Origin of the sequence: Jiangella rhizosphaerae, from assembly GCF_003579925.1 — a bacterium.
Classification (GTDB): Bacteria; Actinomycetota; Actinomycetes; order Jiangellales; family Jiangellaceae; genus Jiangella; species Jiangella rhizosphaerae.
The window spans coordinates 1-57,671 of record NZ_QUAL01000188.1; the positions used below are offsets into that span (position 1 = coordinate 1).

A 57,671-nucleotide genomic window follows, 5' to 3' on the forward strand; every position below is an offset into this window, starting at 1 on the left:
CCGGTGCGGCCTCGGGCTCGGGCTGTGCGGCCTCGGGCTCGGCCGGCTCCGCCGCGGCGGCTTCGGGCGTCGGCGCCGGCTCGGTGGCGCCGGGGGACTCGGGGGCCGTGGGCTCGACCTCGGCGGCGGGTGTCGCCGCGTCGTCGTGCTCGGGGCTACCAGTCGTGTTCGTCACGGTGTCCTCATCCGGGTCAGGCGGTGGTGACGGAGTCGAGGGTGACCGGGGTGATGGGCGCGCCATCCTCCGATCCATTGTCGGTTCCAGCCTCGGCGATACCAGTGATCACGTCCAGACCAGTGGTGATCTGGCCGAAGACGGTGTAGTCGGGCGGCAGCTGGGAGTCGCCGTACACGAGGAAGAACTGGCTGCCGTTGGTGTTGGGGCCGCTGTTGGCCATCGCCACCGTACCGGCCGGGTAGGTGGCGCCGTCGGTGTTCTCGTTGTCGTACTCGTAGCCGGGGCCGCCCGAGCCGGTGCCGGTCGGGTCGCCGCACTGCAGGACCTTCAGGCTGTCGGAGGTCGTCAGGCGGTGGCAGGCGGTGCCGTCGTAGTACCCGGCGGAGGCCAGGAAGGCCAGCGAGTTGACGGTGCACGGCGCGCCGGCGTCGAGCGTCACGGTGACCGGGGCGCCGTTGATGGTCAGCGTCGCCGTGGTGGGCAGCGGCGTCTGGAGCGCGGCGGGGTCGATGGCCGGCGGCGTGCCGAGGTCGGGGACGGCCGACTCGCCGGCGGCGCGGTAGTCGCAGGTGCCGGCGGCGGCGTCGGCGGACGGGGAGGAGTCGGTGCCGGACGCGACGGGATCGTCGTCGTCGCCGAGTGCGCCGGACACCAGGAGCGTGCCCATGACGAGAGCCACCGCCACGATCACGGCTCCGACGACGATGCCGATCTTCCGCCGCTTCTGGGCCTGCTCGGCCCGCCGCGCCTGCTGACGCTCGTAGTGCTGGCGCGCGAGCTGACGCCGGCGTTGCTTGGCACTCTGGGCCACCAGCCATCCTCCCGGTCGTTTCGAGAACGATGAGGGGACCCGAGGACCCCCCTTCCGCGTGTGGTACGCGGGGACAGTCTAGGCAGTACACGGCGGGAATCAGATAACGAGTTCGCGGCGATGAGTGGCCCGCCGGTAACCTTCCTGGGTGCTCCTGCTCACCGTCGTCGCTCCCGTACTGGGTACCAACTGCTACGTCGTGGCGGCCGACGGCGCCCGCGAGTGCCTCGTGATCGATCCCGGCATCGGCGTCGCCGAGCAGCTGGAGAAGGTGTTCGCCGAGCACTCCCTCGAGCCGGCCGCGGTCCTCGTCACCCACGGCCACCTCGACCACACCTACGCGGTGAGCGAGCTCTGCCGCGGCCGCGACCTCCCCGTCCACCTGCACGAAGGCGACGCCTACCGGCTGTCCGACCCGCTCGGCTCGCTCGGTCCGCAACTGGCGGTGCAGTTCGCCCAGTTCGGCGCCGGCTGGACGCCACCGGCCGACGTCCGGCCGTTCGGCGGCGCCGACACCGAGCTGGAACTCGCCGGCGTCGGGCTGCGCGCGATCCATGCGCCCGGCCATACCGAGGGGTCGACGCTCTACTACGCGCCCGGCGACGCCGTCGTCTTCACCGGCGACGTGCTGTTCGCAGCCACGGTGGGCCGCACCGACCTGCCGGGTGGCGACGACGCGCGCATGCGCGCGACGCTGACCCGCCTCGCGTCGGACGACGAGCTGCCCGGACTCACCACCGTCCGGCCCGGCCACGGCGCGGCGTCGACCCTCGACCGGGAACGCGCATCCAACCCGTACCTGCGAGGACTGTAGACACGTGACTGTTCCAGCCTTCCGTGCCCCGAAGGGCACCTTCGATCTCGTGCCGCCGCGCGGCGAGGCCATGCTCGCCGTCCGCGACACGCTGGCCGCGCCGCTGCGCTCGGCCGGCTACGGCTACGTCGAGACGCCCAGCTTCGAGGAGACGACGCTGTTCGCCCGTGGCGTCGGCGAGTCGACCGACATCGTCACGAAGGAGATGTACTCCTTCACCACCCGCGGCGGCGACGACGTCACGCTGCGGCCGGAGGGGACGGCGCCGGTGCTGCGCGCCGTCCTCGAGAACGGGCTGCACCGCGGCGCGCTGCCGGTGAAGCTGTGGTACTCCGGCTCCTACTACCGCTACGAGCGGCCGCAGAAGGGCCGCTACCGGCACTTCTCCCAGGTCGGCGCCGAGATCCTGGGCACCGAGGACCCCGCCAGCGACGCCGAGCTGATCGTGCTCGCCGTCGACGCCTACCGCGCGCTCGGGCTGACCGGGGTGCGGGTGCTGCTGAACTCGCTCGGCTCGCACGAGTCGCGGCCGGCCTACCGGGCGGCGCTGCAGGAGTACCTGCGCGGTCTCGACCTCGACGAGGAGACCGCCCGGCGGGTCGAGATCAACCCGCTGCGGGTGCTCGACGACAAGCGGCCGGAGATCCAGAAGGCGCTGGCGTCGGCGCCGATCATCACCGACTTCCTGTCACCGTCCGACCGCGCGCACCACGACACCGTCCGCTCGCTGCTGACGTCGGCGGGTGTCGACTTCGAGGACGACCCGCGGCTCGTGCGCGGGCTCGACTACTACACCCGCACACTGTTCGAGTTCGTCCACGACGGTCTCGGCTCGCAGTCCGCGGTGGGCGGCGGCGGTCGCTACGACGGCCTGTCCGAGCTGATCGGCGGGCCGGCGCTGCCCGGGGTGGGCTGGGCGCTCGGCGCCGACCGCACGCTGCTGGCCATGGAGGCCGAGGGGCTGCCGCTGCCGGGGGTCACGGGCGTCCAGGTGTTCGCCGTCCCGCTCGGCGACGAGGCTGCGGCGTGGGCGTTCGGACTGGTCACCCAGCTCCGGCGGGCCGGCGTCGCGGCCGACTTCGCCACCGGCGGCCGCGGCCTCAAGGGCGCCATGAAGGCCGCCGATCGCAGCGGCGCCAAGTACGCCGTCGTCGTCGGCGCGCGCGACCTCGCCGAGGGCGTCGCCCAGGTGAAGGACCTCGCGACGGGGGAGCAGCAGGCGATCTCGCTGAACGGGCTGGTGACGCACCTGCAGCGGCTCGTCTAGCGTGCGGTGGAACCACAACCTCCACTACCACCGGCTGGTACTGGACGCGGTCCCGCCGGTCCCGTCCGGACGTCGAGTGGGTCGCCGGTGACGTACTGACCCACCCGCTGCCCGGCGTCCAGTGGCGGCGGGTGCCGCTGTTCCGCTACGCGCTGACCTGGACGAAACCGGCCTGTTCCACGGACTTGCGTCGGTACCGAACGTGTGTTCGAATGGATGAGTGCGTTGGGAAGCTCAGGAGCTCGCGGTCACCGACGGTGCGGCGCTGCCGGGGCTGCAGCGGCTGTCCGGGCTGGTCCGCAGCGTGCGCACACCTGAGTTCGAGGGCATCACCTTCCACGAGGTCACGTCCAAGTCCGCGCTCAACAAGGTGCCCGAGGCGTCGCACGTGCCGTTCCGCTGGACGGTGAACCCGTACCGCGGCTGCAGCCATGCGTGCACCTACTGCCTGTCCGGCTACGCGCCCATCACCATGGCCGACGGCTCCACCGTCCCGCTGGCGCGGGTGCGGCCGGGCGACCAGGTGCTCGGCACCCGGGCCGAGGGGTTGAGCCGGCGCCTGGTGCGTACCCAGGTGCTCGACCACTGGCGCACGTCCAAGCCGGCGTTCCGGCTCGAGCTCGACGGCGGCACGTCGATCGTCGCCAGCGGCGACCACCGGTTCCTCACGGCCGACGGCTGGAAGCATGTGGCCCCGGCCGCCGAGGGCGAGCCGCCCCGTCCGTCGCTGACCACCCGCGACCGCCTCGTGGGACTGCGCCGCGGCGTCGTCGGTGCCGCGGTACGGGCCGACGACGCGCTGACGGTCAGCTACGTGCGGCCGATGGACGTCGAGCTGCCGATGTTCGACCTCACCACCGGCACCGGCGACTTCATCGCGCACGGCGTCGTCAGCCACAACTGCTTCGCCCGCAACACCCACACCTACCTCGACCTCGACGCCGGCGACGACTTCAACCGCCAGGTGATCGTCAAGGTGAACGTCGCCGACGTGCTGCGCCGCGAGGTCAGCCGCCGGTCGTGGTCGCGCGAGCACGTCGCCATGGGCACCAACACCGACCCCTACCAGCGGGCCGAGGGCCGGTACCGGCTGATGCCGGGCGTCATCGAGGCGCTGGCCGGGTCCGGCACGCCGTTCAGCATCCTGACGAAGGGCACGCTGCTGCGTCGCGACCTGCCGCTGCTGCGCCGCGCCGCCGAGGATGTCCAGGTCGGCGTCGGCGTCTCGCTGGCCCTGCTCGACGAGACGCTGCACCGTTCGGTGGAGCCCGGCACGCCCACGCCGAAGGCCCGGCTGGAGCTGGTGCGGTCGGTGCGCGAGGCCGGCCTGCCGTGCACCGTCCTGCTGGCGCCGATCCTGCCCGGCCTCACCGACTCCGAGGAGCATCTGTCCGCGTTGGTCGCGGCGGTGGCCGACGCTGGCGCCACGGGCATCAGCTACATCCCGCTGCACCTGCGGCCCGGCGCCCGCGAGTGGTACCTCGACTGGCTGGAGTCCACCCGGCCCGACCTGCTGCCGCTGTACCGGCGGCTCTACCACCGGGGCTCCTACTCCGACCAGCGCTATCGCGACTGGCTGCGGGCCCGCGTCGAACCCCACCTGCGCCGGTACCGCCTCCGCGACGACGACGCCGAGCCGATGGTCGACGACCGCCGGCGCCCCCTGCACGGCCGCCGCTGGGGCCCACGCGTCACGCCCGAGCCGACGCCTGCCGAACCCGCCCAGGACGCCCTCTTCTGACGTCCGCCGCCCCGCCCGCACCCATCGCCCGCCCGCACCACCGATCCATGCCGAAGTCGATCTTGGAGTTGTTCGGCAATCGCCGACCGAAATGTCCGATAGATGGCCGAACAACTCCAAGATCAACCGGGACCGGGGTCGTGGCGGGGCGGAGAACACGCGGCACGGACGTGGACCATGCGGGCGTCCGGCGGGGAATCGCCTCGCCGCCGCATGATGCGGTTACGTAGGATCGCTGGGTCAGCACCACCGCTCCGCCAACCCTGAGAGGAACACCTGTGCTCCGCACCCACGAGGCCGGCACGCTGCGTGCCGACCACGCCGGCCAGACCGTCACCCTCACCGGCTGGGTGGCCCGCCGTCGCGATCATGGGGGAGTGGCGTTCCTGGATCTGCGGGATGCGTCCGGGGTGGCGCAGGTGGTGGTGCGCGACGAGTCGGTCGCGCACGGGCTGCGCAACGAGTTCTGCATCAAGGTCACGGGGCAGGTCGGCCGGCGTCCGGAGGGGAACGAGAACCCGAACCTGCCGACCGGCGAGATCGAGGTCGTCGCCGAGGCGGTCGAGGTGCTGAGTGAGGCCGAGCCGCTGCCGTTCCAGATCGACGACCACGTCGACGTCGGTGAGGAGGTGCGGCTGAAGTACCGCTACCTCGACCTGCGTCGCACCGGCCCGGCCGCCGCGATCCGGCTGCGCAGCGCCGTGAACAAGGCCGCCCGCGACGTCCTGCTGGCCGAGAACTTCGTCGAGGTCGAGACGCCGACGCTCACCCGGTCCACGCCCGAGGGGGCGCGCGACTTCCTGGTGCCGGCCCGGCTGCGACCGGGGTCCTGGTACGCGCTGCCGCAGTCGCCGCAGTTGTTCAAGCAGTTGCTCATGGTCGCCGGGCTGGAGCGGTACTTCCAGATCGCCCGCTGCTACCGCGACGAGGACTTCCGCGCCGACCGGCAGCCCGAGTTCACCCAGCTCGACATCGAGATGAGCTTCGTCGAGCAGGACGACGTCATCGCGCTGGCCGAGCGCGTCCTCACGGCGCTGTGGGCGCTGGCCGGCCACGAGCTGACGACCCCGATCCCGCGCATGACCTACCGCGACGCCATGGACCGGTTCGGCTCTGACAAGCCCGACCTGCGGTTCGGTCAGGAGCTCACCGAGGTCACCGAGCACTTCGCGAACACGCAGTTCCGGGTGTTCCAAGCGCCGTACGTGGGCGCCGTCGTGTACCCGGGCGGCGCGTCGCAGACCCGCAAGGAGCTCGACGGCTGGCAGGACTGGGCCAAGGCGCGCGGCGCGCGGGGGCTGGCGTACGTGCTGGTCGGGGCCGACGGCGAGCTGTCCGGCCCGGTCGCGAAGAACCTGTCCGAGGACGAGAAGGCCGGCCTGCCCAAGCTGGTCGGCGCGGTTCCCGGCGACGCCGTGTTCTTCGCCGCCGGCACGCGACGGTCGTCGCAGGCGCTGCTCGGCGCGGCGCGGCTGGAGATCGGCCGCCGCGCGGGGCTGATCGACGAGGACGCCTGGGCGTTCACCTGGGTGGTCGACTCGCCGCTGTTCGAACCGGTCGACGAGACCGACGACGTCGCCGTCGGCTCGGGCGCCTGGACCGCCGTGCACCACGCGTTCACGTCGCCGAAGCCTGAGTCGCTCGACACCTTCGACACCGACCCGGGCAACGCGCTCGCCTACGCCTACGACATCGTCTGCAACGGCAACGAGATCGGCGGCGGGTCGATCCGTATCCACCGCCGCGACGTGCAGGAGCGGGTGTTCCGGGTGATGGGCCTGGGTTCGGAGGAGGCGCAGGAGAAGTTCGGCTTCCTGCTCGACGCGTTCAGGTACGGCGCCCCACCGCACGGTGGCATCGCGTTCGGCTGGGACCGCATCACGGCGCTGCTGGCCGGGTCCGACTCCATCCGCGACGTCATCGCGTTCCCGAAGACCGGCGGCGGGTACGACCCGCTGACGGCGGCGCCGGCGCCGATCACCGCGCAGCAGCGCAAGGAGGCCGGCATCGACGCCGTCTCTGAGCAGGCTCAGGCCTGAGTCGCTTGCGCTGACCCGCGGCCGCCCCGACCGGCGGCCGCGGGTCGGCCGGTGGGCCGCGACCGGGCGCTCGTCCGCGATCGGCGCCGACTCGATGCCGGGCGATACTGTGGACGTGGAGTACGTCTCCAGAGTGCCGCGACCGCCGCTGGACGGGCTGATCGACGACCTCTACTACCTGGAGGGTGCGCCGCCGTACGCCCGGCTGAGGCTGCCGCCGCCGGCGGCGCTGCTCATCGTCAACCTCGGTGCGCCGTTCCGCGTCCGCGGCGGCGCCGACCCCGACACGGCCGAGTACGCCGACGGCTGCGTGGTCACGATGCCCACCCGCGCGTGGGAGTTCGGTTACCCGATCTGGACCCGGTCCGTCGGCGTGCACTTCAAGCCGTGGGGGATGGGGCCGTTCCTGCCGATGCCCGCGGCCGAGCTGTGCGACCGGCCGGTGACGGTCGAGCAGGTGTGGGGCCGCCCCGCGGTCGCCGAGCTGCGCGACCGGCTGGCCACGGCGGACGGGCCGCACGCGATGCTGACGCTGCTCGAGGAGGAGCTGATGCGACGGCTGTGCGAGACCGCCGGGCTGGGGCTGGTCCGCCATACGAGCAGCGTCATCGCGGCCAGCAGCGGGGCGGTGCCGATCGGCGACCTGAGGGTGGCGGCCGGTGTCAGCAGCACTCATCTGGCGCTGCGGTTCAAGGAGCTCGTCGGCGTCACGCCGAAGCGGCTGGCGCGCACCTACCGCTTCGCCGCCACCGTGTTCGCGATCGACTTCGCCGGACCGATCGACTGGGCCGACGTCGCCAGCGGTGCGGGCTACTTCGACCAGGCCCACTTCGGCCACGAGTTCCGGGCGTTCACCGGGCTCACGCCGACCCGGTACGCCGAGGTCCGGCGGCGGTTCCTGCGCGAGCATCCCGGCCACGCGCTGGACAGCTGGCCGCTGCCGGCCGATTGATTTCTTACAAGAGCGGCAGGTCACGAAACCCTAACCTGAGGGGCATCCGAGAGCAGAGGAGCGCCCTCATGGGCAAGGTGGTCATGTACAGCACGGTGTCCGTCGACGGCTTCATCGCCGACGAGAACGACCAGCCCGGACCGCTGTTCGACTGGCTGGTCAGTGGTGACGTCCCGCTGGACGAGAGCGGCGCCGTGAAGGTGTCCCAGAGGTCCTACGACTACACCCGGGCCTACTGGGACCCGATCGGGGCGACGATCGCCGGCCGCCACGTCTTCGACCTGACGGACGGCTGGGACGGCAAGCCTCCGGCCGGGGTCGACCACGTGGTCGTCGTGACGCACCGGCCGCCGCCCGAGGGCTGGGACCCCGAGGCGCCGTTCCACTTCGTCGACGGCGTCGAGGCGGCCGTGGCCAAGGCACAGGAACTCGCGGGTGACCGCCTCGTCGAGGTCGCGGCCGGCGACGTCGGCGGCCAGGCGCTGGCCGCGGGCCTGGTCGACGAGGTGCGCATGGACGTCGCACCCGTGGTGTTCGGGTCCGGCAAGCGCTTCTTCGGGTCGGTCGACGCGCAGCACCTGCTGGACGATCCGGACGTGGTGATCCAGGGCGACCGGGTGCTTCACCTGAGCTATCGGGTGCGCCGCTGACCGATCTGAGGCGAGGTGGGCGTCGATCCTGTGCACGAGCGGTCTCCTTCGATGCCGGCGCGAAAACGCTTTGCCCGGACCGCACCCGCATGGCATCATCGTCAGCGATGTGATCTGACGCGTGACTCCAGCCCGCGCCCGAGGTGTGCCACCCGGCGGGCTCCCAGCAACCTCGTCGAGGTCGTCACGTGTCTCTGCTCTCTGTTCGCGCTGTTTCCATCGCCTACGCCGGCCGCCGGGTCCTCGACGGCGTCAGCTACGACGCCGCCGCGGGGGAGCGGCTGGGCATCGTCGGCGAGAACGGCGTCGGCAAGTCGACGCTGCTCCGGCTGTCCGCCGGGGTCGAGCGGCCCGACTCCGGCACCGTCGAGCGGCACGGCAGCCTCGGCTACCTCACCCAGGAGCCCGACCTGCCCGACGGCGACACCGTCGACGGCGCCATCGATGCCGCGCTGGCGGAGTTCCGGGAGCTCGAGCGGCGCATGCGTGCCGCCGAGGCCAAGCTCGCCGACGGCGACCAGTCGGTGCTGGACGAGTACGGCGACCTGCTGGCGGAGTTCGAGCACCGCGACGGCTGGTCCGCCGACGCCCGCGCGGCGCGCGCCCTGGCCGGCCTGGGGCTGGCCGAGGTCGCGGGGGACCGGCCGCTCGGCACGCTGTCCGGCGGACAGCGGTCGCGGCTGGCTCTGGCGCTCGCGCTGGTCCGCGCGCCGGACGTGCTGCTGCTGGACGAGCCGACCAACCACCTCGACGACGACGCCATCGCGTTCCTCGAGGAGGCGCTGCGAGCCCACCGCGGCGCCGTCGTCACCGTCTCGCACGACCGCGCGTTCCTCGACGGCGTGGCGACGTCGATCCTCGACCTCGACCCGGTCCTGACCGTCGACCGCGACGGCACCCCGCACGTCGGCCCGGCCCGCTACACCGGCACGTACACCGACTACCTGGCCGGCAAGGCCGCCGCCCGGGCCCGGTGGGAGCAGGCCTACGCCACGTGGTCCGACGAGGTCGACGCGGCGCGGGCCGTCGTCAAGCAGGACGCCCGCCGGGTCGGGCACGACGGCCGCGGCCGCCGCGACAACGACAAGTTCGTCGTGCACTTCCTCAGCCAGAAGGTCGACGCCGCGGTGTCACGGCGGGTCCGCGACGCCGAGAACCGGCTGCGCCGGCTGGAGGAGCAGCGCATCCCCAAACCGCCGCGGCTGTTGACGTTCGACGCCGCGCTGGCTTCCTCTCCCTCGAAGGGCTCGCGCAGGGCCGGAGACCTCGCGGTCGGTATGGGGCCGGTCCCCGACGTGCCCGACGGCGTGCTGATCGCGGTCCGCGACGTCAAGGTGCCCGGCCGCATCACCGCCCGCGCCCTTGACGTCACGCGCGACACCCGGCTGATGATCACCGGCCGCAACGGTTCCGGCAAGTCGTCGCTGCTGTCGGTGCTGGCCGGGGCCCTGGAGCCGGCGACCGGCGAGGTGCTGCGGTCGCGCCGGCTGCGGATCGGCTGGCTGCCGCAGACCGGCAGCTTCCCTGACCCGTCGCTCACGGCGGTGCAGGCGTTCGCCGCCGGCCGCCCCGGCCCGGCCGACGAGTACCAGGCCGAGCTGGCGGGCCTCGGCCTGCTTCCCGGACCGGCCCTGGCGACGCCGGTCGGCGCGCTGTCCGTCGGTCAGCAGCGGCGGCTCGCGCTGGCCCGGATGCTGGTGACGCGGCCGCAGGTGCTGCTGCTCGACGAGCCGACGAACCACCTGTCGCTCGGCCTGGTGGAGGAGCTGGAGGCCGCGGTCGACGCGGCCGGTCTCGCGGTGGTCGTGGTGACCCACGACCGGTGGGCGCGGCGTCGCTGGCAGGGCGAACGCGCCGAGGTCGTCCACAACGAATTGATGCTCGGCTAGTTGTCCACAATCTGGTGATCGCTGGTTGCGGGGCGCGATTGCGCAGGAAAAGCTCAGTGGCGACCGAGCCCGGAAGGGGGCACCATGACAACCATGATGCAGCGGCCACGTGGAACCGACGCCTGGACCGTCGACGACCTCGCCGGCCTGCCTGACGACGGGCTCCGCTACGAACTGCTCGATGGGTTCCTGCTGGTGACGCCGGCACCGTTGGGACCGCACCAGACCGTCGTCCTCGAGCTTGCCGTGTTGCTGCGTTCGGCGATGCCCAGCCACCTGAAGGTGTACGTCGCGCCGCGCGACTGGCAGCCCGACCGCGGCACGTCGTTTCAGCCCGACGTTCTCATCGTCCGACGCGACCAGGACAGCGACGGACCGATCACCGCGCCGCTGACCCTCGCCGTGGAGGTGCAGTCGAGGAGCACCCGGCGGAAGGACCAGTTGCTCAAGTACTCGAAGTACGCCGACAGTGGGGTGGCGTCGTACTGGATCGTGGACCCGGACGAGCCGTCCATCGTGGCCTACGACCTGGTCGACGGCGCGTACGTCGAGGTGGGCAGGGCCACGGGCGACGAGAGCGTCACGCTCACGCAGCCGTTCGAGGTGACCGTCACACCGAAAGCGTTGGTGTCCGGCTGAGGCCGACCGGTACGCTGAAGAGCATGGGAATGACAGACAACCGCGCTGTGGCGTTCTGGCGTCCCCGCCGGTCCGTCACGGCGTAGCTCTGCGTACCACCGGCTGACCCCGGCTGAACGGGGTCCGGGCCGGGCACACGGGAGCACGCCGCAGCCGCGTCCGTCCCTCGGTGACCACACCCGAGGCGCACGGCGCGGCTTTTCGACGTCCGCCGTCTCCCGTGATCCCGAGAGGTCGTGATGGCCCATGCCACGGCATGCCCGCACCCACTCCCGTCAGAACCGCGCCGGCCGCGCGAATCACCCAGCGAACAGCGGCGCGCCCAACCACGCCGGCATCCACCTGCTCCGCGACCCGTCCGTCAGCGCCCGGATGGTCAGCTCGTCCGGCGCCGGACCGGGCGACCTGGTCATCGAACTGGGCGCCGGGCTCGGAGCGCTGACCGCGCCGCTGGCCGCCACCGGCGCCCGCGTCATCGCCGTCGAGCGCGACCCGCGGTTCGTCGCGAAGCTCCGGCGGCGCTTCGCCGGCGACGACGGCGTCCGGGTCGTCGAGGCCGACGCGCGCACCGTCATGCTGCCGCACCGCCCGTACCGCGTGGTCGCGAACATCCCGTACGCGATCTCGACGGCGCTGCTGCGCCGCCTCCTGGACCCGGAGACGACCTCGGTCGCAGGCGCGGACCTGCTGGTCGAGTGGGGTTTCGCCAAGCGGATGACCGACACCCACCCGCGCGATCTGGAGGTCGCCTGGTGGCAGGCCAGGTTCGAGCTCGGCATCGCCGGACGGGTCCGGCCGGGCAGCTTCCGCCCAGCGCCGTCGGTCGATTCCGCGCACCTGGTGGTCCGGCGGCGCGCCGACGTGTCGCGGGCACAGGCCCGGCTGGCCCGGCGGTTGCTGCAGGACGCCTACCGGCAGCCGCGCCGGCCCGCCCGGGACGTGCTCGGCGCCCACGTGCCGAAGAAGCGCGCGCACCGGCTGCTGACGTCGACGGGCATCGATCCGCCGGCCGCGGCGTCGTCGGTGCCCGTGACGACCTGGCTCGCCCTGGCGGGCGAGCTCACGGCCACGTGACGAACCGCATGGAGACGTCGCCGCCGGTTACCGCTGCATCACAGCCGGTCCGGCGGCCTTGACCGCGTCCGACGGTCAGCTATAGTTTCGGCCCAGGCCGGTATTTGCCGGCTCTTGGGCGAGGAGGTTTCCGGTGCGAGTTCGAGGTATGGCGGTCGGGGTGGCGGCGCTGTTGACCGTCGCCGCTTGCGGGGGTTCGGACGACGACACGGCCGGCGGTGGAGGCTCGGCCGAGGTCACGGTGTGGATGTACCCGGTCATTCCGGACCAGGACGCCAGCATCGAGTTCTGGGAGCAGGTCGAGGCGGACTTCGAGGCCGAGCACGAGGACATCGACCTCACTCTCGAGCTGCAGCCCTGGGAGGGCCGCGACGAGAAGATCGCGACCGCCATCGCCTCCGGCCAGGGCCCGGACCTCGTGCTGCTCACCCCCGACCAGACGCTTCAGTACCAGGTCAGCGGCGGGCTGAAGCCGCTCGACGGGGCGGTCGAGGACGACCGCGACGCGTACCTGCCCAGCGCGCTGGACATCGTCACCTTCGAGGACGAGCTGTACGGGGTGCCGATCTACCACACGAGCACCACCACGGCCTACAACATGGCCGCGTTCCAGGCGGCCGGCATCACCGAGCCGCCGGCCACGTGGGACGACGTCCTGGCGGCGGCGCCGGCGCTGGCGGCGAACGGTGTCTCGGTCCTGGACTACTCCGGCTCCCCGGAGACGACCCTGAACCTGACCTTCTACCCGCTGCTGTGGCAGGCCGGCGGCAGCGTCTTCACCGAGGACGGTTCCGACGTCGCCTTCGACGGGCCGGAGGGCCTGGCGGCGCTGCAGTTCCTGCTCGATCTCCAGGAGGCCGGCGGGCTGCCGGCCGATGCGGCGACGAAGACGAACCTCGTGGACGGCGGACCCCTGACCACGGGCACGACGGCCATGACGTACGCCATCACGCTGCCGGACATCGAGATCATGCGCACCAGCCTCGGTGCCGAGAACGTGGTGGTCGGCGCGCCGCTGAAGGGTGAGGAGCAGGTGAGCTTCGGCATTCCCGGCGTCCTGGCGCTGACCAGTATCAACGACGACGAGGAAGCGGCGTACGAGGTGGCGTCGTTCATCGCGAGCCCGGACGTCTCCGCGCGCCTGAACGACGCGGCCGGCACCTTCCCGGCCCGCACGGACGTCGACGCCCCCACCGGCGACGACGCGCTGACGGCGCTCAGCGACGCGCTCCAGTACGCTCGCCCGGGTGAGGTGACGCCGACCGCCCGTCAGGTCATGGCGGTGCTGTCGGCGCAGCTGCAGGCAGCGCTGCAGGGGTCGAAGTCGCCGGAGGACGCGCTCGCCGACGCCGCGACCGAGGCGCGCGACCTGATCGCTCGTGGCGGCTGACGCCACACCTGCTGACGCCCCACGCCGGGCGAGGAGAACCGTATGACGCTGCAACGCACGGCCCCGCCGCGCCCGTCGTGGCGGGACCGCGTGCGCGACCCGGGCTGGGGACTGATCTTCGTCCTGCCCATGCTCGTGCTGTTCGTGATCTTCCGGTTCGTGCCGAGCCTCGGCGCGCTCGGGATGAGCTTCACCGACTACCGGCTCAGCGGCGACTTCTCGTTCGTCGGCGCGGAGAACTACCGCCGCCTGATCGAGGACGACCTGTTCTTCGACAGCCTGCGCGTCACGCTGCTCTACGCGCTGATGTACGTGCCGCTGACGCTGGTGGTGTCGCTCGGAACCGCGACGATGCTGCATCACGTGGTGCGCGGCCGCGGGCTGTTCCGGGGACTGCTGTTCCTGCCGTACGTCACCTCGTTCGTCATGGCCGGCATCATCTGGATCTGGATCTACGACTCGAACGGGCTCGTCAACGGCGTGCTCGATCGCTTCGGCCTCGGGCCGGCGCCGTTCCTCACCGGCAACCAGGCGATGGTGCTGGGGTCGCTGGCCGTCGTCTCGGTGTGGAAGAGCTTCGGGTACTCGATGCTGATCCTGCTGGCCGGGCTGAAGAACATCCCCGAGGACGTCATGGAGGCGGCGACGCTCGACGGCGCCGGGGCGTGGGCCAAGTTCCGGCGCATCACGCTGCCGCTGCTGCGCCCCGTGATCTTCTTCGTGCTGGTCATCGAGACGATCGTGGCGTTCCAGGTGTTCGACACGATCTACGTCATGACCGGCGGCGGCCCGGCCCGGGCGTCGTACGGGCTCGTCTACATGCTGTACGACCAGGGCTTCAAGTTCTTCGACTTCGGCTACGCCGCCACCATCGGCGTCATGCTGTTCCTCGTGGTCCTCGTGATCTCCCTGGTGCAGCGGTACGTCCTGGACCGGGAGAACACGTGACCACCCTCACCGCACCACCCGCTCCGGCGGCGACGAGCTCGGCCGCCACCGGGCGCCGGCGCCGCCGGCGGAGCGGGGCGAACGTCTGGCTGACCGTCCTGCTGATCCTGGCGTCGGTCTTCACCGTGGTGCCGTTCGTCGCGGTGTTCGTGCTGGCGATCACGCCCGAAGGCGCGCAGACGATCCCGCAGCGGCTGCCCGACGAGGTGACGCTGGACAACCTGAGCGCGGTCCTGTCGGCGTCGTCGTTCCTGCGCTGGACGCTGAACTCGTTCGTCTACTCGATCGTCTCGGTGGTCGTCATCCTGCTGACGGCGGCGATGGCCGGCTACGCGTTCGCCCGCAAGCGGTTCCCGGGCAGCAACGCGCTGATGTGGTCGTTCCTGGCGACGCTCATGGTGCCCGCGCAGGCCACGCTGATTCCGATGTTCGTGCTGGTCTCGCGCATGGAGGGCGTCAACACCTTCTGGGGGCTGATCGTCCCGACGCTGGCCAACTCGCAGGCGGTGTTCCTGATGCGCCAGTTCATCAAGGGACTGCCGGACGACCTGTTCGACGCGGCGAAGATCGACGGCGCGGGGGAGTGGACGGTGTTCTGGCGGCTGGTGCTGCCGCTCACCAAGCCGGTGCTGGCGACGCTGGGCATCTTCGTGTTCCTCTGGCACTGGAACGACTTCCTGTGGCCGCTGGTCATCGCGCAGACCGACGAGATGCGCACGCTGACGGTCGGGTTGTCGACGCTCAACGCCGAGACGGTGGCGCGGGCGCGGATCATGGCGTCGGCCGCGATCAGCGTCATCCCGTGCCTGGTCATCTTCGGCGTCCTGCAGCGCTACCTGGTGAACAGCATCGCGACCACCGGCCTGAAGGGCTGACCGGCCGGTGCGGATCTTCGACGCCCACCGGGTGCTCGGGCCGGTGCCGGGCGACCACGTGCCGTCCGCCGACGTCGCGGGGCTGCTCGCCGAGCTGGACCACCTGGGCACCGACGGCGCCGCCGTCACGCCGAGTCACGGACTGTACGGCGACCCCGCGCACGAGCACGGCGCCGGCCCCGGCTCCGTCCCCGGCCACGAGCGGCTGGTGCCCGTCCCGGTGATCCTGCCCGCGGTGCCCGGCGCCGGCTGGCCGGACGGCCCCGGAGCGGTCGTCGACGCCGCTCCGGCGATGGTGCGCGCCTGCCCGGTGCGGCACCGGTTCGCGCTCACCGGTCCGGTGGCGTTGCGCTGGTGGCACGAGCTCGCCGTGGCCGCCATCCCACTCGCGCTGGACGCGAGCGAGACCGGCCTGGACCGCGTCGGCGCCCTGGCCGCCGCCGTGCCGGAGCTCCGGATACTGGTGCTCTCGCCGGGCTACCGGTGCCTGCGCGAGCTGGCCGAGCTGCTCGACGCCCACCCGGGCATCCACGTCGAGACCGGCACGCTCGCCGCCGCCGGCGCCGTCGAGTGGCTGGCCCGGCGGTCCGGCGCGCACCGGCTGGTGTTCGGCACCGGCGCACCGGTGTGGGACGACGCCGGCCCGCGCTTCCAGCTGGACCACCTGCGGCTGCCCGCCGCCGACGTCGAGCTGATCGCGGCCGGCTCGTTCGAAGCGTTGCGGGCAGGGGGTCGACGATGAGCCCGGTGATCGACGCGCATGGACACGTGGGCGGCTGGGCCGACTTCTTCGTGCCGGAGCCCGGCGCGGCCTGGCTGGTGGACGTCAACACCGAGATCGGCATCGACGTCGTCGGCGTCTCGCACCTGGTCGCCGTCGGCCGCGATCCCGCGGCGGGCAACGAGCTGGCGCTGGCCGAGGCCGAACGGCATCCGGGCCGCATCGGGGTCTGGCTGGTCGCCGACCCGTACCGGCCCGACGCCGCCGCGCTCCTGCGCGAACAGCTGGACCGGCCCGGCGTCTGGGGCCTGAAGCTGCACCCGGACACGCACGAGTGCGCCGTCATCGACCCGCGGTACGAGCCGCTGCTCGAGCTGGCCGCCGCGGCCGGCGTCCCGGTGCTGTCGCACGGGCAGACGCGATCGCCGTACTCCGACCCCGGCGACCTCGCCGAGCTGGCCCGCCGCCATCCCGCGGTGCCGGTCCTCGTCGGGCACGCCGGCCTCTGGCAGGACGGCTTCGACCGCGCGGCCCGGCTGTCCGCCGCCCAGCCGAACCTGTACCTGGAGATCTGCGGCTCCCGGCTCACCACCCGCTGGCTGGAGCGTCTGGTCGCCGTCGCCGGCGCCGACCGCGTGCTGTTCGGGACCGATGCCTGCTTCCTGGACCCTCGGCTGGGCCTCGGGAAAGTACGGTTCGCCCGGCTGTCCGACGAAGACCGTGCGCTGGTGCTGGGCGGCAACGCCGCCCGGCTGCTCGGCCGGCGCCTCATCCTCGCTTCCCAGGAGACGCCATGACGACACTCGCCATCGACGGCGGCGAGCCCACGCGCCGCGCCCCCTGGCCGGCCTGGCCGCCGCCCGCGTCGGACACGCAGCGCAAGCTGCTGGCCGAGGTCGTCGACAGCGGCCACTGGGGCGCGACGTCCGGTCCGCTGTGCGAGCGGCTGGCCGCCGAGTTCGCCCGGCGGCACGGTGCGAAGCACGGCATCGTGCTGACGAACGGGACGCTGGCGCTGTTCGTCGCGCTGCGGGCGGCGGGCGTCCGGCCTGGCGACGAGGTGGTGGTGCCGGCGTACACGTTCGTCGCGTGCGCCACGGCGGTGCTGCTGCTCGGCGCGGTGCCGGTGATCGCCGACGTCGACCCCGGCCACCTGCATCTGACGGCCGGCACTGTCCGGCCGGCGCTCACGCCGCGCACGCGCGCCGTCATGCCGGTCCACCTGGCCGGCAGCCCGGCCCCGTTGGACGACCTGCTCGCGCTCGCCGCCGAGCACGGCCTTGCCGTCGTCGAGGACAGCGCCCAGGCGCATAGCGCCGCCTACCGCGGCCGGCCGGTCGGCGCGCACGGGACGGCCGGCACGTTCAGCTTCCAGTCCAGCAAGGCGATGACCGCCGGAGAGGGCGGCCTCATCGTCACGAACGACGACGACCTCGCCGCCCGTGCCTGGTCGGCCTGCAACGTCGGCCGGGTCCGCGACGGCGCCTGGTACCACCACGCCGACGTCGGCTGGAACCTGCGGATGACCGAGCTGCAGGCGGCCCTGCTGCTGCCCTGGCTGGACCGGCTCGACGACGAGGTCGCCGCCCGCGACGCGTTCGCGCGGCGGGTGACGGACGGGCTGGCGGCGGCCGGCGGGCCCGTCGAGGTGGTGCCGCAGCCGCCGGGCACCACCACCGACTCCCGGCACCTGCTGATGCTGCGGGCGGCGCCGGGCGTGGACCGCGACTGGGCGGGCCGGGCGCTGGCCGCCGAGGGCGTCCCCGTCGAGGACGGCTACCCGCCGCTGGGCTCCCTGCCGGCACTGGGAGGGCAGGTGCGGGCGCTGCCCGCCCCGGGCGCGGAGGCGGCCGCCGCGACGGTGTTCTGGCTGCGCCAGCCGCAGCTCATGGCCGGCCCCGGCGGCGCTGACGACGTCGTGAGCGCTGCCCTGCGCGTGTTCGGCGACGGGCGGGCGTTTCCGCGGCGGTGACGTACGCGGCTCTCCGGGGCCCGGGACCTCCCGAGTACTGTCCGGGCGTGTTGACGCTCAGGCCAACTGTTGGCGTCAGTGTCAACACGCCGGAACCCCCACCCGTCCGGGCGTGTTGACGCTCAGGCCAACAGTTGGCGTCAGCGTCAACACGCCGGAACCAACCATGGGGCGGGTGTGTCGGCCGCCATCGGGACTGCCGGTCGACGACTGGACACCGTCGTGCGCGGTGACGTTCCCGGCACACCCGGACGAACCTCCGGGCGCCGTCCCTCAATGTGAGACTTTCGCTTGCGCGGCCCCGGGCGGTCGGGTTGATCATGGAACCAGCGTTGTCCCCACCACTGGCAGGGAGTGGCGATGGGTCAGAAGCTGGCAAAGAGGTTCATGGTCGCGTTCGGACTGGGCCTGGTGCTGGCCCTGATCTTCGACCATTCCGCCGCGGGTTTCGCGGTGGGGTTCGCCATCGTCTTCGGAGGCGGCCTGGCGGCCGAGTAGCGCCTCCCGGTCCCGCTCGGCTGCGTGATCGCGCACCTTGACAGCATCATGTCCCGCAAATTACGGTCTGGACCGTAAGTTCGGGAGATGGAGGATGCGGGTGCGGAGCATCGACGAGCTCGACGAGCGACTATCGCGGCCACGGCCGGAGCTGGTGGAGGACCTGCGCCGGCTCGACGGCGACGTGGTCGTGCTCGGTGCGAGCGGCAAGCTGGGCGTGAGCCTGGTCAGGCTGGCCGTGCGCGGCATCGAGGCGGCCGGCACCGGTGCCCGCGTCGTCGCGGTGTCCCGGTACGGAGCGCCAGGCGCCCGCGAGGCCATGGAGGCGACCGGCGCGGAGGTCGTGGCGGCCGACATCGCCGACGACGACGCCCTGGCCTCGCTGCCCGACGCCGCGAACGTCGTGTACCTCGTGGGCGCGAAGTTCGGCACCGAGGGCAACCAGGCCGGCACCTGGGAGACCAACGTCTACCTGCCCGGCCGCGTCGCCCGGCGCTACGCCGGTAGCCGCATCAGCGCGCTCTCGACCGGCAACGTGTACCCGCTGGTCGACGTCGGCAGCGGCGGCGCCACCGAGGAGACCCTGCCCGGCCCGATCGGCGAGTACGCGATGTCGTGCCTGGGCCGCGAGCGGATCCTGCAGGCCGCGTCGCAGCGCGCCGGCACGCCGATGGCGATCATCCGGCTCAACTACGCGGTCGAGATGCGCTACGGCGTGCTGGTCGACCTCGCGCAGGCCATCGAGGCCGGCGAGCCGGTCGACGTGACGATGGGCAGCCTCAACCTGGTCTGGCAGGGCTACGCGAACGAGGTCACGCTGCGGGCGCTGCTGCACGCGTCCACCCCGCCGCTGCTGCTCAACGTCACCGGCCCCGAGACGCTCGGCGTGCGCCGGCTGGCCACCGACCTCTCCGCGGCGCTGGACAAGCCGGTGACGTTCACCGGCGAGGAGGCCCCGACGGCGCTGCTGGCCAACGCCCAACGCTGCCACGGGCTGTTCGGCTACCCGGACGTGGCCGTGCCCGAGCTGGTGGAGGCGACGGCGCACTGGGTGCGGGCCGGCCTGCCGACCCTGGGCAAGCCGACCAAGTTCCAGCGACGCGACGGGAAGTTCTGATGCCGGCGGCCGACGACGCCCTGGCCCGGTTCCGCGCCGGTGGCGTGATCCCGGCGCACCCGCTCGCGCTCGACGAGGACCGCAAGCTCGACGAGCGGCGGCAGCGGGCGCTGTCGCGGTACTACCTCGAGGCCGGCGCCAGCGGCCTGGCGGTCGCCGTCCACACCACCCAGTTCGCCGTGCACGAGCCCGGCCGGGGCCTGCTGGCCCCGGTGCTCGAGCTGGCCGCCGCGACCGCCGCCGAGTACACCGACCGCGCGCCCGTGCTGGTCGCCGGCATCGTGGGGCCGGCCCAGCAGGCGGTCGCCGAGGCCGAGCTCGCCCGCGACCTCGGCTACGACCTCGCGCTGCTGACGCCGTACGGCACCGGCGGCGCTACCGAGGACGAGCTGCTCGACCGCGCCCGCGCCGTCGGCGAGGTGATCCCGGTCATCGGCTTCTACCTGCAGCCCGCGGTGGGCGGGCGGGTGCTCGGCCGCGACTTCTGGCGGCGGCTGGGCGAGCAGCCCGCGGTCGCCGGCGTCAAGGTGGCGCCGTTCGATCGGTACGCGACGCTGGAGGTCGTGCACGGCCTGGCCGAGTCGGGACGGGCCGGCGACATCGCCCTCTACACCGGCAACGACGACCACATCGTCATGGACCTGCTCACCACCTACGACGTCGGCGGCCGGCGCATCGAGGTCGTCGGCGGCCTGCTCGGGCAGTGGGCGGTGTGGGTGCGCGGTGCGGTCGAGATCCTCGCCGCGGCCGGACGCGCCCGGGCCGGCGACGACGCCGCGCTGCGCGAGCTGCTCGCGCTCAACCCCGTCCTCACCGACGCCAACGCCGCCATCTTCGACGCCGCGCACGCGTTCCACGGCTGCGTGCCCGGCATCCACGAGGTGCTGCGTCGTCAGGGCCTGCTGGCCGGGCTGTGGTGCCTGGACGAGGACGAGGTGCTCTCGCCCGGCCAGCTGGCCGAGATCGACCGCATCTGGGCCGCGTACCCGCAGCTGCGCGACGACGACTTCATCGCCGAGCGGCTGGACCGCTGGCTCAGAGGCTGATGCGGTACAGCGTCAGCGGCCGCCCGATGGTCCCGGACTCCAGGCTGCCCGACCGCTCCGCGCAGCCCGCCAGCTCCAGCCGCTGCAGGATGCGGCGTGCCGTCCGCAGCTGCACGCCGAGCCCGTCGGCGATGTCGCGCGTGGTGAGCGGGCGGTCGGCCGTGGCGGCGGTGATCTCGCGGAGGCGGTCGAGCGTGCCGACCGACAGCCCGACCCGGCTGGCGACCACGGCGCGGCTCTGCTCGGGCTTCGGCGCCTCGGCCGGCGCGACCGTCTCGAGCAGGATGTCGACGTCGTTGCGCGACGAGACGACGGCGGCGACGTCGCCGTGGCTGCGGGCCCGGGCCAGCGCCCGGCGGGCCAGCCGTTCGGCCTCGGCGCCGCTGTGCCCGATGCCGAAGCCGATGCGCACGACGTCGTGGCGCTGGCCGAGCCGGTGCAGCAGCGGCAGCGCGGTGAACCCGCGCGAGGCGTCGTGCAGCGGCCCGCGGGTGGTCACGATCAGCGATAGCGTCTCGGAGTACTGCGACAGCGAGCCGCCGAGCAGGCCGACCTCGCGCGCCAGGTCGTCGAGCTCGGACGCGGGGAAGACCTCGACCAGCCCGAGCGCGACCTGCGCGTCCTCCTGGATCTGGCTGGTCGCCGACAGCAGCAGCTGGCGCAGCGCCGCGCGCACCGACTGCCGCGACGGCGCCAGCCGGAACACCGGCAGCTCACCGCTGAGCTCGTCGTGCACCGACGCCAGGCACGTGACGGCGACGGTGCCCTCGTGACGGGCCGCGTGCCGGCGATGGAACGCGGCGAAGTCGGCGGCCGTCGCGCCCGGACGATAGGGCAGCGTGCGCACGTCGTCGACCGGCACCCCGGCGTCACGCAGGGTGCCCTGCACCTGCGCGGCGTCGAGGGTGTCGACCGAGAGGCGGGTGACGTCGTGGCCGTCGCGCAGCAGCCGCACCAGTGCCTCCAGCAGCGTCGACCCGCTGTAGTCGACGAACGCGGCCGGGCGGGTCAGCGCGTCGTGTGCGATGGTGTACGGCACGATGCCGGTGAACAGCCAGGCGTCGACGCCGGACGCGTGCGTGGTCACCATGGCGGTGGCCTGGGTCTCGTGGTCGTAGTCGAACCGGTGCACCCGCACCCCGGCCTGCTCTTCGCAGACGGTCGCGACGCTGTCGACCAGGTCGTGCGGGCCGACCACGCCGATCGAGGTGTCCATGCGACAACTGTAGCCACCTGGTCCAGATTTCGGGCCAGGCCGATACGATGATGGTCGATCGACGGAGGGCGGGAGAGGCAGTGGGGACGCTGGCCATCGACGGGGGGACGCCGGTACGGGACGCGGCGCGGCCGCTGCCGTCGCCACTGAACGCGGCCGGCCGCACCATCGGCGCGGAGGAGGAGGCCGCCGTCCTGCGGGTGCTGCGCAGCGGCATGCTCTCCGGGGTGTGGGGGACCGAGGTGGCGGCGCTGACGGAGGAGTTCGCGGCGCTCATCGGCACGCGGTACGCGGTGGCGTGCAGCAGCGGCACGGCCGCGATCCACCTGGCGGTCGCGGCGGTCGACCCGGAGCCGGGCGACGAGATCATCGTCCCGCCGATCTCGGACATGGGCTCGGTGACGCCGATCATCGCGCAGAACGCGGTTCCGGTCTTCGCCGACGTCGATCCCGTCACCGGCAACCTCGACCCCGGCGCCGTCGCCGCCCTGATCGGGCCGCGCACCCGCGGCGTCGTCGCCGTCCACCTGTTCGGCAAACCGGCCCCCGTGGAGCGGCTGCGCGAGCTGACCGACCGCGCCGGCATCGCGCTGATCGAGGACTGCGCCCAGGCCTACCTCGCGCCCGTGCGCCCCGGCGGGCCGCTGGCCGGCGCCGTCGGGCAGCTGGGCTGCTTCAGCCTGCAGCAGTACAAGCACATCACGACCGGCGACGGCGGCCTGGTCACCACCGACGACCCCGAGCTGGCGCTGCGGCTGCGCCGATTCGCCGACAAGGGCTGGCCGCGCGAGACCGGCGAGCGCGCCTACCTGTCGTTCGCGCTGAACTACCGGATGACCGAGCTGGTCGGCGCGGTGGCCCGCGAGCAGCTGCGCAAGCTGCCCGCCGTCGTCGCCCGCCGGCGGACGAGTGCGGCCGCGTTCGCGGCGCGCGTGTCCAAGCTGGACGGGCTGGGTCTCCCGCCGGACGACGGCGACCACGTCTACTGGTACTTCCCGCTGCTGGTCGACGGGCTGGACGAGGCCGGGCTGCAGCGGTACGCGGCGGCGCTGACGGCCGAGGGCGTGCCGGCGCTCGGGGGCTACCTGGCGCGGCCGCTGTACGCCGAGCCGGTGCTGCGGCGGCCGCTGACCTATGGCTCGTCCGGCTATCCGCTGGCCGGCCGGGCGGAGTACCCCGACGGGCTCTGCCCGGTCGCCGAGGACCTCGTGTACCGGCGGCTGGTCGTGGTGCCGTGGAACGAGAACTTCACCGACGCCGACGTCGACGACATCGTCGCCGCCGTCACGAAGGTGCACACCGCGCTGGTGGCGTCGTGATCCTCGACTGCGACCTGCTGATCGGCCGCGACATCGCGACGGGGGCGCGGCTGGACGGGGACGCGCTGGCCGGTGCGCTGACGGGGCTGGGCATCGGCGGCGGGCTGGTGACGTCGCTGCGATCGCTGCTGTTCGACGCGCCCAGCGGCAACGACGAGGCGCGGTCGGTGGCGGCGGCGTTCGGCTGGCAGGCGGCGGCCGGGGTGGACCTGCGCGACCCGCTGACGGCCCTGGACGAGGTCGCGCGGGCCGCGTCGCTGGGGGTGCGGGCGGTGCGGCTGGCGCCGGACCGGCAGGGTGTGCCGGCGACGGCGCCCGGCCTGCGGGCGGTGGCCCGGACGGCGGCCTCGGCCGGGCTGGTGCTGCTGGTGGAGGGCGACGTCCGGGTGATCGGGCCGGCACTGGCCGGACTGGGCGTGACCGCCGTCTTCGTCGACGCGCACTTCTACCACCTCGGCGACTTCGTCCTGCTGGCCCGCGACGAGCCCGGCTTCCACGCGTCGACCCGGCTGCTGGGCGACGTCGACGGCTGGGAGGTCGTGGTGGCGTCGGTCGGCGCCGAGCGGCTGGTCTTCGGCAGCCGTCCCGGCTGGTTCGAGGCGGCCGCCGTGGTCGACCGGCTCGCGGCGGCCGGGCTAGGGGCGTCGGAGCGCGCCCTCGTCGTGGGCGGGAACCTGCGCCGGCTGCTGGGGGTGGCGGCGTGATCGTCGACGTGCACGGCCACTGGGGCCCGTGGTTCTTCAGTACGTCCGTCGCCGACGCCGCGGTGAACCTGCGGGTGATGGACGAGTGCGGCATCGACGTGCAGCTGGTGTCCGCCGTCGAGGCCGTCGTCTACGACCCGCTGCCGGGGAACCCCGCGCTGGTCCCGGTGCTGGAGGCCGCCGGGCCGCGGCTGCGAGGGCTGCTGGTCGTCGACCCGCGAGACCTGTCGCTCGCGGAGTCGCAGCTGTCGTCGCTGCTGCCGACCGGGCTGTTCGTGGGTGCGAAGATCCACACCCACTACGCCGGCTCGCCCGGCGGTTCGGCGGCGATGGCCGACGCGCTGGCGCTGCTGGCGTCGTACGACCTGCCCGTGCTGGTGCACACCTGGGGCGAGGAGATCGTCGGCCTGGCCGACGTCGTCGCCGGCGTCCCCGGCGTTCGGGTGGTCGCCGCCCACTTCGGCGGTCCGGCCTGGCCGCTCGTGCCCGACGCGGCGCAGCGGACCGACCGGCTCTGGTTCGAGCCGTGCTGGTCGACGCCCGCGCCCGGCCGGATCCGCTGGGTACTGGACCGCGTCGGGCCGGAGCGGCTGATGTTCGGCAGCGACGCCACGCTCATCCATCCGGCGGTGACGCTGGGCGCCATCCGGGCTGCCGAACTGAGCGCGGCGGAGGAGGAGCTCGTCATGTGGCGCAACGCCGCCGACGTCTTCCGCCTGCCCGCTCCGGAATGATCACGTTCACCACGAAATCCCGTGTCGCACTACGCCTGCGATCGTGGTGACGCTCGGGAAATCCTCGTGACGGCCCCACCCGACGACGGCGACGACACCGTCGCGCCCGCACCACGGGACGGAGCGCGGCGGTCGGTCAGAGCACCCGGGCCGGCGCCCAGCCGAGGACGGCGCGGGTGTCGTCGGGTACGACGGAGACCCCGGCGACGTCGGCGGTGACGGTGAACGGCCGGTAGGGCCCGGGCCAGTCCAGCGCCCGATCGATCGCGGCCGCGAGGTCGGCGGCGGCCAGGGCGGGGATCTGGGCGCCGCTGCCGTCGCGCATGCGCATGGGCCGCGGCGGGTGGCCCTCCGGCGAGCGCCACTGCGGCCAGTCGGCGTCGGGCGTCGGGTAGATCAGCCGCAGCGAGCAGGCCGGGAGCCCCAGCGACGGTGACAACGCCGCCACGACCTGCTCGCCGAGCCGCTTGGTCAGGCCGTAGGGCGCGACGGCGTCCGGGACGGCGGTGGCGGGATCGACCGGCCGCGTCGAGTAGGCCTCGAACACCGACATGGTGCTGATGTGCACGAACGAGCGCACCCCCGCGGCCGCCGCCAGCGACATGGCCAGGTGCGGCGAGCCGACGTTCACCTCGAACGCCAGCCCGTTCGCGACCGGGTCGTAGCCGTCGGCGCGGGGGACGGCGGCAGCCATGTGCACGACACCGTCGACGCCGTCCAGCGCCGCCCGGACGTCGTCGGGGGAGCGGGCATCACCCCGCACGGACTCCACGCCGCCGGCGGTGACCGGCCGTCGGTCCAGCACCCGGACGGTGTGCCGCTCCGCCAGGTGCGGGACCACGTTGCTGCCGACCATGCCGGCACCGCCGATGACCAGGACGTGCATGCCGCCGCTCCTCCCGTCGCGATCAGTGCCCTCATGCCCTCAGGGGTCACAGCGTCGCACACTGGCCGGACCGCTCGCCGCGGACCCGGTTGGGCACACCGTCGTCGGTGGGCGGCTCGGCGTTGCCCGAGCAGTCGAGCGAGCCGAAGATCGTCGACCCGGACACGACGGCGGCCGGCGCCGGCCCGTTCACCAGCGTCACCGCGCCGCGCACCGTCACATCGGAGAGGACGACGGGCGAGGCGCCGTCGGCCGTCACCGACCCGAACACCGAGCCGCCGTCGACGCGCAGGCCGGCGCCGCCGGTGACGGTCACCGAGCCGAGCACCGTCGCGCCGTCCAGGCACAACGTCCCCGCCGACGCCGTCAGGTCGCCGCGGTGCGTGCCGGTGACCGTCGTCGTGCAGCGCGGGGTGAACCGCAACAGCTCGTCGCCGGACGCGACGTACACGTCGCCGTCGCTGTGCGCGGCGAGGTGCGACGCCGACCCGGTCCACAGCTGCTCGACCCCCAGGGTCGACGGGTTCACGCGGACCAGCCGGGAGCCCGCCGGCGAGGCGTAGAGCAGCCCGTCGACGGCGCTGAACACGAGGTCGCCGGAGCTGCTGCCGCTCGAGCCCAGGCTCACCCGCTCCACCACGGACGCCGCCGCCACGTCGACGGCGAACAGGTCGGTCCCCGAGAGGCCCCACAGCCGGCCGGCGTCGTCGAAGGCCAGCGCCGGGATGGACGGCTTGCCCGGCGACGGGTGCAGCTCCCACAGCAGCCGCCGCTCGGCCACGGACCACGCGAAGACGGTCGCCTCCGGCTGGGTCGGCGGCGTGGCGGTCTGGCCGCCGTAGATGCTGGTCGACCCGTAGACGACGCCGTCGCGGTAGGCGAGCGCGACGATGCTCTCGTCGTCGATCAGGTCACGCTCGGCGTGCACCAGGGCGCCGCTGTCGGCGTCGTACAGGGCGAACACGCCGCCCAGCTCGCCGAGGTCGGGCATGGTGCCGACGGCGAGGTGGTCGCCGGCCGACGCCAGCGCCCGCGGCCGGATCTGCCGGTCGGCCTTGAAGTCGAACAGCCGCCGCGGGTTGTCGACGGCGCCGGGCTCCGGCGACGGGGAGTACTCCGGGCTGTGCCAGGGCAGCGCCGGGTCGTAGGAGTACACCCGCGCGTCAGGGTAGGCGCCGACGTAGAGCCGCCCGTCGTGCGTCGTCATCGCCTCGCTCTGCGAGAACGTGTGGAACTCCTCGCGCACGCCGGTGGCGGGGTCGACGGCCGCGAAGCCGCCGTTGAGGAACCCGCCGGCGTACACCCGCCCGTCGGGACCCTCGGTGAGCGCGGTGATGTCGATCGGCTCGCCCTCGATGGTGGTCTGGACGAACGACCACGCGCCGGTCGTCGGGTTGTAGCGGAACATCATCCCCCGCCAGAGCAGGCCGACGATGCTGCGCCCGGGGTAGTCGGGCAGTCCGAGCTCGGCCCAGCCGATGCCGCGGGTGTTGGCCACCCGGCCGGTGAACGGCATGTCGGTGCCGACGATGCTGCCGTCGCGCGGGTCGTAGCGGACCAGCTCGCCGGCCACGATCAGGTAGACGCGGCCCTCCTCGTCCGGCGGCGACGGCTCCAGCCCGTGCGCCGTCGCGATGCTGTCGACCCACCGGCCGGCGGCGATGTCCCAGACGTACAGCGGGCTCGGCGAGGCGGACCCGAAGCGGACGTACAGATAGTCGCCGACGACGTCGACGTCGTAGGCCCAGGCGGTCGAGACGTCCAGGCCGTCCGGCAGCGGCAGGGCGGTGCTGACGCCGGACACCCGGTCGACGGCGAACACCGCGGCGGGGTTCTCGGTGCCGGCGAAGACGGTGTCGCCGTGCACCGCGACGCTGCGCACGTAGGCGTGGGTCGAGGACAGCCGGCCGAAGTCGCGGAACGCGCCGGTCGCGGGGTCGTAGCCGAACAGCTTGCCGCCGGGCGACGTGCCGCCGTACACCTGGCCGTCGTCGGCGACCGACACGTCCCAGACGAACGTCTCGCCGGCGATCGGGTTGCCGAGCGCCTCGACGCCGTCCGCCGCGGTCCAGCGGTAGAGGCCGGGCGCGCCGTAGGTGCCGACGTACACCGAGCCGTCCGGGCCGGCGTCGACCGCCCAGGACCCGCCCGCGCCGGGCAGGTCGAACCGGGCCACCGCCTCGCCGGTCGCCGGGTCGACGGCGTTGAGGTGCGCCGGCGCCCCGGACGACGCACTCCACAGCACCGGCGTGCCGTCCGGGCCGGGTGCGAGCGTGCCGCCGATCAGCAGCACGTCCTGCAGGGGCGTGCCGAGCGAGGTGACCTCACCCGGTGGTGGCGCGTCGGCCGGGGCCTCGCCGGACGCGCCGGCGGGCGGTGCCGCCGCCGCGGTGGCGAGGGCGAGCACGAGGACGGCCGATCCGGACAGCAGCGCTCTCATCGCGGGGACCTCCGAGACGGCGAATGGGGGATCTGCACCGGGAGGCTACCGATCGCACGGATATCGGGCAAGGCCGAAATTCCCGGAGGTCTTGCCCAGGCTCGCCGCCGGCTGCCAGGATGACCGCCTAACGGGCCAGGCCGAAATGACCGATCGCGAGGAGGATGCCTTGACGAGGCTGCACCGATCGTCGCTGGCGGCAGTGGCCGCCGCACTCGTGCTGTCGCTGACGGTGCCGGTGGCCGGCGCGGGAACGGACGCCGCGACGGAGCCCGCTTCGGCACCGCGCGCCGCGTCCGCGCCGGTCGTCGGGGCCGAGGAATCCCTCGGCTACCCGATCGAGGGCCGCGTGCTGTCGCAGGAGCAGTCCCAGGGCGTCGACGCGCAGGGACGGCCGCAGGCGTACTGGGTGACCGCGGGCAACGAGGAGACCCCCGGGATGTTCCAGGTCACCGACCTGCGCAGCGCCGAGGTGGTGTTCGCCGAGCGGCTGCCGGCCGGGATCAACAGCTGGGCCAGCACGTTCAGCGTCGCCGACGGCACCGTCTACTTCGGCATGACCGAGGGCCAGCTGTACTCCTGGACGCCGGGCGACGACGCGGTGACGGCGCTGGGCGTGCCCTTCGCCGGCGAGGGGATCTGGCGGCTGGACGCCGCGCCGGACGGCATCGTCTACGGCGGGACGTACCCCGGCGGCCGGCTGTTCGCCTACGACCCCGCCACGGGTGCGTTCACCGACCACGGCCAGGCGGTGCCGGGCGAGACGTACGCCCGCACGCTGGAGGCCGACGAGGACAGCGTCTGGGTCGGCACCCAGCCGCGGGCCCGGCTGACCCGCTTCGACCGCGCGACCGGGCAGTTCCACCAGGTCGCGCTGCCGGCGCAGTACGAGACCCACGAGGTGGTCTACGACATGACGCTGGCCCGCGACTACCTGCTGCTGCGCGTGCAGCCGTCCAACGACCTGCTGGTCTACGACACCGGCAGCGGCGAGTTCGTGAACATCGTCCCGGGCATCTCCGGGCGGGCCATCTCGCCGCCGGACCCCGCGGGGAAGTACGTCTACTTCCGCATCGCCGCCGTCGGCATCGTCGCCTACGACCTCGACACCCACACCTACGCGCCGGTCGGCTGGGCGCCGAACGCGTTCCCCGGCAGCTGGGCCTGGGTCGACCTCGACCACCCCGACTTCCCGGGCCGGTCGCTGGCGATGACCTACTACTACGGCCGCATCTACATCTGGAACCCGGAGACGAGGAAGGGCCGCTACATCGGCGAGGCCGACCTGCAGGGTGCACCGAACACCATCACCGCACTCGGCTCCGGCCCCGACGGCGCCGTGTACGCCGGCGCGTTCCTGTCCCCGCCGGGCATGGCCCGGTTCGACCCCGCCGCCGGCGCGACGACGCTGCTGGCCGGCGCCGGGCAGGTCGAGGGGTTCGGCACCTACGGCGACCACCTGGTGTTCGGCCGCTACCCGAACGCCGGGCTGCTCGACTTCGACACGACCAAGCCGTGGAGTATGGGCACCAACCCGGGCCCGGCCGCCGTCATCACCGCCGAGCAAGACCGGCCGCAGGCCTTCGCCCAGGTCGGCGACGTCATGGCGGTGGGCAGCGTGCCGAAGTCGGGCCGGCTCGGCGGCGCGCTGAGCCTGTGGGACCCGGCCACCGGGCAGGTGGTGACGCACCGCCACGTCGTGCCGGACCAGAGCGTGGTGTCGCTGGCCGAGCGGGACGGGCTGCTCTACGGCGGCACGTCGGTCAACGGCGGCTACGGCATCGACCCGGTGGCCACCGAGGCCGAGCTGTTCGTCGCCGACCCCGCCACCGGCGCCGTCCTGCACCGGCTGGTGCCGGTCCCGGGCGGCCGGGCGGTCAACGGGCTGACGTTCGACGCCGACGGCACGCTGTGGGGCGTCGCGGACGGGACGCTGTTCACGTACGACACCGCCGCGCGCGCCGTCACCCGCGCGGAGCGGCTGTTCCCGCGCACCACGACCATGTACGGCCAGGACCGGCAGCTGCTGTTCCGCGAGGACGGCTACCTCTACGTCACCAGCTCCGGCAGCCTGTGGCGGGTCGACCCGCGGACCTGGGCCGTCACTGAGCTGGCGTCGGCCGGCGTGGGGTCGCTGGCCCGCGACGACGCCGGCTACCTCTACTACACCCGTGGCGCGGCGCTGTACCGGTGGAACTTCTCGCTGCGGCCCCAGCCGGTCTGCGACGTGACGGTCACCGGTCCGCACGCGGGCCCGCTGACGGTCACGGCCGGGACCACGTGCCTCGACGGCGCGGACGTCGACGGCCCGGTCCAGGTCAGCCCGGGCGCGGTCCTGGTGGCGGAGGACTCCGCGGTGCGCGGACCGGTGCGCGCGGTCGGCGCCGGCGGCGTCACGCTCGACGGCGTGACGGTGACCGGCCCGCTCTCGGTGACCGGCGCCGTCGGCGAGGTGTGGATCGACGGCACGACGGTGGACGGCCCGGTGGAGCTGCTGTCCAACTCCGGCGGCACGACGGTGTCCGGCCTCACCGTGACCGGCCCGCTCAGCTGCACCGGCAACGAGCCGCCGCCGGTGCTCGAGGACCTCGACGTCGACGGCCCGGTGTCCGGGCAGTGCAGGGAGGCATGATGCGACGCCTGATCACCTGGTTCGCCGCCGTACTGGTCGCGGCGGCCACGCTGACGGCCGGCGCGCAGGCCGTCGAGTATCCGGTGTTCAAGGACATCGGCGGGATGCCGCTGAACGCCGTCACCGCGCCCGGATCGGCGGTCGGCCACGGACCGGACGGCGAACCGTGGCTGTACCTGGTGTCGTCGGGCAGCCCGGCGGTGCTCAGCGTCGTCGACGCCCGCGACGGCAGCCGGGTGCACGAGTTCCCGCTGCCCGGATCGTCAGGCTCGTGGGCGGTCGACGTCACGCCGAACGGCGACGTCTACGTCGGCACCTACGGCGAGGGGCGCGTGTACCGGTACCGGCCGGGCGCCGCGGCCGTCGAGGACCTCGGCGTGGCGGTGGCCGGTGAGACCTTCGTCTGGTCCGTCACGCACGACGAGAACGGCGTCGTCTACGGCGGCACCGGCCAGTCCCGGGCCACCGTGTTCCGGTACGACCCGGCCACCGGCGCGACGACGAACCTCGGCTCGCTCGCGCCGGACGCCGACCCGCTGATCGTGCGCGGCATCGCCGCCGCCGGCGGCAAGGTCTACGCCGGCACCCACGCCACCACGAGCGTCGTCGAGATCGATGCGGCGACGGGGGAGCGGCGCGACCTGGGGCTGCCGCCGGGCGCCGACCCGGCGGCCGGGGTGTACGACCTCGACGTCCGCGGCCGGCTGCTGTTCGCCCGGTTCAGCCTGTCCGGCTCGCCGTCGCCGCTGCACGTCTACGACCTGGACGCCGGCGCCTGGGTCCAGGAGATCCCGGACGCCCACGGGCTGAGCGTGTCGCCGGTCGCCGCCGACGGGCGCACCGTCTACTTCGTCCGCGACCAGACACTGCACACTTACGACCTGGTGGAGCGGGCCTACGCGGCGACGTCGCTGACCGGCGTCAGCGACGTGCGCGGCTTCGACTTCCTGGACCTCGGCGACCCTGAGTGGCCCGGCGCCACCCTCGTCGGCCTCGACCACGTCGGCCGCTACTTCGTCTACTCGCCGGAGACGGGCCGGTCCGAGCTGCGTACCGCGGACGCCGTCGCGGCGCCGGGACCGGTCCGCTCGATCGCCGAGGGCCCGGACGGCCTGCTCTACGTGGGCACCTTCCTGGCCGGGGGCATGGCTAGCTACGACCCGCGGACCGGCGCGAAGACGCAGTTCGCCTCGGAGATCAGCCAGGCCGAGGGCATGGTCACCCATGACGGCGCCCTCTACGTCGGCACCTACCCGTGGGGCGAGATCCTCCGCTACGACCCGGACCAGCCGGCCGAGCCGGGCGTGAACCCGAAGCCGGTGCTGCGGCTGTACGAGGACCACGGCCAGTCCCGCCCGTTCGCGCTGGCCTCGGCCGGCGACCATCTCGCGATCGGCACGGTGGCGAAGAACGGCTCGCCCGGCGGCGGCCTGACGCTGCTGAACACGCGCACCGGCGAGTCGTGGTTCGACGACGTCGTGCCCGGGCAGAGCGTGGTCGCGCTGACCTACCGCGACGGCGTGCTCTACGGCGCCACCTCGGTGTACGGCGGCGTCGGCGGGCCGCGGCCCACCCAGACCGATGCCGTCGTCTTCGCCTACGACATCGAGGAACGGCGCAAGCTCTGGGAGATCGCGCCGATGCCCGGCGAGGGCGCCATCGGCGAGCTCGCCTTCGACGAGAACGGCAAGCTGTGGAGCCACACGACGGTGTCGGTGTTCCGCATCGACGTCGCGACGCGGACGGTCGAGGCGCGCCGCAACTACGAGCCGTACCCGTGGGACACCATCGACTACGCGCACGTCGGCTCGCGGCTCTGGTACGACCCGCACGTCGACCAGCTCTACGTCGTCTCCCAGCGGAACATGTACCGGATCGACCCCGTGACGCTGGACCGCGCCCGGGTGTTCCGGCCGGCCTCGTACGGGTTGCTGCACACCAACGGCAACGTGTACATCGCCCGTGACCTGCAGTACTGGGAGTACACGCCGAGCGCCCGCCCGGCGGCGGCCGCGAGCGTGGCGGCGGACGCCGTCCCGGCCGGCCGGTCGCAGACGGTCACGTTCACCGGCCTCGGGCCGGGCGAGCAGCTGGAGGTGTGGCTGCGGCCCAACGCCCGGCAGCTGGGCACCGTCCGCGCCGACGCCACCGGCACGGCGAGCCTGACCTTCACTGTTCCGCTGGACCGCGGCGGCGAGCTGACCCTGGAGGGCCGCCGGCTCTCGACCCGGGGCGCGCTGTGGACGTCCTTCGAGGCCACGGCGCCGGTGTGCGACGTCACCGTCGACGGACCGCACGCGGGCCCGGTGCGGGTCACGTCCGGCCTCACCTGCCTGGACGGCGCGACGGTGGGCGGCTCGGTTCAGGTGAGCCCCGGGGCGATGCTGGCCGTCACGGACTCGGCGGTCGCCGGTCCGCTGCGCACCGACCGCGCCGGCGGCGTGGTGCTGGCCGGCGCGACGGTGGGCGGCCCGGTGACGGTGACCGGCAGCACCGGCGCGGTGTCGATCACGCGGTCGTCGCTGAGTGGCTCCGTCTCGCTGGCCGGCAACACCGGCGGCGTCCGGTTCGCCGGGAACCGGGTCGTCGGCGGGCTGTCCTGCGCCGGCAACGATCCGGCGCCGGTCCTGGACGAGCCGAACGAGGTCACCGGGCCGGTGCGCGGGCAGTGCGCGGACGGACGGTCGTGACCGGCCGGCGCCCGACAATGGATAGTCTGCATCGGTGGCGAACACGCGAGGCGCGGCGGAGCTGACCGGACGGCTGCGGTGGTCCCTGGTGGCCGCGGCCGCGACACCCATGCGGGCCGACGGCAGCACCGACCCCGACGTCTGCGAGGCCTACTTCGGGCAGCTGGTGCGCGGCGGCGCCGGCGGGCTGGCCGTCGCCGCGCACACCGGCCGGGGCGACCGGCTGTCCATCGCCACCAAGTCCGAGCTGGTCCGCCGCGCCGCCACCTTGGGCGTCCCGGTGCTCGCCGGGGTCGGCGGCAGCGCGGAGGGCCCCGGCCACGACCTCGAGTGGGCGGCGACGGCGGGCGCGGCCGGCGCCGACGCGCTGCTGGTTTTCCCGCCCGCCGACGCCGACCCCGACGCCGTCGTCGCCCACCACGAGGCGGTCGCCCGGGCGTCCGGGCTGCCGCTGATCGCGTTCGACCTCTACTTCCGGCCGTACGCGCCTGAGACGCTGGCGCGGGTGCTCGACCTGCCGGACGTGTGCGCGTTCAAGCCGGCCCGCCTGCACGACGCCATCGCCTGCCAGGAGAGCATCGCGGCCGCCCGATCGCGCGGCCTGCTCGTCCTGACCGGCGAGGATCGCATGCTCGGCGCGTCGCTCATGTGGGGTGCCGAGGGTGCGCTGATCGGGCTGGCGGCGGCCTCAGTGCAGATCACGGTGGCCGCGGTCGAGACGTTCGCGGCGGCGGTGCACACGTCGGCGCGCGACGCCGCGGCCCGGTTCCTGGAGGTGTCGGCGATCGTCGACGAGGTGGCCCGGGTGACGTTCCGCCCGCCCTACGAGGGCTACGTGCAGCGCATGCTGTGGCTGGCCGCCGACGAGGGCACCGTGCCGGCCGAGTTCGCCGTCGACCCCTACCGGCCCGCCGACCTCGACGACGCCGAGCGCGACGAGGTGGTCCGCGTCGTGCGGCAGTGCCGCGACCAGGTGCGCCGCTGACACCTGGTGTCAGCGTGACCGCGTAGGCTCGCAGATCATGGAGCAGGAAGGACTGTTCGGCGGCGCCGCGCCGTCGGTGCCCGCGGGGTCGCTGTCCGGCGCCGACGACGACGTCGCCGGCAAGCCGCTGGCGGTGCGCATGCGCCCACGCACGCTCGACGAGATCGTCGGGCAGCAGCACCTGCTCGGCCCGGGCACGCCGCTGCGCCGGCTGGTCGAGCAGGACCAGCCGATGGCGCTGGTGCTGTGGGGGCCGCCCGGCACCGGCAAGACGACGCTCGCCTACGTCGTCAGCCGGGCCACGCAGCGCCGGTTCGTCGAGCTGTCCGCGGTGACGGCCGGCGTCAAGGACGTCCGCGCCGTCATCGACACCGCCCGCCGCGAGCTGGTCCGCACCGGCACCGGCACCGTCCTGTTCGTCGACGAGGTGCACCGGTTCTCCAAGACCCAGCAGGACGCGCTGCTACCCGGCGTCGAGAACCGGTGGGTGTCGCTGGTCGCGGCGACCACCGAGAACCCGTACTTCGCGCTGATCAGCCCGCTGCTGTCGCGGTCGCTGCTGCTCACGCTCGAGCCGCTCGACGACGACGCCATCCGCGAGGTCATGCGCCGCGCGCTGACGTCCGAGCGCGGCCTCGACGGCGTCGTCACCATCGACGACGACGCGCACGACCACCTGCTCCGGCTGGCCGGCGGCGACGCCCGCCGGGCGCTGACCTACCTCGAGGCCGCGGCCGGGGGAGCGGTCGACGGCGTCATCACGCTCGACGTTGCCGAGAAGGCCGTCGACCGCGCCGCCGTCCGCTACGACCGCGACGGCGACCAGCACTACGACGTCACCAGCGCCATGATCAAATCGATCCGGGGCAGCGACGTCGACGCCGGCCTGCACTACCTCGCCCGCATGGCCGAGGCGGGGGAGGACCCGAAGTTCCTGGCCCGACGGCTGGTCATCCTCGCCAGCGAGGACATCGGCATGGCCGACCCCACCGCGCTGCAGACGGCGGTCGCCGGCGCCCAGGCGGTCCAGCTGATCGGCTGGCCGGAGGCGCAGATCACGCTGGCCCAGGTCGTCATCGCACTGGCGCTGGCGCCGAAGTCGAACAGCGTGGTGCGCGCGATCGGGTCCGCGGTGGCCGACGTGCGGGCCGGGCTGGCCGGCGCCGTCCCGCCGCACCTGCGCGACTCGCACTACGCCGGGTCGAAGAAGCTCGGCCACGGCACGTCCTACGCATACGCCCACGACGACCCCCGCGGCGTCGTCGAGCAGCAGTACGCCCCAGACGCGGTGAAGGACAAGCAGTACTACCAGCCCGGCACCCGCGGGGCGGAACGCGACTACGCCGACCGGTACGCCAGGCTGCGCAAGATCGTCCGCGGAGAGTAGGTTCGCCCGGGGGGTTGGCCCCGTCCCCCTGCTGCCCGATTGTCTTGGCCGCGTACGCGCGCCTCAAGCGGACTATTGGGCGCTTCGCGCGGCGATGACCGCTTGACCCGCGCGCCCGCGGCAAAGAACGGGCAGCTATCAGGGGGGACGGGGGAAGAGCGGCGACGGCTGCTGGGGGCGTCGGCCCGTTCTGTGTGGCGTTGGTGTCGTTGGGCGTCCACATCGCGAGATTTCACCGTGATTCGCGGGCCATCACGAGGATTACCCCAGCGTCAACACCCTTACAGGCATGGTGATGCTCAGGCAATCCTCGTGATGTAGGCGATCGTGGATGATCATCGCTGTCCACGACTCGACAAACGGCGCGAAACGGGCACGGCCAGCGTGAGGCGTGCCCACATCCTCCCCGTCCCCCTGATAGCTGCCCGTTCTTGGCCGCGAAGCCGCGGGTCAAGTCCGCCCGTCGTCGCGAAGCGACTCCATGGCGGACTTGAGGCGCGGTTTCGCGGCAAGAGAATGGGGCAGCAGGGGGACGGGGAGCCCAACGCACGCCACACCAAGCGTGCCAGTCGTCAGCCCAACCCGGCGGTCACCGCGTCGAGCAGCGCGACCGGCGCCACCATCATCGCCGCCTCGGTGTCGGACGGCGGCTCGCCCTTCTGGGCGGCGACGAGGAAGCGGTCCAGTACGGGTGCGGTGTAGTCGGGCGGCAGTGCCAGCTCGCGCGCCTCGACCGCGCCGGCCCGCACGACGGTGGCGTGGAACGGCGCCTCCCCGGCGACGAACGTCAGCGTGACGTGCACGTCGCCGATGGTGGTGAGCGCGGTGACGACGCCGCGCCCCACTCGCACGTCCACCGGTCCGAAGCCGGCGGGCTCGCCGACGATCTGGAGCGCCGCCTCGGCCAGGTGCACGCCGTAGAAGTACAGGCCGCCGTACGGCCCGGCGGGGTCGGCCGGCCCGCTGACGTGCACGGCGGCTGGCCTGTCGCCGGCCAGCTCGGCGACGGCGGGGACGAACCGCAGCGCCGACCCCTCGTACAGTGGCACACCGTGCGCCCGGGCCGCGTCGACGATGGCCGCCGCGTCCGCCGCGGACCCGGCCAGCGGCTTGTCGACGAACACCGGAAGCCCGGCCTCGATCAGCGGGACCGCCTCGGCGCGGTGCGCTCGTCCGTCGCGCGTGCAGATAAGCACCGCGTCGACCGCGCCCACCAGGTCGCCCGGCTCGTCGACCAACCGCGGCGGCTGGTCGCCGGCGGCCGCGGCGAGCGCGCGGTTGCGCTCGGTGTCGCCGCCGGTGAGCGCGACCACGCGGGCGTCGCCGTGCCGGTGCTCGACGTTGAGCAGGCGGACGAACTGGTCGACGTGGCTGCTCTCCGTCCCGACGACCCCGATCCGCATGGCAGCCGAGCCTACGGGATCGCCCCCACCTCCCGAGTTGATCTTGGAGTTCTTCGGCAATTCCAGCCCGAATTGCCCGATAGATGGCCGAACAACTCCAAGATCAACCGTGGCCGGCGGCGGCGAGGTAGCGCTCGGCCAGCGAGCGCAGGTGGGCGCGCAGCTCCGGCGGGTCGAGCACCTCGAACGGCGCGCCGAGGCTGCCCAGGTAGCCGGCGAGGTCGTGCCAGGAGTCGCCGCCGGTCTGCAGCAGGCAGCTGCCGTCCTCGAGCTCGGTGACGAGGCCGCCCATCGCGGTGATCTTGTCGCGGACCACGTCGATCGGCGCGTCGAGGCGGACCCGCGCCTGCTCGCGGTAGGCCTGCGACCCCACGCCGCGCAGCACGTGCGCGACGGCGTCGCCGCCGGGCGGCTCCCGCGGCGTGAACCGCGGCCCCGTCGGCACTCGAGGCCGGATGCGGTCGGCTCGGAACGTGCGCCAGTCGTCGCGGTCGAGGTCCCAGGCCAGCAGGTACCAGCGGCGTCCGGTGTAGACCAGCTGGTGCGGCTCGACCCGGCGCACCGACTCCGCGCCGTCGTGCCCGGCGTAGTCGAAGCGCAGCTGCTCGCGGCCGTGCACGGCCGCCGCGACCGCCATCAGCACGTCGGCGTCGACCCGGGCGCCCACGCCGGCGGCCGACGCCGTCGCCGATCGAAGCGCGTCGATGCGGTGCCGCAGCCGCGACGGCAGCGTCCGCTCCAGCTTCGCCAGCGCCCGCAGCGACGTCTCCTCGATGCCAGTGACGGAGCCGGCGGCGGCCGCGCGCAACCCCAGCGCGACGGCGACCGCCTCGTCGTCGTCCAGGATCAGCGGCGGCAGCGCCGACCCGGCGCCCAGGCGGTAGCCACCCGCCGGGCCGGTCGTCGACTCGACCTCGTAGCCCATGATCCGCAGCCGCTCGATGTCGTTGCGGACCGTCCGCGTGGTCACCTCGAGCCGCGACGCCAGCTCCGCGCCAGACCACTCGCGTCTGACCTGCAGCAACGACAGCAGCCGCAGCAGCCGCACCGACGTCTCCAACATGAACGAAGTCTCCCACGAATTGAGGAACCGTACGTTCCACAACCCTCGTTAACGTCGTTCTCACCAGTAAGCAAGCACACGAAGGAGAGTTCGATGAGCATCGACCTGCGCGGCTTCTGCACCCTGAACTTCTACGCCGGCGACATGGCCGCGGCGCGGGCCTGGTACACCGAGGTCCTCGGTCGCGGGCCGTACTTCGAGGCGACCGACCCGGCGTCGGGGCAGGTCGGCTACTACGAGTGGCGCATCGGCGACCACCAGGACGAGTTCGGCATCATCAACGCCGCCTGGCGGTCGCCGGCCGACCCCACCACGCGGCAGGCACCCGGCGGCGCCGTCATGAACTGGCACGTCGACGACCTCGACGGCACCCTGGCGACGCTGGTCGAGCTGGGCGCCACCGTCCACCAGCCGCGGGTCGACCGCACCCACGGGTTCGCCAACGCCTCCGTCGTCGACCCGTTCGGCAACATCATCGGCCTCATGTACAACCCGCACTGGAAGGCCCTCGCCGACGGAGCGGACGGGGCGGACGGGGCGGACGCGTGAGCGAGGTGCTCGTCTTCGACGACGCGGCCGGCTGGGACGCCTGGCTGGCCGCGCACCACGACACCAGCGACGGCGTCGTCCTGCGCATCGCACGGAAGGGCGCGCCCGGGCTGACCATCCGCGCGGCCCAGGAGGTGGCGCTGTGCCACGGCTGGATCGACAGTGTCCGGCGGCGCGGCGACGACCAGCACTTCCTGCAGCGGTACTCGCCGCGGCGCAAGGGCAGCCCGTGGTCGGCCGTCAACGTCGCGCTGGCCGAGGAGCTGACGGCGGCCGGCCGGATGCGCCCGGGCGGGCTGGCCCAGATCGCCGCCGCCAAGGCCGACGGACGGTGGGACGCCGCCTACGCGTCACAGGCCACCGCCACCGTCCCGGACGACCTGGCCGCGGCCCTGGCGGCGGACCCGGCCAAGGCGGCCGCGTTCGAGGCGTTGACGAAGTCCGGCCGGTACCTGATCCTGCTGGCGCTGATGAAGGCCCGTACCCCGGCGGCGCGGAAGAACGCCCTGGAGAAGGCGTTGGCCGGGCTGCGCTGAGGTCGCCTACCCTGAAGGACATGGACATGGTGCCGACCCGCGGGCGAGCAGTCGCAGGCCGCCGCGCAGCCGTCTCCCGGTCGTGACCGCGCCGGGTGGTCCGGCGCGGTAGGGTCAGACGCTTGAGACGACCATCCGAAGAGAGGCAGCTCCACCCATGTCCGTAGGCGAGATCGCCGGGTTGCTGGCCGCGGCCGCGCTGGTGGCGCTGGTCGGCTTCCTCGCCGTGCCGATTCTCAAGCTGGGCCGCACCGTCGACGAGTTCACCCTCGTCGTGCGCGACCTCCGCCAGGAGCACGTCGCGAAGACGGCCACCACGGTCGACGAGACCAACGAGCTGCTCGCCTCCACGAACGCGCAGCTGCAGCGCATCGACGCCATCACGTCGAACGCGCAGACGGTCACCACCAACGTCGCGGCCATGTCGTCGCTGTTCGCCGCGACGCTCGGCGGCCCGCTGGTGCGCACGGCCGCGTTCACCTACGGCGTGCGCCGGGCCATCGCCTCCCGCCGCGACGGCGCGGCCGCCGGCGGTCGTCGCCGCCGGTTCGGAGGCCGGTGATGGGCAAGCTGTTCTGGATCGCCCTCGGCGCCACCGCCGGGGTCCTCGTGGTCCGCCGGCTCACCAAGGCGGCCGAGAGCCTGACGCCGGAGGGCGCGGCCGATCGCGTCGCCGGCGGCCTGCGCAGCCTCGGCGACGCCGTCCGCGAGTTCACCGACGAGGTCCGCGCCGGCATGGCCGAGCGCGACGCCGAGCTGCGCTATGCCCTGGGCATCGCACCTGACGGCACCGGCAAGCCCGGCGTCGCCGATCCCGACGCCGTCGACGACATCTTCTCCGATGGGCCCTCGGCAGGCGGCCCATCGCCCCGTTTCAGCCCGCACCCGAGAGGCACGTTCTGACCATGGAGACCGCCGAGATCCGCCGCCGGTTCCTCGACCACTTCGAGCAGAACGGGCACACCGTCGTCCCCAGCGCCTCGCTGATCTCGCCCGACCCGTCGCTGCTGTTCACGGTGGCGGGCATGGTGCCGTTCATCCCGTACCTCACCGGGCAGCAGGCGGCGCCGTGGCCGCGCGCCACCAGCGTGCAGAAGTGCATCCGCACCGGCGACATCGACGAGGTCGGCAAGACCACCCGCCACGGCACGTTCTTCCAGATGAACGGCAACTTCTCCTTCGGCGACTACTTCAAGGAAGGCGCCATCACCCACGCCTGGGACCTCATCACGAAGTCCCGGTCCGACGGCGGCTACGGGTTCCCCGAGGACAAGATCTGGGTCACCGTCTACCACGACGACGACGAGGCCGCTGAGCTGTGGAAGAAGGTCGCCGGCCTGCCCGACGAGCGCATCCAGCGCCGCGGCCTGCTCGACAACTACTGGCACACCGGCCAGCCCGGCCCCGGCGGCCCGTGCAGCGAGATCTACGTCGACCGCGGCCCCGAGCACGGCCCCGACGGCGGCCCCGTCGTCGACGAGGACCGCTTCCTTGAGATCTGGAACCTGGTCTTCATGCAGGAGCAGATCACCGACGTCAAGGCGAAGGACGACTTCGTCGTCGTCGGCGACCTGCCGTCGAAGAACATCGACACCGGCATGGGCCTGGAGCGCGTCGCGTACCTCCTGCAGGGCGTCGACAACATGTACGAGATCGACCAGGTCCGCCCGACCCTGCAGCGCGCGGCCGACCTCTCCGGCAAGCGCTACGGCGCGAACCACGACGACGACGTCCGCATGCGGGTGGTCGCCGACCACGTCCGCAGCTCGCTCATGCTGATCGGCGACGGCGTCACCCCGTCCAACGAGGGCCGCGGCTACGTGCTGCGCCGGCTGCTGCGCCGGTCGGTCCGGGCCATGCGGCTGCTCGGCGTCGACACCACGACGATGCCCGAGCTGCTGCCGGTGGCGAAGGACTGCATGAAGGCGGCGTACCCCGAGCTGGAGTCCGACTTCGCGCGCATCTCCTCCGTCGCGTACGCCGAGGAGGAGGCGTTCCGGCGCACGCTGCAGACCGGCACGCAGATCTTCGACCTCGCCGCCGACGAAGCCAAGCGGGCCGGCGAGTTCGCGCTGCCCGGCGACACCGCGTTCAAGCTGCACGACACCTACGGCTTCCCGATCGACCTCACCCTCGAGATGGCGGCCGAGCAGGGGCTGAAGGTCGACGAGGCGCACTTCCGGCGGCTGATGACCGAGCAGCGCGAGCGGGCCAAGGCCGACGCCAAGGCGAAGAAGACCGGCCGCGCGGACCTCAGCGCGTACCGGCAGCTGCGCGACGCCGGCCCGACGCCGTTCACCGGCTACGAGGAGCTCGAGACCGAGAGCCGGGTCCGCGGCCTGCTGCTCGACGGCGTCGCCGTGCCGGGCGCCAGCGAGGGCGAGACCCTCGAGGTCGTCCTCGACCGCACGCCGTTCTACGCGGAGTCCGGCGGCCAGGACAGCGACGCCGGCGTCATCACCGGCGACGGCTTCGAGCTCGAGGTGCTCGACGTCCAGCGGCCGGTCAAGGGTCTCATCGTGCACCAGGTGCGCGTGCTCAAGGGCGAGGTCATCAGCGGCCAGGACGTCCTCGCCAAGGTCGACCAGGAGTGGCGCGTCGGCGCCTGCCAGGCGCACTCCGGCACGCACATCGTGCACGCCGCGCTGCGCCAGGTGCTCGGCCCGCAGGCCCTGCAGAGCGGGTCGTACAACAAGCCCGGCTACCTGCGGCTGGACTTCGCGTGGGGGCAGGCGCTGGGCGCGCAGACCCGCAGCGAGGTCGAGGAGGTCGCCAACCTCGCCGTCCGCCGCGACCACCCGGTCTCGGCCACGTACATGCCGCTGGAGCGGGCCCGCGAGATCGGCGCGCTCGCGCTGTTCGGCGAGACGTACGACGAGGAGGTGCGCGTCGTCGAGATGGGCGGTTCGTGGTCGCGCGAGCTGTGCGGTGGTACGCACGTGGCGCACTCGTCGCAGGTCGGGCTCATCACGCTGACGGGTGAGAGCTCCGTCGGCGCGGGGTCGCGCCGGGTCGAGGCGTTCGTCGGCATCGAGGGCTTCCGCTACCTCGCGAAGGAGCGCACGCTGGTCAGCCAGCTGGCCGACCTGCTCAAGGTGCAGCCCGACCAGCTGCCCGAGCGGGTCGAGCGGCTGGTCGCGCAGGTCCGCGACGCCGAGAAGGAGCTGGCCAAGGCCCGCTCGTCGCAGCTGGGCGCCCGCGCGGCGGAGCTGGCGGCGTCGGCCCGCGACGTCTACGGCGTCTCGTTCGTCGCGCACGCCGCGCCCGACGGCACCGCCGCCGACGAGCTGCGCTCGCTGGCGTTGGACGTCCGCGGCCGGCTCGGCAACGAGCGGCCCGCGGTCGTCGCGGTGGCCGGCGCCGGCGACAGTGGGCGGCCCAGTGTGGTCGTCGCCGTCAACGAGCCGGGCCGCGAGTGGGGCGTCAAGGCCGGCGCGCTGGTCCGCGTGGCCGCGCAGACACTCGGTGGTGGCGGCGGCGGCAAGGACGACGTCGCGCAGGGCGGCGGCACCGACGCCGGCAAGATCGGCGAGGCGTTGACGCAGGTCGAACACGCTCTCGGCCAGGCCGTGACGCGCTAGTGCGGGTAGGCGTCAGGCTGGGGGTCGATGTCGGGACGGTCCGGATCGGGGTCGCCTCGTGCGATCGCGACGGCCTGATCGCCACGCCGGTCGAGACCGTCCGGCGCGGCAAGGGCGACCTGCGGCGGATCCGCGAGCTGGCGCGCGAGTACGAGGCGATCGAGGTCGTGCTCGGATTACCGCGTAGTCTCGATGGAAAGGAACACGCGGCGGCCGCGCACGCCCGGGCCTTTGGTGCGGATTTGGCCCGATATGTGGCACCATGCCCGGTGCGACTGGTCGACGAACGGCTGAGCACGACCGTCGCCGCGCGTGGGATGCGAGCCAGCGGTGTCTCGTCGCGTGCGGGACGCCCGGCGGTCGACCAGGCCGCCGCGATGGTGATCCTGCAAGATGCGCTGGACGCCGAGCGTGCGACCGGCGAGCCGCCTGGAGAGGTGCTGACGGTAACCGATGAGTGACCTGTACACGTCGGACACGTCGGAGGAGGAGGTCATCCGCCCCCGGCGTCAGCGGCGGCGCCGCCGCAAGCGCAGCCGGTTCGGCTCGTTCGTGGCGGTCCTGGCCTCGCTGGCCGTCATCGGCGCGGTGCTGGGCGGCATCTACTACGGCGGCAATGCGGTGCTCAACAGTGTCGACGGCCTGTTCGGCGAGCCCGAGGACTTCCCGGGCCCGGGCACCGGCGAGGTCCCCGTCACCATCGAGGAGGGCGCCACGCTGCGGGCCATGGGCGCCACGCTGGTCGAGGCCGGCGTCGTCGCCAGCCAGGACGCCTTCATCGCCGCCGCCGACCAGAACCCCGACGCGCGCTCCATCCAGCCCGGCAACTACGTGCTGCGCAGCGAGATGAGCGCCGCCGACGCCGTCGCGGCACTGGTGTCGGGCGCGGGCGGCGAGCGGGTCTCGCTGGCCGAGGGCCTGCGGGTCCGGCAGACGGTGGAACGGCTGGCCGAGACCTCCGGCTTCACCGTCGAGGAGCTGCAGGCCGCCGTCGACGCCGCGACGCTGCCCGAGTATACCGAGGGCGACCCGGAGGGCTTCCTGTTCCCGGCCTCGTACGGCCTCGGCGGCGACGTCACGCCGGAGTCGCTGGTCGCCGCCATGGTGGCCCGGTTCGAGCAGGCAGCGACCGAGGTCGACCTGGTCAACCGCGCCGCGGCGCTCGGCTACACCCCGCGCGAGATCGTCACCGTCGCCAGCATCGTGCAGCGCGAGGTCCGCCGCGAGGAGGACATGCCCCGGGTCGCCGAGGTCATCTACAACCGGCTCACCGGCGCCTGCGCGGCCAACGGCGTGGTCCAGGAGCGGCTGCAGATGGACTCCACCGTCCACTACGCCTTCGACGACTACACCACCGTCTACACGACCCCGGAGCAGCGCCAGAGCGACAGCCCGTACAACACCTACCGGGTGTCCGGGCTGCCGCCGGGTCCCATCGCGTCGCCCGGCGAGGCGGCGCTGGCGGCCGCGCTGAACCCGTCCAGCGACGGCTACTGCTACTTCGTCGCGGTCAACCTCGAGACCGGCGAGACGGCGTTCGGCGTCACCCCGGAGGACCAGCAGGCCAACGAGGCCCAGTTGGACGAGTACTGCCGGGAGAGCGACCTGTGCTGACCCGCTGCGCGGTGCTCGGCTCGCCGATCGCGCACTCGCTGTCGCCGGTGATCCACCGTGCCGCGTACCGCCGGCTGGGGCTGGACTGGCACTACACCGCGCACGAGGTGACCGAGGGGGAGCTGCCCGGCTTCCTCGCCGGGCTGGGGCCGGAGTGGCGCGGCCTCTCGCTGACCATGCCGCTGAAGCGGGTGGCGCTGGACCTCGCGACGACGGCCTCCGACGTCGCGGCCACCGTCGGGGCGGCGAACACCCTGGTCCGCCGTGCCGACGGCGGCTGGGACGCCGACAACACCGACGTGCCCGGGGTGGTGGCGACACTGCGCGAGGCCGGGGCGGACGTCGCACGGCCGGTGTGCCTGTGGGGCGGCGGCGCGACGGCGGCGAGCGTGCTGGCGGCGCTGGCGTTCCTCGAGAGCGGGCCGGTGCACGTGCACGTCCGGTCCTCGGCCCGCGCCGGGGCCGCGCTGGCGGTGGCGGCCGCGCTCGGGCATCCGGCGGAACCGGCGCCCTGGGCGGTGCTGCCCGCCTGCGCCGACGCCGGGGTGACGGTGTCGACGGCCCCGTCCGGCGCGCTGGACGAGCTCGCGTCCACGCTGGTCGGCAGCATCGACGACACCGCCGGCCGGGTGCTGTTCGACGTCGTCTACGACCCGTGGCCCACGCCGGTCGCCGCCGTGTGGCAGGCGGCCGGGGGCACGGTGGCCAGCGGGCTGGACCTGCTGGCCCACCAGGCGGTCGGCCAGCTGCGCCTGATGACCGGCGAGGACGTCCCGGTGGATCTGCTGCGGTCGGCGGCGCTCGCGGCGATGGGCGCCCGCGCGTGACCCTGGTGCTCGCGCTAGGCGCGGCCGGCCTGGTCGCCGGCGCCCTGCTGCCGCGGCTGATCGCCCGCATACCGGACCGCCCGCCTATCGCCGTCCCGTCCGATCGGGAACCGGTCTCGCCCGAGGCGGACCCCCTGCCCCCGGAGGCGGAGCCCGTCCCACCCGAGCTGGTCGAGGGCGGCCGGCCGGCCACACCGATCCCGTACCGCGACCTCGCCGCCGCGCCGCGGCTCGCCGCCTGGCTCGCCGTCGCGACGGCGGCCGTCTGGGCGCTGCTGGCCCTGGCCCGCGACGGCGCGGCCGGCGCACCCGAGGACCTCCCGGCGTACCTGGTGGTCGGCCTGCTGGGCGTCGCGATGGCCTACGTCGACCTCCGCACCCAGCTGCTGCCGGACTGGCTGACGCTGACGGCGTTCGGTGCGGCCGGGGCGTGGCTCACGGTCGCGGCGGCGCTCACCGGCGACTGGGGCGCGTACGGACGGGCCTGGGCGGCGGCCGGCGCCTGTCTGGCGTTCTACCTGCTGCTGGCGCTGCTCCGGCCGGCCGACCTCGGACTCGGCGACGTGAAGCTGTCGGCGTCGCTGGGTCTGCTGCTCGGGTGGGCCGGCTGGACGACGGTCGCCTCCGGGGTGTTCCTCGCCTTCCTGGCCGGCGGCGTCATCGGCATCGTGCTGCTGGTGGCGGGGCGGGCGGGCCGGCGGACGACCCTCCCGTTCGGCCCGCCGATGCTGCTCGGGGCGCTGGCCGCCCTGCTCGTGGCCTAACCCCCTGCCCCGCGCTCGTTGATCTTGGAGTTGTTCGGCAATCCCGGCCCGAAATGTCCGATAGATGGCCGAAGAACTCCAAGATCAACTTCGGTTTGGGGAGTGGGCCGGCGGCGTGACGGCTCCACAGGGGAGGGGGCGGGTCAGGAGCGGCGAGGTCGCCGGTCGATGGCGCGGCGGACGCGGTCGCACAGCTGTGACGGGTGGCGCAGGTCCTCCGCGGTGACGCGGACGACCACCCAGCCATGGTCGCGCAGCACCTCGTCCCGAGCGACATCGGACCGCCAGCGCCGCTTGGTGATGCGGTGCACGTCGCCCTCGTACTGGATGGCCACCTGGGCGTCCTCGTAGGCCAGGTCCGGCCGGCCGATCCAGCCGCCGTGCTCGTCGCCCAGGTCAGGATTGACCGCCGGTTCGGGCAGGCCGCCGTGGTTGGTCAGGATCAGCCGCAGCCGGGTCTCTTGCGGCGAGTCGACGCGGTCGCGGACCAGCCGGGCAAGCGACCGCGCCCGCACCACGCGCCGTCGCCGACGGGCCGTGTCGGCCGCTTCGACCAGCCGCGCCGGTGTCGTCAGCCCGCGGCGCACCATCGCATCGCCGATGACCACCAGTTCGGTGTCGCTGCGCGTCAGCGACAGGTCCAGCCACGTCCGTTCAGGCGTGGTGATCCGCACGCCGCGGTGCAGCGTCACCGCGCCCGGGCAGAGCCCTTGGTGCGGCTCCAACCCGGCCCGGCGTCGCGGCACTGTGCCCGGCGGGACGATCACCTGCACCACCGGCGGCGCCTGGACCGGCAACTCGTACCACGCGGCCGCCGTCGCCCCGTACAACGCCGCCTCGGCGGGCAACGCCAGCAACCACGCCCGCACCGCGAGCTCGTCGTCGGTGGGCCGTTCCCGTTCGACGTAGACGCCCCGGTGGAGCCGGCGATAGGTCCGTCCTCCGAGCTGGTCCTTGCTGACACCCGCCGCGCGCGCGTCGGCGTACCGGAACACCGCGCCGGCCAGCACCGCGGGAACCGGTGCCGGCCGGCGCCCGGGTCGGTAGCGCGGAGGCCGCATGCGCCCACCGTCGCCGATCGATCAGTCGCTCGCTCGGCCGGAACGCCGAAATGTGGATGACCCGGCCAACCGGTTCCACCTGTGGACAACGCGCCGCTCCACCCACCCGGCGTTGATCTTGGAGTTGTTCGGCAATTCCAGTCCGAAATGCCCGATAGATGGCCGAACAACTCCAAGATCAACGGGAGTCGGGGGAGGGGCGGCCGGGCGGCGGCGCGCCGGGTCAGGTGCGGCCTTCGGCCTCCTGGGCGCTGAACAGCGTCGGGTCGGGACGGCTCCACTCGGCCTCGTAGACGGTGAAGCCGGCCGCGCGGGCGGCGGCGCAGACGGCGGGGTCGTCGTCGACCAGCATGGCGACCTCGCGGTGGGACGAGAGTCGCTGGAGGACGCCGACCTTGAACAGCCGGGCCGGCCGGCGGTCGTCGTCGGGGCGGAGCATGAGCGTGCCGGCCGGCGCGCCGTGGTCGGCCAGCCAGGACCGGGTGACGGCGCGGGTGCGCTCCGGCCGGCCGCTGAGGTAGACGACCTCGTGCTCGTGCGCGAGCAGCGTGACCAGCTCGATGCCCTCGGCGTACGGGGTGTCGTCGCCCATCGCACCGAAGAAGCCGGCCCAGTCCTTCGGCCGCCGCTTCAGGTGGTGCAGGCGGTGCTGGACGTCGGCGAGGACGCCGTCGATGTCGACGACGGCGAGGGGGCGGGTCATGGGTCTCCAGGCAGGACGTAGCGGTAACCGGCGGCGTCGAGGCCGGTGAGGATCTGCTCGAGCGCCGCGACCGTCTGGGAGCGGTCGCCGCCGCCGTCGTGCAGCAGGATGACCGCCCCCGGCTCGAGCTGCTCCAGCACCTCCTGGACGATCGACGCCGTCCCGGGGCGCGACCAGTCGCGGGGGTCGACAGTCCAGTCCAGCGGCTCGAGGTCGTGGTCGTCGAGGACGGCCTCGACGGGCGGCTGCACGTACGTGGCCGGCTGCCGGAACCAGCGCACCTCGGTGTCGCCGCCGACGGCGTCGTCGAGGGCCTCGTCGGTCTCGGTGATCTGCCGCTCGATCTGCTCGCGGGTGCGCTCGGACAGCTTCTCGTCATGGGTATCGGTGTGGTTGCACAGCGCGTGCCCGGCGTCGACGACCTGGCGGACGACCTCGGGGTGCTCGCGGACGCGCTGGCCGACCATGCAGAAGACGGCGATCGCGTCGTGCTCCTCGAGCAGGTCCAGCACCTGCGGGGTGTAGACGGGATGCGGGCCGTCGTCGAAGGTCAGGGTGACGGTGTAGTCCTCGGCGTCGCCGCCGGTGTCCGGGTTGGTCTCGCCATCGCTGTCACCGGAACCGTCACCGGAACCGTCACCGGACCCGCCGCCCGAGCCGTCATCGGACCCGCCGTCACCGGACGCCGGCCCGCCGCCGGAGCCGGGGGAGGTGGTCGCGGACGGCCCGGCCGTCGGCTCGTCCTCGCCGGCACCGCTGTTCTCCGCCCCGACGGCGACGAGGCCGAGCAGGATGCCGATGAGGATGGTGGCCGGCCAGGACAGGTTGTTCACCGGTGCCACCTCCCTCTGGCGCTCGTCGACCCATGATCATAGAGTTCGGCGGGGCCGAAACGGGACAGGCGCGCCCGGAGAGGTCAGCAGTTCGGGCGGCACTGCCGTTCGATCATGGCCTGGACGAACACGCTCTGGATGTCGCTGGGGTCCTCGGCGTGGTAGGCCGTCGTGCCGGTGGCGGCGGAGATCTGCTGCAGCGCCTCCATGTCCGCCTCCGGGCCCATGCCGATGGTGATGACCGGCACCGGCGCGGCGGGGTCGAACTGCGCGGTCAGCTGGGTCAGCAGCGTCTCGAGGTCGATGCCGTCGGGGTCGTCCTCGTTGCGGCCGTCGGTGAGCAGCACGACGGAGTTGACCACGCCGGCCTGGTAGCTGCTGCGCATCTCCTGGAACGCGGCCAGCACGGTGTCGTAGAGGCCCGTGCCGCCGTCGGCGATCGAGGGCAGCGACTCGACGGCGGCGACCAGCGCCTCCTGCCGAGGCGTGCCGTCCTCGAGCGGCTGGTTCATCGGCCCGACGTCGACCAGGCGGACGTAGTCGTTGGGCGGGTCCTGCAGGATCGAGAACGCCCAGAGCCCGACCGAGGCGTCCGGCGGGAACAGCCGCAGCGCCTCCAGTGCGGCGTCGCGGGTCAGCTCCATGCGGGTCGCACCGCCGTCGACCTGCTCGTTCATCGACCCGGACACGTCGATGACGGCGAGCATGCGCATGTCCAGCGCGAGAGCCGCCCACTGCCGCGACAGTTCGGTGATCAGCTCCGGCTCGGGTGGGGGCAGCAGCTCCGGCAGGTCCGGGCGGATGCCGTCGACGATCCCCGCGTCGGCGTCGGCGGTGCCGTCGGGGCTGCGGAAGCCGGCCCGCCGGATCGCCTCCTGCGCCTCGGCGGACCCGAGGTAGGTGACGAACGCGGCGGCCGCCGTCCGCGCGTCCTCGTCCTCCTCGGCCCCGGACACCGCCAGCGCGGGGTAGTCGAACCCGAACGTGCCTTCGGCGGGGTAGAGGGCGGTCAGCCGCGGGCCGGAGCCCTCGCGGTTGAACGCGACGACGGCCTGCTCGGTGGCGGTGAACGCGGCCGGCGACTCCGCGACGGCGGCGAAGGCGTCGTCGACGGTGGGCACGGCGGCCTGCGACACCCGCGTCATCACCTCGACCAGCTGGTCGCGCGGGACGTCGTCGCCCAGTGCCGTGCGGACGGCGACCAGACTGGCGATGCCCTCGTCGTTGGCGGCCGGGTCGGCGAGCACGGCGGCCGCCTCGCCCTCCAGCAGCGCGGACCACGAGATCTGCGCGTCCTCCCCGCCGGCCGCCGCCGCTGCCTCCTGCGGCATCGCGACGACCAGCGGCGACAGCGCGACGCTGGCCAGCTGGTCGAGGAGTCCCTCGTCGACGGGCGGGCCGAACGCCCGGGTCTTGGGGATCCACAGGTCCGGCGCCTCGGCGTTGCCGAACGTGGGCACGGCCGACGCCGCCGTACTGGCGACGACGTCGACCTCGACGCACAGGTCGCCCTGGCGCGGATCGGTCTCGGCGTAAGTTCTGGCGACGTCGGTGAGCACCGGCGCGATGGTCGGGTCGGCGGCGACGGTGACCGGCAGCGGCCCGTCGCACTCACCGTCGCCGGAGTCCAGGACGGACGCCACGCCGAGTCCCGCCGCGCCGATGAGCGCGACGGCGATGGCGGACAGGCCGAGCCGGCGCAGCCAGGGCGACGGCGCGGCCGGCCGGTGCGAGGCGTGGCGTCCTGGCATGAATGGCGGCTCCGGGCGAGTCGTGGGATAGCAGACTAACCGGGAGCATTGGGACTCCGGTAATGACGAGTCACTTGTGTCGTGCATGACACGCGCGGTCACGTGACCGTGCGTGATCGCCCGGCGCCTCGCCGCCACTCACCTCACCAGGTTGATCTTGGAGTTGTTCGGCCATCTACCGGACATTTCACCCTGTAATTGCCGAACAACTCCAAGATCAACGGAATGGCGCGGAGAGTGGGCCGGGGCGTCGTCAGTCGGCCGCGGGCGCGGCCGGCTCGACGTGGGCGTCGGTTCCCGGGTAGACCAGGCCCTCGGCGCCGTCGGACCAGCGGACCAGGAACGGCGGGCCGCCGTCGGGTCCGTGCGTCTCGAGTACCTCACCCTCGCGGCGGTGCGAGCCGACCTTCGTCCCCTCGACCACCAGACGGTCACCGTCGTGTGCGTGCACGGTTCTCGACCTCCCTCGAGCGAGCCCGAACGGTCACCTCCCAGCGTGCTCCCGCCGGGCCGCGGACGGCAACAGCCTCAGCGGCTGAGCTTCTGGTACCGGCGGATCGAGAGCGGGACGAAGATCGCCAGGAGCACCAGCGGCCAGCCGACTGCCAGCAGCAGGCTGTGCTGCGCCGCCCACGAGTCACCGCCGAAGCCGGGGTTGCCGAACAGCTCGCGCGACGCCGCCACCGTCGACGACAGGGGGTTCCACTCCGACACCGCACCCAGCCAGTCAGGCATCAGCTCCGGCGCGACGAACACGTTGGACAGCGCCGTCAGCGGGAACGCGGCCGGGAAGACGATGACGCCGACGGTGTCGGGGTTGGGCACGACCAGGCCCAGGTAGATGCCGACCCAGGTGATGGCGAACCGTAGCAGCAGGATCAGCCCGACGGCGGCCAGCGCGTCGCCGATGCCGTTACGCCACTGCCAGCCAACCAGCAGGCCGCAGACCACCAGCGTCGACATCTCGAGCACGGCCCGGATGAGGTCGGCGGCACTGCGCCCGGCCACCAGCGCCGAGCGGGCCATGGGCATGGACCGGAACCGGTCGACCACGCCGCGGCCGACGTCGAACGCGACGCCGGTGGCCGTGGCGCCCAGGCCGTACAGCATGGTCATCGCGAACACGCCGGGGAGCAGGAACTCGCGGTAGCTGCCGCCGCCGGGCAGCGCCATGCCGCTGCCGAACACGTAGCCGAAGACCAGCACGAACATGATCGGCAGCGTGAAGTAGATGACGACCTCTTCGGGCGCCCGGACGACGTGCGCCATGTTGCGCTTCGTCATCACCCAGCCGTCGGCGGCCGCCCAGCGCAGCCGCGCCAGGGGAGTGCGGGCGGGCGGGGGAGCGACCAGGGCCGGGGCCTGCTGCAGCATCGTGCTCATGCGGCGGTCTCCTTGACGACGTCGGGCTCGGCACGGTGGCCGGTCAGGTGCAGGAAGGCTTCGTCGAGCGTGGGGCGGCGCAGGCCGATGTCCTCGGCGACGACGCCGGCCAGTTGGAGCTCGCGGACGGCCTCGGTGAGCGCGGCCATCCGGTCGGCGACGGGTGCGCTCACCCGGCGGGTGTCGGCGTCGAGCTCGGGCTCGGCGGTGCCGATGCGGGCGACGACGGCGGCAGCGGGGCCCAGCTGGGCGGCGTCGCGGACGACGACCTCGATGCGATCGCCGCCGATGCGCGCCTTGAGCTCGTCGGCGGTGCCCTCGGCCACGACGCGGCCGGTGTCGATGACGGAGATCCGGCCCGCCAGCTGGTCGGCCTCCTCCAGGTACTGCGTGGTGAGCAGCACCGTGGTGCCCCCGGCCACCAGGGAGCGGACCGCGTCCCAGACGTCGTTGCGGCTGCGCGGGTCCAGGCCGGTGGTCGGCTCGTCGAGGAACAGCACCTCCGGCGCCAGTATCAGGCTGGCCGCGAGGTCGAGCCGGCGCCGCATGCCGCCGGAGTAGGTCCGCCCGGACCGGTCCGCGGCGTGGGCGAGGTCGAACTGCTCCAGCAGCTCGTCGGCCCGCCGCTTCGCCTGGCGCGCGCCCAGGTGGTAGAGCCGGCCGAACATCACCAGGTTCTGCCGGCCGGACAGCGTCTCGTCCACCGCGGCGTACTGGCCGGTGAGGCCGATGCGGCGGCGCACCTCGTCGGCCTCGCCGACGACGTCGTATCCCGCGACCCGGGCACTGCCGGCGTCGAAGCGCAGCAGCGTGGACAGGATGCGGACCGCGGTGGTCTTCCCGGCGCCGTTCGGGCCCAGCAGGCCGTGCACGACACCGCGCTCGACCGTCAGGTCCAGTCCGTCCAGCGCGTAGCGGGGGCCGTACCGCTTGCGCAGGCCTTCGGCGGCGATCGCCGCGTCGTTCGTGGTCACAGCCACCCTCCCGGAGAACTGTTTATGGCGTATAGCACTTGGTTTATGTTGTACACAGTTCTAGGATGGGCGTCAAGCAGGCCGACGACAGGGGAGTGCATGGCGACCGACAACCACCGGCCGGAACCGAACCGCACGCTCGAGCTGCTCTGGGGCGTCCAGCAGCCGCCGTCGCGCGGCCCGAAGCCGGCGCTGTCGCTGCGGCAGATCGTCGACACCGCGATCGCCGTCGCCGATGCCGAGGGCGTGGGCGCGGTCTCCATGCGCCGCGTGGCCGACGAGCTCGGGTTCACGACGATGTCGCTCTACCGGTACGTGCCCAGCAAGACCGACCTGCTCGAGCTCATGGTCGAGCACGCCTCCGAGGTGCCCGACGTGCCGCCGGAGCTGTCCGGCTGGCGCGACAAGCTGCGCTGGTGGGCCACCGACACCGCGCAGATCTACCAGCGGCGGCGGTGGGCCCTCGACGTCCCCCTGAACGCGCCGCCGATGGGACCCAACCAGATCAAGCGCATGGAGCAGGCACTGGCCGCACTCGACGAAACCGGCCTCAGCGGGGGAGAGATGGTGGGCATCCTGGTCGTGCTCAGCGGTTACGTCCGCGGTCACGCCCAGCTGGCCACCACGCTGGCCGACGTCGAATCCCGCACCGGCGCGTCCCAGCAGGCGTGGGACACGGCCTACGGCCGCATGCTGACGGAGTTCGTCGATCCCGAGCGGCACCCGACGCTGGCCCGCATCGTCGCCGAGGGCGGCTTCGAGAACGGCCAGGACGAGGACGAGTGGCTGGACGAGGACTTCGGCTTCGGGCTCGAGCTGGTCCTCGACGGCATCGCCCGGTACGTCGAACGGCGCCAGGGATCGATGTCCCCCGAGTGACATCGTGCATTGTCACTCGGGGGCCATTCTGCCGAAGCACGTGATGGCGAGGAACAGGTTGCACTAGCGTGGGCCACCTGCTATTCGCGTGATCTTCGGCGGGGGCCCCAGATGGCCGACACGGTCGCACAGTCCGCACAGAAGGTGACGCTGGCGACGCTGACGGCCATGGTGGTCGGCTCGATGGTGGGCGCCGGCGTCTTCTCGCTGCCGCAGCGGTTCGGCAGCGAGACGGGGTGGCCGGTGCGCTGGTCGCCTGGGCCATCGCCGGCGGCGGCATGCTCATGCTGGCCTTCGTCTTCCAGACGCTCGCCGTCAGGCGGCCCGACCTCGACGCCGGTGTGTACGCGTACGCGAAGGCCGGCTTCGGGGAGTACCTCGGTTTCTTCTCCGCCTTCGGCTACTGGGCCAGCGCCTGCGTCGGCAACGTGACGTACTGGGTGCTGATCATGTCGACGGTGGGCGCCGTGGCGCCCGCACTCGGCGAGGGCGACACCGCGCTGGCCATCGTGCTCAGCAGCCTCGGGTTGTGGACGTTCTACCTGCTCATTCGCCGCGGGGTGCAGGAGGCCACGGCGATCAACCGCATCGTGACCATCGCGAAGGTCATCCCGATCGTCGTCTTCGTCATCCTCGCCGTGTTCTACCTCGACCCCCGGGTGTTCGCGGACAACTGGAGTGGCGGCGACACCTACGGCTCCCTGTTCGACCAGGTGAGAGGGACGATGCTGGCGACGGTGTTCGTGTTCCTCGGCGTCGAGGGGGCCAGCGTCTACTCCCGGCACGCGCGCCGGCGCGAGGACGTCGGCCGCGCCACCCTGCTCGGCTTCCTCATGGTGCTGAGCATCTTCGCGTCGGTCACCATCGTCTCCTACGGCATCCTGCCCGGCGACGAGCTGGCCGAGCTGCGCCAGCCGTCGATGGCCGGGGTGCTCGAGGCCGCGGTGGGGCAGTGGGGCGAGGTCTTCGTCAGCGTGGGGCTGATCGTCTCGGTCCTCGGGGCGTACCTCGCGTGGACGCTGATGGCCGCCGAGGTGCTGTTCGTCGCCGCGGCGGACGACGACATGCCGCGCTTCCTGGGCCGCAAGACCGCCGCCGACGTACCCGGGCCGGCGTTGCTGATGACGACGGTGCTCGTGCAGATCGTGCTCGTCATCACGGCGTTCTCGGAGGACGCGTTCAACTTCGCGCTCAACCTGACCAGCGCCCTGACGCTGATCCCGTTCCTCCTCGCCGCCGGGTACGCCGCGAAGCTGGCCCTCGGCATGGACGCCGCCTGGCCCCGCGGACCGGCGCGCGAGGTCGTCGTGGGGGTGATCGCGACGCTCTACACGGCGTTCCTGCTGTACGCCGCGGGGCCGAAGTACATCCTCGTCTCCTTCATCGTCTACGCCCTGGCCACCGTGCTGTTCGTTCTGGCCCGCCGCGAGCGAGGCCGGGCTCCGTTCAGCGGCGGCGAGCTGGTCATTCTCGCCGTGTCCCTCGCCGGGGCCGTGACCGGCGTCGTCGCCCTGGCCCTGGGCTGGATCAGCCTCTGACCGCGAGCGAAAGGAACCCGCCATGACCGACGGCACCGACCCGGGCGCGCGACACGGCGTCCACTCCGAGGTGGGCCGGCTGCGCAAGGTGCTGGTCTGCCGCCCCGGCCTCGCGCACCGCCGGCTGACCCCCACCAACTCCGACGACCTGCTGTTCGACGACGTCATGTGGGTGGAGGCGGCCCAGCGCGACCACCAGGACTTCGTCGACCAGCTGCGCGGCCGCGGCGTGGAGGTCGTCGAGCTGCACGACCTGCTGGCGGAGACCATGGGCGACCCCGAGGCACGGTCGTGGCTGCTGGACCGCAAGGTGACGGCCGACGAGGTCGGGCTGGGCTTCGTCGACAGCACCCGCGCGTTCCTGGAGTCGTTGGACCCGTACGCGCTGGCCGAGTTCCTGATCGGCGGGCTGGCGACGAGCGACCTGCCGGACGGCCACGGCTCCGGCTACGGGGCGCTGGCGCGGGAGTCCGTCGGCGCCCGCGACTACCTCATGCCGCCGCTGCCGAACACGCTCTACACCCGCGACACGACCTGCTGGCTGTACGGCGGCCTCACCATGAACCCGCTGTTCTGGCCGGCCCGGCACGACGAGACGCTGCTCTACAAGGCGATCTACACGTTCCATCCCGCCTACGCCGGCTCCACCGTGTGGTGGGGCGACCCGGAGCGCGGCTGGGGCCGGGCGACGTTCGAGGGCGGCGACATCATGCCGATCGGCAACGGCACCGTGCTCATGGGCATGAGCGAGCGCACCTCCCGGCACGCGATCACCCAGGTCGCGGCAGCGCTCTTCGCGCAAGGTGCCGCCGAGCAGGTGATCGTCGCCGGCATGCCGAAGCTGCGCGCCGCGATGCACCTGGACACCGTGTTCACGTTCGCCGACCGCGACGTCGTGACCGTCTTCCCGCGCATCGTCGACGCGCTGCACGTGTTCACGCTGCGCCCGGACGACCGGCCGCCGGGCATCGACGTCACCGACGAAGGCGACGCGCGGCTGGTCGACGTCGTCGCCCGGGCACTCGGCCTCGACGGGCTCCGGGTCGTCGAGACCGGCGGCGACGTCTACGCGTCCGAGCGGCAGCAGTGGGACAGCGGCAACAACGCCGTCGCCGTCGAACCCGGCGTGGTGTTCACCTACGACCGCAACACGCAGACCAACGACCTGCTGCGCAAGGCCGGCATCGAGGTGCTCACGATCGTCGGCGCCGAACTCGGCCGCGGCCGCGGCGGCGGCCACTGCATGACCTGCCCGCTGATCCGCGATCCGGTCGCCTTCTGACCGGCCCAGGCGCGCTCGGCATACTGGGTCCCGGCGGCGGCCGCCGCGAGGGCACCTCGGGACAGGAGCATGCACTGATGGCTGGAACGGCACAGATCGGCGTCACCGGGCTCGCGGTCATGGGCCGCAACCTCGCCCGCAACTTCGCCCGGAACGGCTACACCGTCGCGCTGCACAACCGCACCGCGAGCCGCACGCGCGACCTCGTCGAGCAGTTCGGGCACGAGGGCACGTTCGTCCCGGCCGAGACCGCCGAGGAGTTCGTCGCCGCTCTGGAGCGGCCGCGCCGGCTGGTCGTCATGGTCAAGGCGGGTGCCGCCACCGACGCCGTCATCGACGAGTTCGCGCCGCTGCTCGAGCCCGGCGACATGATCATCGACGGCGGCAACGCGCACTTCGCCGACACCCGGCGGCGCGAGGCGGCGCTGCGCGAGCGCGGCCTGCACTTCGTCGGCACCGGCATCTCCGGCGGCGAGGAGGGCGCCCTGAACGGCCCGAGCATCATGCCCGGCGGCTCCGAGGAGGCCTACGAGTCGCTCGGTCCGATGCTGGAGACCATCTCGGCCAAGGCCGCCGACGGGACGCCGTGCTGCACGCACATCGGTGCCGACGGCGCCGGGCACTTCGTCAAGATGGTGCACAACGGCATCGAGTACGCCGACATGCAGCTCATCGCCGAGGCGTACGACCTGCTCCGGCACGGCGCCGGCTACGAGCCCGCGCGCATCGCCGAGGTGTTCCGCGGCTGGAACGCCGGCCGGCTCGACTCCTACCTCATCGAGATCACCGCCGAGGTGCTGGCGCACGTCGACGCCGCCACCGGGCAGCCGCTGGTCGACGTCATCCTCGACCAGGCCGAGCAGAAGGGCACCGGCCGGTGGACGGTGCAGATCGCGCTCGACCTCGGCGTGCCGGTGAGCGGCATCGCCGAGGCGGTGTTCGCGCGGTCGCTGTCCGGCCACGCCGACCTCCGCGCCGTCGGCCGCGGGCTGGCCGGGCCGACGCCGGTCGCGCTGCCCGCCGACGAGGCCGAGCGGTTCGCCTCGCAGGTCGAGGAGGCGCTGTACGCGTCGAAGGTCGTCTCGTACACGCAGGGCTTCCACCAGCTGCAGGCGGCCGGCGCGGAGTACGGCTGGACGCTGGACCTCGGCGCCATCGCCGGCATCTGGCGGGGCGGCTGCATCATCCGGGCGGCGTTCCTCGACCGCATCACCGCGGCGTACGCGAAGGACGCCGCGCTGCCCAGCCTGCTGGCCGACGAGCAGTTCGCGGGCGAGCTGGGCGCCGCGCAGGACGCGTGGCGGACGGTGGTGGCG

50 protein-coding genes and 1 pseudogene (1 of these 51 running past the window's edge) are annotated in these 57,671 nt (G+C 73.2%); 38 read left to right on the plus strand and 13 right to left on the minus strand.

Annotated features, from left to right (window positions below; all coding sequences use genetic code 11):
- Positions 1 to 191: 191 nt before the first annotated feature.
- Complete coding sequence (locus DY240_RS20955; protein ID WP_119661790.1) at positions 192 to 989, minus strand: peptidylprolyl isomerase; 798 nt, start codon at positions 987 to 989, stop codon at positions 192 to 194.
- Positions 990 to 1,137: 148 nt separating this feature from the next.
- Here DY240_RS20955 and DY240_RS20960 point away from each other — a divergent pair, with 148 nt between their 5' ends.
- The 18 genes from DY240_RS20960 (at position 1,138) to DY240_RS21040 (ending at position 20,621) form a co-directional block, all read left to right on the plus strand.
- Positions 1,138 to 1,803 (plus strand): MBL fold metallo-hydrolase, encoded by a 666-nt coding sequence (locus DY240_RS20960; protein ID WP_119661791.1) that lies wholly within the window; start codon positions 1,138 to 1,140, stop codon positions 1,801 to 1,803.
- A 70-nt stretch (positions 1,804 to 1,873) separates the two neighbouring features.
- Complete coding sequence (hisS, locus tag DY240_RS20965; RefSeq protein ID WP_407659359.1) at positions 1,874 to 3,070, plus strand: histidine--tRNA ligase; 1,197 nt, start codon at positions 1,874 to 1,876, stop codon at positions 3,068 to 3,070.
- Positions 3,071 to 3,290: 220 nt separating this feature from the next.
- Positions 3,291 to 4,811 (plus strand): Rv2578c family radical SAM protein, encoded by a 1,521-nt coding sequence (locus DY240_RS20970; RefSeq protein ID WP_119661793.1) that lies wholly within the window; start codon positions 3,291 to 3,293, stop codon positions 4,809 to 4,811.
- 278 nt (positions 4,812 to 5,089) lie between these two features.
- Positions 5,090 to 6,850: an aspartate--tRNA ligase gene (aspS, locus tag DY240_RS20975; RefSeq protein WP_119661794.1), complete on the plus strand. Its 1,761-nt coding sequence runs from the start codon at positions 5,090 to 5,092 to the stop codon at positions 6,848 to 6,850.
- A 133-nt stretch (positions 6,851 to 6,983) separates the two neighbouring features.
- On the plus strand, positions 6,984 to 7,802 hold the full coding sequence (locus DY240_RS20980) for a helix-turn-helix domain-containing protein (protein ID WP_119661844.1): 819 nt from the start codon (positions 6,984 to 6,986) through the stop codon (positions 7,800 to 7,802).
- A 68-nt stretch (positions 7,803 to 7,870) separates the two neighbouring features.
- Positions 7,871 to 8,452 (plus strand): dihydrofolate reductase family protein, encoded by a 582-nt coding sequence (locus tag DY240_RS20985; RefSeq protein ID WP_119661795.1) that lies wholly within the window; start codon positions 7,871 to 7,873, stop codon positions 8,450 to 8,452.
- Positions 8,453 to 8,640: 188 nt separating this feature from the next.
- The gene (locus tag DY240_RS20990) at positions 8,641 to 10,341 is read left to right on the plus strand and encodes an ABC-F family ATP-binding cassette domain-containing protein (RefSeq protein WP_119661796.1); all 1,701 of its coding nucleotides are present in this window, start codon (positions 8,641 to 8,643) and stop codon (positions 10,339 to 10,341) included.
- An 84-nt stretch (positions 10,342 to 10,425) separates the two neighbouring features.
- Positions 10,426 to 10,980, plus strand: coding sequence for a Uma2 family endonuclease (locus DY240_RS20995; RefSeq protein WP_119661797.1), 555 nt, complete (start codon positions 10,426 to 10,428; stop codon positions 10,978 to 10,980).
- Positions 10,981 to 11,226: 246 nt separating this feature from the next.
- Positions 11,227 to 12,054, plus strand: a complete 828-nt coding sequence (locus DY240_RS21000) for a ribosomal RNA small subunit methyltransferase A (protein ID WP_119661798.1) — start codon at positions 11,227 to 11,229, stop codon at positions 12,052 to 12,054.
- 133 nt (positions 12,055 to 12,187) lie between these two features.
- Positions 12,188 to 13,444 (plus strand): sugar ABC transporter substrate-binding protein, encoded by a 1,257-nt coding sequence (locus DY240_RS21005; protein WP_199701920.1) that lies wholly within the window; start codon positions 12,188 to 12,190, stop codon positions 13,442 to 13,444.
- A gap of 42 nt (positions 13,445 to 13,486) precedes the next feature.
- Entirely contained in the window at positions 13,487 to 14,392 is a 906-nt protein-coding gene (locus DY240_RS21010; RefSeq protein ID WP_119661800.1) for a carbohydrate ABC transporter permease, read from the plus strand.
- Complete coding sequence (locus DY240_RS21015; protein WP_199701923.1) at positions 14,389 to 15,267, plus strand: carbohydrate ABC transporter permease; 879 nt, start codon at positions 14,389 to 14,391, stop codon at positions 15,265 to 15,267. Before DY240_RS21010 ends, DY240_RS21015 begins: the two co-directional genes overlap by 4 nt.
- A gap of 7 nt (positions 15,268 to 15,274) precedes the next feature.
- Positions 15,275 to 16,009 (plus strand): amidohydrolase family protein, encoded by a 735-nt coding sequence (locus tag DY240_RS21020; protein ID WP_119661801.1) that lies wholly within the window; start codon positions 15,275 to 15,277, stop codon positions 16,007 to 16,009.
- Between the two features lie 5 nt (positions 16,010 to 16,014).
- The gene (locus DY240_RS21025) at positions 16,015 to 16,785 is read left to right on the plus strand and encodes an amidohydrolase family protein (RefSeq protein ID WP_199701926.1); all 771 of its coding nucleotides are present in this window, start codon (positions 16,015 to 16,017) and stop codon (positions 16,783 to 16,785) included.
- Complete coding sequence (locus DY240_RS21030; protein ID WP_119661803.1) at positions 16,782 to 17,960, plus strand: DegT/DnrJ/EryC1/StrS family aminotransferase; 1,179 nt, start codon at positions 16,782 to 16,784, stop codon at positions 17,958 to 17,960. The genes DY240_RS21025 and DY240_RS21030 overlap by 4 nt, the downstream gene beginning before the upstream one ends.
- Before the next feature lie 360 nt (positions 17,961 to 18,320).
- Positions 18,321 to 18,458 carry a hypothetical protein gene (locus DY240_RS32150; RefSeq protein ID WP_158602927.1) on the plus strand — a complete coding sequence of 46 codons (138 nt, stop codon included), beginning with the start codon at positions 18,321 to 18,323 and terminating at the stop codon, positions 18,456 to 18,458.
- Between the two features lie 94 nt (positions 18,459 to 18,552).
- Positions 18,553 to 19,575 carry an NAD-dependent epimerase/dehydratase family protein gene (locus DY240_RS21035; RefSeq protein WP_119661804.1) on the plus strand — a complete coding sequence of 341 codons (1,023 nt, stop codon included), beginning with the start codon at positions 18,553 to 18,555 and terminating at the stop codon, positions 19,573 to 19,575.
- Positions 19,575 to 20,621, plus strand: coding sequence for a dihydrodipicolinate synthase family protein (locus DY240_RS21040; RefSeq protein ID WP_119661805.1), 1,047 nt, complete (start codon positions 19,575 to 19,577; stop codon positions 20,619 to 20,621). Before DY240_RS21035 ends, DY240_RS21040 begins: the two co-directional genes overlap by 1 nt.
- Here the strand turns inward: DY240_RS21040 and DY240_RS21045 are convergent.
- A complete protein-coding gene (locus DY240_RS21045) occupies positions 20,611 to 21,837 on the minus strand; it encodes a response regulator (RefSeq protein ID WP_119661806.1) in 1,227 nt (408 codons plus the stop codon). The two genes, DY240_RS21040 and DY240_RS21045, sit on opposite strands and share 11 nt — an antisense overlap.
- A gap of 80 nt (positions 21,838 to 21,917) precedes the next feature.
- On the opposite strand from DY240_RS21045, the gene DY240_RS21050 reads away from it, so the two are divergent.
- The 3 genes from DY240_RS21050 to DY240_RS21060 are packed head-to-tail and all read left to right on the plus strand — an operon-like array spanning position 21,918 to position 24,594.
- Positions 21,918 to 23,156, plus strand: coding sequence for a DegT/DnrJ/EryC1/StrS family aminotransferase (locus DY240_RS21050; protein WP_199701932.1), 1,239 nt, complete (start codon positions 21,918 to 21,920; stop codon positions 23,154 to 23,156).
- Entirely contained in the window at positions 23,153 to 23,860 is a 708-nt protein-coding gene (locus DY240_RS21055) for an amidohydrolase family protein (protein ID WP_119661807.1), read from the plus strand. The genes DY240_RS21050 and DY240_RS21055 overlap by 4 nt, the downstream gene beginning before the upstream one ends.
- Positions 23,857 to 24,594, plus strand: a complete 738-nt coding sequence (locus tag DY240_RS21060; protein ID WP_119661808.1) for an amidohydrolase family protein — start codon at positions 23,857 to 23,859, stop codon at positions 24,592 to 24,594. The genes DY240_RS21055 and DY240_RS21060 overlap by 4 nt, the downstream gene beginning before the upstream one ends.
- Positions 24,595 to 24,730: 136 nt before the next feature.
- On the opposite strand, the gene DY240_RS21065 is transcribed toward DY240_RS21060, so the two are convergent.
- Both DY240_RS21065 and DY240_RS21070 read right to left on the minus strand, forming a co-directional pair.
- Positions 24,731 to 25,480, minus strand: a complete 750-nt coding sequence (locus DY240_RS21065; RefSeq protein WP_119661809.1) for an NAD-dependent epimerase/dehydratase family protein — start codon at positions 25,478 to 25,480, stop codon at positions 24,731 to 24,733.
- A gap of 46 nt (positions 25,481 to 25,526) precedes the next feature.
- The gene (locus tag DY240_RS21070; RefSeq protein ID WP_119661810.1) at positions 25,527 to 27,920 is read right to left on the minus strand and encodes a ligand-binding sensor domain-containing protein; all 2,394 of its coding nucleotides are present in this window, start codon (positions 27,918 to 27,920) and stop codon (positions 25,527 to 25,529) included.
- A 169-nt stretch (positions 27,921 to 28,089) separates the two neighbouring features.
- Between DY240_RS21070 and DY240_RS32155 the strand changes: the two genes are divergently transcribed.
- The 4 genes from DY240_RS32155 to DY240_RS21090 all read left to right on the plus strand — a co-directional run bounded on the left by DY240_RS32155 (position 28,090) and on the right by DY240_RS21090 (position 35,614).
- Entirely contained in the window at positions 28,090 to 30,552 is a 2,463-nt protein-coding gene (locus DY240_RS32155) for a ligand-binding sensor domain-containing protein (protein ID WP_158602928.1), read from the plus strand.
- Positions 30,552 to 33,242: a PQQ-binding-like beta-propeller repeat protein gene (locus DY240_RS21080; protein WP_119661811.1), complete on the plus strand. Its 2,691-nt coding sequence runs from the start codon at positions 30,552 to 30,554 to the stop codon at positions 33,240 to 33,242. Before DY240_RS32155 ends, DY240_RS21080 begins: the two co-directional genes overlap by 1 nt.
- Positions 33,243 to 33,276: 34 nt before the next feature.
- Entirely contained in the window at positions 33,277 to 34,227 is a 951-nt protein-coding gene (locus DY240_RS21085; RefSeq protein ID WP_199701935.1) for a dihydrodipicolinate synthase family protein, read from the plus strand.
- A 139-nt stretch (positions 34,228 to 34,366) separates the two neighbouring features.
- A complete protein-coding gene (locus DY240_RS21090; protein ID WP_407659360.1) occupies positions 34,367 to 35,614 on the plus strand; it encodes a replication-associated recombination protein A in 1,248 nt (415 codons plus the stop codon).
- 572 nt (positions 35,615 to 36,186) lie between these two features.
- Here the strand turns inward: DY240_RS21090 and DY240_RS21095 are convergent.
- On the minus strand, positions 36,187 to 37,017 hold the full coding sequence (locus tag DY240_RS21095; RefSeq protein ID WP_119661813.1) for a Gfo/Idh/MocA family oxidoreductase: 831 nt from the start codon (positions 37,015 to 37,017) through the stop codon (positions 36,187 to 36,189).
- 103 nt (positions 37,018 to 37,120) lie between these two features.
- On the minus strand, positions 37,121 to 38,080 hold the full coding sequence (locus DY240_RS21100) for a helix-turn-helix transcriptional regulator (RefSeq protein WP_119661814.1): 960 nt from the start codon (positions 38,078 to 38,080) through the stop codon (positions 37,121 to 37,123).
- A 93-nt stretch (positions 38,081 to 38,173) separates the two neighbouring features.
- On the opposite strand from DY240_RS21100, the gene DY240_RS21105 reads away from it, so the two are divergent.
- From DY240_RS21105 to DY240_RS21145, 9 genes are all read left to right on the plus strand, one after another.
- Positions 38,174 to 38,629, plus strand: a complete 456-nt coding sequence (locus DY240_RS21105) for a VOC family protein (RefSeq protein WP_119661815.1) — start codon at positions 38,174 to 38,176, stop codon at positions 38,627 to 38,629.
- Positions 38,626 to 39,165: a YdeI/OmpD-associated family protein gene (locus DY240_RS21110; protein ID WP_199701937.1), complete on the plus strand. Its 540-nt coding sequence runs from the start codon at positions 38,626 to 38,628 to the stop codon at positions 39,163 to 39,165. Before DY240_RS21105 ends, DY240_RS21110 begins: the two co-directional genes overlap by 4 nt.
- A 157-nt stretch (positions 39,166 to 39,322) precedes the next feature.
- Positions 39,323 to 39,727, plus strand: coding sequence for a DUF948 domain-containing protein (locus tag DY240_RS21115; protein WP_119661816.1), 405 nt, complete (start codon positions 39,323 to 39,325; stop codon positions 39,725 to 39,727).
- Positions 39,727 to 40,068 (plus strand): DUF6167 family protein, encoded by a 342-nt coding sequence (locus tag DY240_RS32960; RefSeq protein ID WP_199701939.1) that lies wholly within the window; start codon positions 39,727 to 39,729, stop codon positions 40,066 to 40,068. Before DY240_RS21115 ends, DY240_RS32960 begins: the two co-directional genes overlap by 1 nt.
- A gap of 2 nt (positions 40,069 to 40,070) precedes the next feature.
- Positions 40,071 to 42,746, plus strand: coding sequence for an alanine--tRNA ligase (gene alaS, locus DY240_RS21125; protein WP_119661817.1), 2,676 nt, complete (start codon positions 40,071 to 40,073; stop codon positions 42,744 to 42,746).
- A complete protein-coding gene (gene ruvX, locus DY240_RS21130) occupies positions 42,746 to 43,207 on the plus strand; it encodes a Holliday junction resolvase RuvX (RefSeq protein WP_119661818.1) in 462 nt (153 codons plus the stop codon). Before alaS ends, ruvX begins: the two co-directional genes overlap by 1 nt.
- A complete protein-coding gene (gene mltG, locus DY240_RS21135) occupies positions 43,200 to 44,360 on the plus strand; it encodes an endolytic transglycosylase MltG (RefSeq protein WP_119661819.1) in 1,161 nt (386 codons plus the stop codon). The genes ruvX and mltG overlap by 8 nt, the downstream gene beginning before the upstream one ends.
- The gene (locus tag DY240_RS21140; protein ID WP_119661849.1) at positions 44,357 to 45,187 is read left to right on the plus strand and encodes a shikimate dehydrogenase; all 831 of its coding nucleotides are present in this window, start codon (positions 44,357 to 44,359) and stop codon (positions 45,185 to 45,187) included. The genes mltG and DY240_RS21140 overlap by 4 nt, the downstream gene beginning before the upstream one ends.
- Entirely contained in the window at positions 45,184 to 45,951 is a 768-nt protein-coding gene (locus tag DY240_RS21145; protein WP_119661820.1) for a prepilin peptidase, read from the plus strand. The genes DY240_RS21140 and DY240_RS21145 overlap by 4 nt, the downstream gene beginning before the upstream one ends.
- Positions 45,952 to 46,094: 143 nt before the next feature.
- Here the strand turns inward: DY240_RS21145 and DY240_RS21150 are convergent, their stop codons facing one another.
- The 7 genes from DY240_RS21150 to DY240_RS21180 all read right to left on the minus strand — a co-directional run bounded on the left by DY240_RS21150 (position 46,095) and on the right by DY240_RS21180 (position 52,656).
- Positions 46,095 to 47,012, minus strand: a complete 918-nt coding sequence (locus tag DY240_RS21150) for a hypothetical protein (RefSeq protein ID WP_147375423.1) — start codon at positions 47,010 to 47,012, stop codon at positions 46,095 to 46,097.
- A 223-nt stretch (positions 47,013 to 47,235) separates the two neighbouring features.
- Positions 47,236 to 47,715: a phosphatase domain-containing protein gene (locus DY240_RS21155; protein WP_119661822.1), complete on the minus strand. Its 480-nt coding sequence runs from the start codon at positions 47,713 to 47,715 to the stop codon at positions 47,236 to 47,238.
- Complete coding sequence (locus DY240_RS21160) at positions 47,712 to 48,548, minus strand: polysaccharide deacetylase family protein (RefSeq protein ID WP_158602929.1); 837 nt, start codon at positions 48,546 to 48,548, stop codon at positions 47,712 to 47,714. Before DY240_RS21160 ends, DY240_RS21155 begins: the two co-directional genes overlap by 4 nt.
- A gap of 83 nt (positions 48,549 to 48,631) precedes the next feature.
- Positions 48,632 to 50,299, minus strand: a complete 1,668-nt coding sequence (locus DY240_RS21165) for a substrate-binding domain-containing protein (RefSeq protein WP_158602930.1) — start codon at positions 50,297 to 50,299, stop codon at positions 48,632 to 48,634.
- Positions 50,300 to 50,552: 253 nt separating this feature from the next.
- Positions 50,553 to 50,750 (minus strand): DUF1918 domain-containing protein, encoded by a 198-nt coding sequence (locus tag DY240_RS21170; protein WP_119661825.1) that lies wholly within the window; start codon positions 50,748 to 50,750, stop codon positions 50,553 to 50,555.
- A gap of 77 nt (positions 50,751 to 50,827) precedes the next feature.
- Positions 50,828 to 51,673 (minus strand): ABC transporter permease, encoded by an 846-nt coding sequence (locus DY240_RS21175; protein ID WP_199701954.1) that lies wholly within the window; start codon positions 51,671 to 51,673, stop codon positions 50,828 to 50,830.
- Positions 51,674 to 51,678: 5 nt separating this feature from the next.
- Positions 51,679 to 52,656, minus strand: a complete 978-nt coding sequence (locus DY240_RS21180; RefSeq protein WP_119661826.1) for an ATP-binding cassette domain-containing protein — start codon at positions 52,654 to 52,656, stop codon at positions 51,679 to 51,681.
- A gap of 99 nt (positions 52,657 to 52,755) precedes the next feature.
- Between DY240_RS21180 and DY240_RS21185 the strand changes: the two genes are divergently transcribed.
- The 4 genes and pseudogenes from DY240_RS21185 to gndA form a co-directional block, all read left to right on the plus strand.
- Entirely contained in the window at positions 52,756 to 53,535 is a 780-nt protein-coding gene (locus DY240_RS21185; RefSeq protein ID WP_158602931.1) for a TetR/AcrR family transcriptional regulator, read from the plus strand.
- A 111-nt stretch (positions 53,536 to 53,646) separates the two neighbouring features.
- Positions 53,647 to 55,073 (plus strand): annotated as a pseudogene (locus DY240_RS21190) (basic amino acid/polyamine antiporter).
- Between the two features lie 22 nt (positions 55,074 to 55,095).
- Complete coding sequence (locus tag DY240_RS21195) at positions 55,096 to 56,355, plus strand: arginine deiminase (protein WP_119661828.1); 1,260 nt, start codon at positions 55,096 to 55,098, stop codon at positions 56,353 to 56,355.
- A 77-nt stretch (positions 56,356 to 56,432) separates the two neighbouring features.
- On the plus strand, positions 56,433 to 57,671 hold the 5' portion of the coding sequence (gndA, locus tag DY240_RS21200) for an NADP-dependent phosphogluconate dehydrogenase (protein WP_119661829.1). It continues 204 nt past the right edge of the window; only the first 1,239 of its 1,443 coding nucleotides appear in the window; it begins with the start codon at positions 56,433 to 56,435; its stop codon lies beyond the right edge, outside the window.

What these genes read in the sequence shown, in the direction of transcription:
- hisS (WP_407659359.1), top strand. Translation starts at nt 1,874, where the DNA reads ATGCTCGCCGTCCGCGACACGCTGGCCGCGCCGCTGCGCTCGGCCGGC.
- DY240_RS20985 (WP_119661795.1), top strand. Translation starts at nt 7,871, where the DNA reads ATGGGCAAGGTGGTCATGTACAGCACGGTGTCCGTCGACGGCTTCATC.
- DY240_RS20995 (WP_119661797.1), top strand. Translation starts at nt 10,426, where the DNA reads ATGACAACCATGATGCAGCGGCCACGTGGAACCGACGCCTGGACCGTC.
- DY240_RS21000 (WP_119661798.1), top strand. Translation starts at nt 11,227, where the DNA reads ATGCCACGGCATGCCCGCACCCACTCCCGTCAGAACCGCGCCGGCCGC.
- DY240_RS21010 (WP_119661800.1), top strand. Translation starts at nt 13,487, where the DNA reads ATGACGCTGCAACGCACGGCCCCGCCGCGCCCGTCGTGGCGGGACCGC.
- DY240_RS21030 (WP_119661803.1), top strand. Translation starts at nt 16,782, where the DNA reads ATGACGACACTCGCCATCGACGGCGGCGAGCCCACGCGCCGCGCCCCC.
- DY240_RS32150 (WP_158602927.1), top strand. Translation starts at nt 18,321, where the DNA reads ATGGGTCAGAAGCTGGCAAAGAGGTTCATGGTCGCGTTCGGACTGGGC.
- DY240_RS21035 (WP_119661804.1), top strand. Translation starts at nt 18,553, where the DNA reads ATGCGGGTGCGGAGCATCGACGAGCTCGACGAGCGACTATCGCGGCCA.
- DY240_RS21040 (WP_119661805.1), top strand. Translation starts at nt 19,575, where the DNA reads ATGCCGGCGGCCGACGACGCCCTGGCCCGGTTCCGCGCCGGTGGCGTG.
- DY240_RS21045 (WP_119661806.1), bottom strand. Translation starts at nt 21,837, where the DNA reads ATGGACACCTCGATCGGCGTGGTCGGCCCGCACGACCTGGTCGACAGC.
- DY240_RS21065 (WP_119661809.1), bottom strand. Translation starts at nt 25,480, where the DNA reads ATGCACGTCCTGGTCATCGGCGGTGCCGGCATGGTCGGCAGCAACGTG.
- DY240_RS21070 (WP_119661810.1), bottom strand. Translation starts at nt 27,920, where the DNA reads ATGAGAGCGCTGCTGTCCGGATCGGCCGTCCTCGTGCTCGCCCTCGCC.
- DY240_RS21080 (WP_119661811.1), top strand. Translation starts at nt 30,552, where the DNA reads ATGCGACGCCTGATCACCTGGTTCGCCGCCGTACTGGTCGCGGCGGCC.
- DY240_RS21090 (WP_407659360.1), top strand. Translation starts at nt 34,367, where the DNA reads ATGCGCCCACGCACGCTCGACGAGATCGTCGGGCAGCAGCACCTGCTC.
- DY240_RS21095 (WP_119661813.1), bottom strand. Translation starts at nt 37,017, where the DNA reads ATGCGGATCGGGGTCGTCGGGACGGAGAGCAGCCACGTCGACCAGTTC.
- DY240_RS21100 (WP_119661814.1), bottom strand. Translation starts at nt 38,080, where the DNA reads ATGTTGGAGACGTCGGTGCGGCTGCTGCGGCTGCTGTCGTTGCTGCAG.
- DY240_RS21105 (WP_119661815.1), top strand. Translation starts at nt 38,174, where the DNA reads ATGAGCATCGACCTGCGCGGCTTCTGCACCCTGAACTTCTACGCCGGC.
- DY240_RS21115 (WP_119661816.1), top strand. Translation starts at nt 39,323, where the DNA reads ATGTCCGTAGGCGAGATCGCCGGGTTGCTGGCCGCGGCCGCGCTGGTG.
- DY240_RS32960 (WP_199701939.1), top strand. Translation starts at nt 39,727, where the DNA reads ATGGGCAAGCTGTTCTGGATCGCCCTCGGCGCCACCGCCGGGGTCCTC.
- alaS (WP_119661817.1), top strand. Translation starts at nt 40,071, where the DNA reads ATGGAGACCGCCGAGATCCGCCGCCGGTTCCTCGACCACTTCGAGCAG.
- mltG (WP_119661819.1), top strand. Translation starts at nt 43,200, where the DNA reads ATGAGTGACCTGTACACGTCGGACACGTCGGAGGAGGAGGTCATCCGC.
- DY240_RS21150 (WP_147375423.1), bottom strand. Translation starts at nt 47,012, where the DNA reads ATGCGGCCTCCGCGCTACCGACCCGGGCGCCGGCCGGCACCGGTTCCC.
- DY240_RS21155 (WP_119661822.1), bottom strand. Translation starts at nt 47,715, where the DNA reads ATGACCCGCCCCCTCGCCGTCGTCGACATCGACGGCGTCCTCGCCGAC.
- DY240_RS21165 (WP_158602930.1), bottom strand. Translation starts at nt 50,299, where the DNA reads ATGCCAGGACGCCACGCCTCGCACCGGCCGGCCGCGCCGTCGCCCTGG.
- DY240_RS21175 (WP_199701954.1), bottom strand. Translation starts at nt 51,673, where the DNA reads ATGCTGCAGCAGGCCCCGGCCCTGGTCGCTCCCCCGCCCGCCCGCACT.
- DY240_RS21185 (WP_158602931.1), top strand. Translation starts at nt 52,756, where the DNA reads ATGGCGACCGACAACCACCGGCCGGAACCGAACCGCACGCTCGAGCTG.
- DY240_RS21195 (WP_119661828.1), top strand. Translation starts at nt 55,096, where the DNA reads ATGACCGACGGCACCGACCCGGGCGCGCGACACGGCGTCCACTCCGAG.